47 protein-coding genes and 1 pseudogene (1 of these 48 only partly in view) are annotated in these 56,609 nt (G+C 70.2%); 19 read left to right on the top strand and 29 right to left on the bottom strand.

From position 1 onward, the window contains the following. Positions 1-62 carry the 5' portion of a zinc ABC transporter permease AztB gene (gene aztB / locus ACGGCP_RS13910; RefSeq protein WP_392965695.1) on the bottom strand. It extends 934 nt beyond the left edge of the window, so the window shows 62 of its 996 coding nt (coding positions 1-62); the start codon lies at positions 60-62; the stop codon falls past the left edge of the window. Positions 63-122: 60 nt separating this feature from the next. Here aztB and aztA point away from each other — a divergent pair. After that, a pseudogene (gene aztA / locus ACGGCP_RS13905) lies at positions 123-749 on the top strand (zinc ABC transporter ATP-binding protein AztA); the annotation flags it as partial. 3 nt (positions 750-752) lie between these two features. On the opposite strand, the gene ACGGCP_RS13900 reads toward aztA, so the two are convergent. The 5 genes from ACGGCP_RS13900 to ACGGCP_RS13880 form a co-directional block, all read right to left on the bottom strand. Next, positions 753-1,166 carry a nuclear transport factor 2 family protein gene (locus ACGGCP_RS13900; RefSeq protein ID WP_392965693.1) on the bottom strand — a complete coding sequence of 138 codons (414 nt, stop codon included), beginning with the start codon at positions 1,164-1,166 and terminating at the stop codon, positions 753-755. Positions 1,167-1,323: 157 nt separating this feature from the next. Further along, positions 1,324-2,154 carry a phosphotransferase enzyme family protein gene (locus ACGGCP_RS13895; protein ID WP_392965690.1) on the bottom strand — a complete coding sequence of 277 codons (831 nt, stop codon included), beginning with the start codon at positions 2,152-2,154 and terminating at the stop codon, positions 1,324-1,326. Between the two features lie 69 nt (positions 2,155-2,223). Further along, a complete protein-coding gene (locus ACGGCP_RS13890) occupies positions 2,224-2,679 on the bottom strand; it encodes a VOC family protein (RefSeq protein WP_392965688.1) in 456 nt (151 codons plus the stop codon). 45 nt (positions 2,680-2,724) lie between these two features. Then, a complete protein-coding gene (locus ACGGCP_RS13885) occupies positions 2,725-4,728 on the bottom strand; it encodes an OmpL47-type beta-barrel domain-containing protein (protein WP_392965686.1) in 2,004 nt (667 codons plus the stop codon). A 168-nt stretch (positions 4,729-4,896) separates the two neighbouring features. Further along, entirely contained in the window at positions 4,897-5,493 is a 597-nt protein-coding gene (locus tag ACGGCP_RS13880) for a D-alanyl-D-alanine carboxypeptidase family protein (protein WP_392965683.1), read from the bottom strand. Between the two features lie 90 nt (positions 5,494-5,583). Between ACGGCP_RS13880 and ACGGCP_RS13875 the strand changes: the two genes are divergently transcribed. The 4 genes from ACGGCP_RS13875 to ACGGCP_RS13860 all read left to right on the top strand — a co-directional run bounded on the left by ACGGCP_RS13875 (position 5,584) and on the right by ACGGCP_RS13860 (position 8,564). Continuing rightward, the gene (locus tag ACGGCP_RS13875; protein WP_392965682.1) at positions 5,584-6,252 is read left to right on the top strand and encodes a response regulator transcription factor; all 669 of its coding nucleotides are present in this window, start codon (positions 5,584-5,586) and stop codon (positions 6,250-6,252) included. Next, on the top strand, positions 6,245-7,369 hold the full coding sequence (locus ACGGCP_RS13870) for a sensor histidine kinase (RefSeq protein WP_392965679.1): 1,125 nt from the start codon (positions 6,245-6,247) through the stop codon (positions 7,367-7,369). The genes ACGGCP_RS13875 and ACGGCP_RS13870 overlap by 8 nt, the downstream gene beginning before the upstream one ends. A gap of 123 nt (positions 7,370-7,492) precedes the next feature. Further along, a complete protein-coding gene (locus ACGGCP_RS13865) occupies positions 7,493-8,029 on the top strand; it encodes an EF-hand domain-containing protein (RefSeq protein ID WP_392965677.1) in 537 nt (178 codons plus the stop codon). 133 nt (positions 8,030-8,162) lie between these two features. Beyond that, positions 8,163-8,564 (top strand): cupin domain-containing protein, encoded by a 402-nt coding sequence (locus ACGGCP_RS13860; RefSeq protein WP_392965675.1) that lies wholly within the window; start codon positions 8,163-8,165, stop codon positions 8,562-8,564. On the opposite strand, the gene vanX is transcribed toward ACGGCP_RS13860, so the two are convergent. From vanX to ACGGCP_RS13845, 3 genes are read right to left on the bottom strand one after another with little or no spacing between them, the layout of a single operon-like run. Beyond that, a complete protein-coding gene (gene vanX, locus ACGGCP_RS13855; protein ID WP_392965672.1) occupies positions 8,561-9,169 on the bottom strand; it encodes a D-Ala-D-Ala dipeptidase VanX in 609 nt (202 codons plus the stop codon). The two genes, ACGGCP_RS13860 and vanX, sit on opposite strands and share 4 nt — an antisense overlap. After that, positions 9,159-10,187, bottom strand: a complete 1,029-nt coding sequence (gene vanA / locus ACGGCP_RS13850) for a D-alanine--(R)-lactate ligase (RefSeq protein WP_392965669.1) — start codon at positions 10,185-10,187, stop codon at positions 9,159-9,161. Before vanA ends, vanX begins: the two co-directional genes overlap by 11 nt. Beyond that, positions 10,180-11,157 carry a D-isomer specific 2-hydroxyacid dehydrogenase family protein gene (locus ACGGCP_RS13845; protein WP_392965666.1) on the bottom strand — a complete coding sequence of 326 codons (978 nt, stop codon included), beginning with the start codon at positions 11,155-11,157 and terminating at the stop codon, positions 10,180-10,182. The genes vanA and ACGGCP_RS13845 overlap by 8 nt, the downstream gene beginning before the upstream one ends. A 115-nt stretch (positions 11,158-11,272) precedes the next feature. Here ACGGCP_RS13845 and murF point away from each other — a divergent pair, with 115 nt between their 5' ends. After that, positions 11,273-12,697, top strand: coding sequence for a UDP-N-acetylmuramoyl-tripeptide--D-alanyl-D-alanine ligase (gene murF / locus ACGGCP_RS13840; RefSeq protein ID WP_392965664.1), 1,425 nt, complete (start codon positions 11,273-11,275; stop codon positions 12,695-12,697). 131 nt (positions 12,698-12,828) lie between these two features. Here the strand turns inward: murF and ACGGCP_RS13835 are convergent, their stop codons facing one another. Beyond that, positions 12,829-13,659 (bottom strand): hypothetical protein, encoded by an 831-nt coding sequence (locus tag ACGGCP_RS13835; protein ID WP_392965662.1) that lies wholly within the window; start codon positions 13,657-13,659, stop codon positions 12,829-12,831. A gap of 78 nt (positions 13,660-13,737) precedes the next feature. After that, positions 13,738-14,670, bottom strand: a complete 933-nt coding sequence (locus ACGGCP_RS13830) for an aldo/keto reductase family oxidoreductase (protein WP_392965659.1) — start codon at positions 14,668-14,670, stop codon at positions 13,738-13,740. Between the two features lie 126 nt (positions 14,671-14,796). Between ACGGCP_RS13830 and ACGGCP_RS13825 the strand changes: the two genes are divergently transcribed. Beyond that, positions 14,797-15,681, top strand: a complete 885-nt coding sequence (locus ACGGCP_RS13825) for a LysR family transcriptional regulator (RefSeq protein WP_392965657.1) — start codon at positions 14,797-14,799, stop codon at positions 15,679-15,681. Here the strand turns inward: ACGGCP_RS13825 and ACGGCP_RS13820 are convergent. The 4 genes from ACGGCP_RS13820 to ACGGCP_RS13805 all read right to left on the bottom strand — a co-directional run bounded on the left by ACGGCP_RS13820 (position 15,678) and on the right by ACGGCP_RS13805 (position 20,138). Further along, on the bottom strand, positions 15,678-16,367 hold the full coding sequence (locus ACGGCP_RS13820) for a glycosyl transferase (protein WP_392965655.1): 690 nt from the start codon (positions 16,365-16,367) through the stop codon (positions 15,678-15,680). The two genes, ACGGCP_RS13825 and ACGGCP_RS13820, sit on opposite strands and share 4 nt — an antisense overlap. Before the next feature lie 25 nt (positions 16,368-16,392). Beyond that, entirely contained in the window at positions 16,393-17,307 is a 915-nt protein-coding gene (locus ACGGCP_RS13815) for a carbohydrate ABC transporter permease (protein WP_392966305.1), read from the bottom strand. 5 nt (positions 17,308-17,312) lie between these two features. After that, positions 17,313-18,335: an ABC transporter permease gene (locus ACGGCP_RS13810; RefSeq protein ID WP_392965653.1), complete on the bottom strand. Its 1,023-nt coding sequence runs from the start codon at positions 18,333-18,335 to the stop codon at positions 17,313-17,315. Between the two features lie 123 nt (positions 18,336-18,458). Beyond that, positions 18,459-20,138, bottom strand: a complete 1,680-nt coding sequence (locus ACGGCP_RS13805; protein ID WP_392965651.1) for an extracellular solute-binding protein — start codon at positions 20,136-20,138, stop codon at positions 18,459-18,461. 519 nt (positions 20,139-20,657) lie between these two features. On the opposite strand from ACGGCP_RS13805, the gene ACGGCP_RS13800 reads away from it, so the two are divergent. Next, positions 20,658-21,758 carry a PQQ-dependent sugar dehydrogenase gene (locus tag ACGGCP_RS13800; RefSeq protein ID WP_392965649.1) on the top strand — a complete coding sequence of 367 codons (1,101 nt, stop codon included), beginning with the start codon at positions 20,658-20,660 and terminating at the stop codon, positions 21,756-21,758. A 67-nt stretch (positions 21,759-21,825) separates the two neighbouring features. Here ACGGCP_RS13800 and ACGGCP_RS13795 read toward each other — a convergent pair whose 3' ends face one another. Together ACGGCP_RS13795 and ACGGCP_RS13790 are read right to left on the bottom strand one after the other, a co-directional pair. After that, positions 21,826-22,581, bottom strand: coding sequence for an SDR family oxidoreductase (locus tag ACGGCP_RS13795; RefSeq protein WP_392965647.1), 756 nt, complete (start codon positions 22,579-22,581; stop codon positions 21,826-21,828). 3 nt (positions 22,582-22,584) lie between these two features. Continuing rightward, complete coding sequence (locus ACGGCP_RS13790) at positions 22,585-23,607, bottom strand: zinc-binding dehydrogenase (RefSeq protein ID WP_392965644.1); 1,023 nt, start codon at positions 23,605-23,607, stop codon at positions 22,585-22,587. A 113-nt stretch (positions 23,608-23,720) separates the two neighbouring features. On the opposite strand from ACGGCP_RS13790, the gene ACGGCP_RS13785 reads away from it, so the two are divergent. After that, complete coding sequence (locus ACGGCP_RS13785) at positions 23,721-24,731, top strand: LacI family DNA-binding transcriptional regulator (RefSeq protein ID WP_392965641.1); 1,011 nt, start codon at positions 23,721-23,723, stop codon at positions 24,729-24,731. Between the two features lie 109 nt (positions 24,732-24,840). After that, positions 24,841-26,154 carry an L-fuconate dehydratase gene (locus tag ACGGCP_RS13780; RefSeq protein WP_392965637.1) on the top strand — a complete coding sequence of 438 codons (1,314 nt, stop codon included), beginning with the start codon at positions 24,841-24,843 and terminating at the stop codon, positions 26,152-26,154. A gap of 51 nt (positions 26,155-26,205) precedes the next feature. Here ACGGCP_RS13780 and ACGGCP_RS13775 read toward each other — a convergent pair whose 3' ends face one another. The 3 genes from ACGGCP_RS13775 to ACGGCP_RS13765 form a co-directional block, all read right to left on the bottom strand. Beyond that, positions 26,206-27,858 (bottom strand): ABC transporter substrate-binding protein, encoded by a 1,653-nt coding sequence (locus ACGGCP_RS13775; RefSeq protein ID WP_392965636.1) that lies wholly within the window; start codon positions 27,856-27,858, stop codon positions 26,206-26,208. A gap of 79 nt (positions 27,859-27,937) precedes the next feature. Further along, positions 27,938-28,894, bottom strand: coding sequence for a carbohydrate ABC transporter permease (locus ACGGCP_RS13770; protein WP_392965633.1), 957 nt, complete (start codon positions 28,892-28,894; stop codon positions 27,938-27,940). Positions 28,895-28,907: 13 nt separating this feature from the next. Further along, positions 28,908-29,861, bottom strand: coding sequence for an ABC transporter permease (locus tag ACGGCP_RS13765; protein WP_392965631.1), 954 nt, complete (start codon positions 29,859-29,861; stop codon positions 28,908-28,910). A 373-nt stretch (positions 29,862-30,234) separates the two neighbouring features. Between ACGGCP_RS13765 and ACGGCP_RS13760 the strand changes: the two genes are divergently transcribed. After that, positions 30,235-31,629 (top strand): glycoside hydrolase family 43 protein, encoded by a 1,395-nt coding sequence (locus tag ACGGCP_RS13760; protein WP_392965629.1) that lies wholly within the window; start codon positions 30,235-30,237, stop codon positions 31,627-31,629. A gap of 56 nt (positions 31,630-31,685) precedes the next feature. Here the strand turns inward: ACGGCP_RS13760 and ACGGCP_RS13755 are convergent, their stop codons facing one another. After that, positions 31,686-32,990: a ricin-type beta-trefoil lectin domain protein gene (locus tag ACGGCP_RS13755; RefSeq protein WP_392965626.1), complete on the bottom strand. Its 1,305-nt coding sequence runs from the start codon at positions 32,988-32,990 to the stop codon at positions 31,686-31,688. Positions 32,991-33,237: 247 nt separating this feature from the next. Next, positions 33,238-34,008 carry a FadR/GntR family transcriptional regulator gene (locus ACGGCP_RS13750; protein WP_392965624.1) on the bottom strand — a complete coding sequence of 257 codons (771 nt, stop codon included), beginning with the start codon at positions 34,006-34,008 and terminating at the stop codon, positions 33,238-33,240. 133 nt (positions 34,009-34,141) lie between these two features. Between ACGGCP_RS13750 and ACGGCP_RS13745 the strand changes: the two genes are divergently transcribed. Genes ACGGCP_RS13745 through ACGGCP_RS13725 form a run of 5 tightly spaced genes read left to right on the top strand, consistent with a single transcriptional unit; the run spans position 34,142 to position 40,891 of the window. After that, positions 34,142-35,410, top strand: a complete 1,269-nt coding sequence (locus tag ACGGCP_RS13745; RefSeq protein WP_392965621.1) for an ABC transporter substrate-binding protein — start codon at positions 34,142-34,144, stop codon at positions 35,408-35,410. 2 nt (positions 35,411-35,412) lie between these two features. Then, entirely contained in the window at positions 35,413-36,375 is a 963-nt protein-coding gene (locus ACGGCP_RS13740; RefSeq protein WP_392965619.1) for a carbohydrate ABC transporter permease, read from the top strand. Next, the gene (locus ACGGCP_RS13735) at positions 36,375-37,202 is read left to right on the top strand and encodes a carbohydrate ABC transporter permease (RefSeq protein WP_392965616.1); all 828 of its coding nucleotides are present in this window, start codon (positions 36,375-36,377) and stop codon (positions 37,200-37,202) included. The genes ACGGCP_RS13740 and ACGGCP_RS13735 overlap by 1 nt, the downstream gene beginning before the upstream one ends. A gap of 1 nt (position 37,203) precedes the next feature. Continuing rightward, a complete protein-coding gene (locus tag ACGGCP_RS13730; RefSeq protein ID WP_392965613.1) occupies positions 37,204-38,433 on the top strand; it encodes a mandelate racemase/muconate lactonizing enzyme family protein in 1,230 nt (409 codons plus the stop codon). Between the two features lie 37 nt (positions 38,434-38,470). Continuing rightward, positions 38,471-40,891: an RICIN domain-containing protein gene (locus ACGGCP_RS13725; protein ID WP_392965611.1), complete on the top strand. Its 2,421-nt coding sequence runs from the start codon at positions 38,471-38,473 to the stop codon at positions 40,889-40,891. Between the two features lie 57 nt (positions 40,892-40,948). On the opposite strand, the gene ACGGCP_RS13720 is transcribed toward ACGGCP_RS13725, so the two are convergent. Further along, a complete protein-coding gene (locus ACGGCP_RS13720) occupies positions 40,949-41,788 on the bottom strand; it encodes a CPBP family intramembrane glutamic endopeptidase (protein WP_392965609.1) in 840 nt (279 codons plus the stop codon). 75 nt (positions 41,789-41,863) lie between these two features. Beyond that, complete coding sequence (locus ACGGCP_RS13715) at positions 41,864-43,384, bottom strand: alpha-L-fucosidase (RefSeq protein ID WP_392965608.1); 1,521 nt, start codon at positions 43,382-43,384, stop codon at positions 41,864-41,866. A 162-nt stretch (positions 43,385-43,546) separates the two neighbouring features. Here ACGGCP_RS13715 and ACGGCP_RS13710 point away from each other — a divergent pair, with 162 nt between their 5' ends. Both ACGGCP_RS13710 and ACGGCP_RS13705 read left to right on the top strand, forming a co-directional pair. Further along, entirely contained in the window at positions 43,547-44,572 is a 1,026-nt protein-coding gene (locus ACGGCP_RS13710; protein WP_392965606.1) for a LacI family DNA-binding transcriptional regulator, read from the top strand. Beyond that, complete coding sequence (locus ACGGCP_RS13705; protein ID WP_392965603.1) at positions 44,566-44,982, top strand: RbsD/FucU domain-containing protein; 417 nt, start codon at positions 44,566-44,568, stop codon at positions 44,980-44,982. The genes ACGGCP_RS13710 and ACGGCP_RS13705 overlap by 7 nt, the downstream gene beginning before the upstream one ends. A gap of 151 nt (positions 44,983-45,133) precedes the next feature. On the opposite strand, the gene ACGGCP_RS13700 is transcribed toward ACGGCP_RS13705, so the two are convergent. The 4 genes from ACGGCP_RS13700 to ACGGCP_RS13685 all read right to left on the bottom strand — a co-directional run bounded on the left by ACGGCP_RS13700 (position 45,134) and on the right by ACGGCP_RS13685 (position 52,985). Continuing rightward, positions 45,134-49,726: an ATP-dependent helicase gene (locus tag ACGGCP_RS13700; protein WP_392965600.1), complete on the bottom strand. Its 4,593-nt coding sequence runs from the start codon at positions 49,724-49,726 to the stop codon at positions 45,134-45,136. A 106-nt stretch (positions 49,727-49,832) separates the two neighbouring features. Further along, a complete protein-coding gene (locus ACGGCP_RS13695) occupies positions 49,833-51,158 on the bottom strand; it encodes an extracellular solute-binding protein (RefSeq protein WP_392965597.1) in 1,326 nt (441 codons plus the stop codon). A 36-nt stretch (positions 51,159-51,194) separates the two neighbouring features. Beyond that, entirely contained in the window at positions 51,195-52,097 is a 903-nt protein-coding gene (locus tag ACGGCP_RS13690) for a carbohydrate ABC transporter permease (protein ID WP_392965594.1), read from the bottom strand. Then, positions 52,098-52,985 carry a carbohydrate ABC transporter permease gene (locus ACGGCP_RS13685; protein ID WP_392965591.1) on the bottom strand — a complete coding sequence of 296 codons (888 nt, stop codon included), beginning with the start codon at positions 52,983-52,985 and terminating at the stop codon, positions 52,098-52,100. A gap of 204 nt (positions 52,986-53,189) precedes the next feature. On the opposite strand from ACGGCP_RS13685, the gene ACGGCP_RS13680 reads away from it, so the two are divergent. Then, on the top strand, positions 53,190-54,254 hold the full coding sequence (locus ACGGCP_RS13680) for a LacI family DNA-binding transcriptional regulator (RefSeq protein ID WP_392965589.1): 1,065 nt from the start codon (positions 53,190-53,192) through the stop codon (positions 54,252-54,254). 40 nt (positions 54,255-54,294) lie between these two features. Here the strand turns inward: ACGGCP_RS13680 and ACGGCP_RS13675 are convergent, their stop codons facing one another. After that, entirely contained in the window at positions 54,295-56,526 is a 2,232-nt protein-coding gene (locus ACGGCP_RS13675) for an RICIN domain-containing protein (protein ID WP_392966303.1), read from the bottom strand. Between the last annotated feature and the right edge of the window lie 83 nt (positions 56,527-56,609).

The following is a 56,609-nucleotide window of genomic DNA, read 5'->3' as shown; positions in this document are numbered from 1 at the left end:
AGGCCGCCCCAGAGGGCGCGGGCCACGAATCCGACTTCGAAGGGGTTGGTCAACCATTCCACGGCGTGAACTATAGTGATAATCATTTGCAATAACAAATGAGATTCGGAGTGATCCACGACATGTCGAACGTGATCGAACTTGATGGCGCGACCGCACGCCATGGAGCGACAGTCGTGTTGCACAACGTGACCGTCGCGATCCCGAGGCGTCGCACGACCGCCCTCACCGGGCACAACGGCTCAGGCAAGTCGACGCTGCTGGGCGTGCTGTCCGGGACGCACCCGCTGGCGTCGGGGACGCTGCGGCGCACGTACGCGGGCCGCGCGGCGCTCGTGGTGCAGCGCAGCGAGGTCTCCGACGCGCTGCCGGTGACCGTGCGGCAGACCGTGTCCATGGGCCGGTGGGCGCACCGCGGGGCATGGCGAAGGCTCACCCGGGAGGACCGGGCGATCGTTGACCAGTGCATGGACCGGCTCGGCGTGGCCGACCTCGCCGACCGGCGGCTGGGCACCCTCTCGGGCGGGCAGCGCCAGCGGGTCCTCCTGGCGCAGGGGATCGCGCAGCAGGCGGAGCTGCTCCTCCTCGACGAGCCGACGACCGGGCTCGACGCCGAGGCCAAGACGGTCATCGCCGCCATCCTTGCCGAGGAGCGCGAGCGGGGCGTCACCGTGGTGCACGCGACCCACGACCCCGAGGACGCGGCTGAAGCGGACCACCGCATCGCGCTGGCGAACGGGCGGCTCGCGGAGTTAGCGGGAGGCGCCGCCCGTGGCTGCCGGGTCGGTCACCGCGCGCGTGAGCATGTGCGCTTCGCTCATGCGCCCGTCGGGTGCGAATCGGCCGAAGAAGTGCACGACGGTGGCGAAGTCCTTGCCGCGCTGAGAGGTGTGCATGGTGTAGCGGGCGGCGATGCGGTCGCCGTCCGCGACGGCTTCGTGGACTTCCATGCGGATCGTGGGCCGGTTCTTGCGGACGGGCCGGGTGTGGTCGATGAGCTTCTGCCGGTCGATGCGGTGCCCGTCGGCGACCTGGACGATGTCGGGGGTGTGGAAGCGGTCGACGACCAGGGCCGCGTCCTCGTCGCTGCCGAGCAGTTCGCGGGTGAGCGAGGTGTAGAAGTCGGCGATGAACTGTCCGGGGTCGGTGCTGTCGAGCGGCCTCATGGTTCTCCGTTCCGATGGTGCTGCCGCCCAGGCGGTCTCGGGGCGGTGCCACCAGCATGCCGTGCGAAGGGGGCGTCGGCGTCGATCAACAGTCGACGGTTTCGGATACCCCGAGGGGGTTATCCGGGTTCCGGTGTACGACTTCCGGCGTAGTGGGTCAGTTCGCGTCGAGTGCGGCTCGGAGCTGGTCGAGCCATTCGGCTCCGAGGTCGCGGCCGCCCGGGAGCTGGTCGTCCTTGTCCCAGCGCCACGTGATGATCATGGCGAGCATGAGCATGCGGCACTGGTGCAGGAGTTCGAGGTCGGCGCCCGGGTAGTGCTCGGCGAGGGCGTCGGGGGCGTGGGCGAGGTCGAATTCGACGGGGCCGTAGCAACAGGTCTCGAAGTCGATGAAGAGCGGGCCGTGCTCGGTGGCGAGGAGGTTGCCGGGGTGCGGTTCGCCGTGGAGCAGTTGGTCTTTGCCGCTCTCGGCGGTTGCACGCCGGAGGCGTTCGAGGGTGTCGGCGAGGAGGGCGCGTTCCGGTTCGGGGAGGTCGGGGCTGATGCGGCGGTCGGCGAGGATCTGCTGCGCTTCGTCGACCCTGTCGGTGAAGTGGGGCGCGGCGATGTCGATGGTTCGCATGCCCGTGTGGAGTTTTCCGAGCGCGCGGGCGTACTCGGCGGGCGGGATGGACTCGGCGGAGACGGGCTCGTAGTGGGTCCAGAAGGTGATGTTGCAGCCGTCGCGGGTGTGGACGCGCGGCTCGATCCGAGGGTCGAGCGCGGCGACCGGGCAGTCGGCCTCGGCGAGCCGCTGCGCGATGTCGATCTCGAACTGCACGGCACGGTGTTCGAGGGGTGCGACGCGGGCGACCGTGTCGCAGGGCATGAGCCGCAGCGTGAGCTTGTTGGAGTCGTTCAGGACGACCGCGTCGTCGGCGCGGAGGCCGAAGGACTCGGCGACCGCCTTAGCGGCGGCCACCGCCCGTTCGCGCGCCGCGGTCTCCATCGTCGCCCCTTTCGTCTGCGGCCCAGTCTCCTTCGGTCGCGCCGCGACGGCAATCGGTTTTCCCGGGCGTCAGACGATGTCGAACTCGTTCCCTTCGGGGTCCTTCATGGCGGCGGCGTAATGGCCGGAGTCCGGGTCGTCGTTGATGCGCTGCAGGGTGGCTCCGGCCTTGACGAGGCGTTCCACGGTCGCGGTGACCCGCTCCTTGCGGACGTCGCGGGGGACGCCGCGTCCGCCGCCGACCTTCAGGTCGAAGTGCCAGCGGTTCTTGCTCGTCTTCGGCTCCGGGACCTGCTGGAACCACACTCTGGGGCCGCGACCGGCGGGGTCGACGAGCGAATCGCAGACGTCGCCCCCGTCGGGCGGCAGCTCGTCGTCCGGTACGCCCACGGACACCCAGTAGGCGCGCCAGGTGGCGTGGCCCTCGGGCGGAGGCTCGGGCTCATAGCCCAGCGCCTCCGCCCAGAAGGCCACCATTCGCTGCGGGTCGGCGCAGTCGATCGTCACTTGCAGGTCCATCTCCATGGCCCGAGCATCCCAGACGGGTACGACATCGACCCGCGCTCGCGGCTAATGCCCCCGCGTCACGGTGACGATGCCGGAGGTGTTCCCGGCGTTGTCGGTGGCGCGGGCCTCGACGGTGTCGAACGGGCGGACCCGGATCGCCTTGTCGTAGGTGGTCCAGGCGCCGCCGTTGACGCGGTATTCGATGGAGGCGACGCCCGAGCCGTCGTCGGTCGCCTCGAACGTCACGCGGTTCCGGTTCCACGCGTAGGCGAGTTCGGGCGCGGTCGTGTCGGCCTCGGGGACGAGGTAGGCGGCCGTGCCCTGAGCGGTCGTGCGGGTGGTGTCCTCCAGGAGCCAGCGTGTGCCCTGGCCGGGTTCGACGAGGTGGAGGGAGGTACCGGATTCGGCGCGGCCGTCCAGGGCCAGCGCGCGGCCGTTGGCGGCGTTCACGAGGGTGCCGTCGTAGAGGTTGGCCGCGGTGGCGGTGTCCGGGACGAAGGCCCATCGCTGGGCGGGGTCGTCGGGGTCGGGTGCGAGCCCGGCGTAAGCGGTCTCGGTGTCGGAGAGGGCGGTGAGGACGCCGCTGCCGTCGGCGGCGTTGACCGTGTACGTCCCGTCGGCGTAGTCGAGGTCCCAGACGCCGCCGCCCCATTTGGCCCAGACGACCATGTCGCGTTCGGGGTGATCGGGGTCGCCGGCGTACTGGTCGATCTGGAACTCGGTGCCGAGGCTGTCGGTGGCGATGCGGAAGGCGTCGGTGTCGAAGTCGACGTCCTCGGCGGTCTCGCGTTCGGGCAGCTGGGGCGGTTCGGTGTAGTCGCCGTGGTGGACGTCGGGTCCGGGGATGTCCCATGGTGACGGCAGGGTGAGGTCGGCGGGGTAGACCTTGGCGAAGAACGCGTAGGCCTCGGGGTCGTACTCCTTGAGTTCGGCCCTGGTGTTGATGGGGCTGCGGACGCCGTCGGTCCAGTCGGGCTTCTCGGCCATGTTGTCGAACCAGACGGTCGAGAGGGTCGCGAAGTACTCGTCGATGTTGCCGATGGCGTAGGTGTTGGGCCAGCGGCCGGTGTTGTAGGCGTTCTCGTAGACGGCGTAGAGCTCGTCCGAGAGGGCCTTGTCGTCCTGGGTCTCGATGCCGACGAGGCGGACGGCGTGGCCGAACTCGTGGATCAGGATGTTCTCGTTGGTGTAGCGGGTGTTGAGGAAGTCGTTCTCGTTTCCTCTGGTGCGCAGGACGTTGCGTTCGGAGATGGAGGAGACGCAGTTGTTCCACTCGCTGCCGCCGTAGCCTTCGACGTCGTACATCTCGGGGTCGTAGCCGCCGCGGTGCTCGGGGACGAGGTAGGCGTTCTCGCGGGCGGCGTACACGGCGAGGGAGCAGCCGTAGTCGGCCATCGTGTCGGCGATGCCGTTGTCGTCGCGGCCGAGCTGGACGTCGACCTGTGTGGCGGCGAGGTCGAGGGTGGCGGGGTCGACGCGGGGTCCGGCCTTGATGTCGATGCCTGTGGCGGTGGTGACGTGCTGCGTGTAGTAGTCGAGGACCGGGACGCCGGTGTAGGCGGCGTCTTTGGCGGTCTTGCCTTGGGCGTCTTGGATGTTCGAGCCGGTGACGGTGAGGGTGAGCGGCTGGTCCGGGTCGATCGTGCCGGTGTAGGCGACGCTGGAGAGGTGGAGGTCGTCGGGGAGGCGCGCCATGCTGTTGGCGGCGGTGGCCGCGATCTGCTTGTTGTCCTTGTCGAAGAAGATGGTGTCGGTGGGGCCGGTGGCGGGTTTGGCCTGGAGTTCGATCGACTTGTCGCCATTGTGGAGGGTGAGGTTGGCGGGGCTGACGGCGGCCTCTTCGTCGACGTAGCGGTCCCAGTAGATCTCGAGGAAGCGGCCTTCGTTGATGACGCGGACTTCGGTGATCTGGGGGCCGTCGTAGGCGGGGTCGGCGGTGACGGTGCCGTCCGGGCTGACGGGAATCGCGGTCTCGGCCGCGAGGGCCGGACTGGATCCGATGAGGACGGCGGTGAGGGACAGGGCGGCGATGGCCGCCCTTCCGTGGTTTGCCTTGAGCGCCTTCATTTTCCACGCTCCTTGCCGGGGGTTGCGGGATGTCGCTGCACGGGGGCGGCCTTTCGGATGGGTGGTCGTCACGAGCCCAGTGGTATGTGACACGTGATATATCACTCAGTAGTATGTAACATATTACTGAGGCTGTGTAAACCCGGCGCGGTCACCGGACCGGCCGGGTCAGGCCGCCCGCCGCCGCATCCGCGGATCCTCGGAAGGGTTGGCGTACATGGGAGGCGGGCCGTGCTCGACCGCCTCCGGCCGCAGCTCGTAGTGCCACGGCTCGTTGCGGTAGATCCGGCAGAGCCCGTAGGCGGCCCCGCGCTCCGACAGCCACGCCGCGGCCGTGGGCGGACCGATGTCGACCGCGTGCCCGGCGACGTGCGCCGAAGTCTCCGGAGTGGACACCCAGCGGGAGGCGGCCTCCTCCGAGCCGTACTCGGCGACCGCCTCGCGGCGCAGCTGCCGCTGGTACTCCGGGGAACGCCAGCCGCTGTTGACGTAGAGGACGACGCCCTCGCGCGCGGCGTCGGCGGCGGCCAGCCGCAGCGCGGCGAGGAGAGCCGGATCGAGGTTGGCGACGCCCGCGACCGCGTCGTCGAAGACCGTCGTCCGGTACGGGACCGCCCCGTCCGCGACGCCGAGAGCGCCCCGGTCGCGGACGCGCAGGAGCCGGTAGCCGAGAGCCCGGGCGAGCGCCGCGAGCAGGGCCAGCGCGCTGGCGGCGAGGCTCCGGCGCAGGCGGGTCATGGTGCGAGGTGCGAGGCTGTGGGTCATGCGCCCAGTACAGGCCCGGCGGTGTTGTGAGCGCGTTAGCGGTTTTCGATATGCCCGCGATAGGCGCGGGTCCGTAGCATCGTGGGCATTATGCGTGTGCTGATCGTCGAGGACGAACCCTATCTGGCAGAGGCCATCCGCGACGGGCTCCGGTTGGAGGCCATCGCCGCCGACATCGCCGGGGACGGCGACGCCGCCCTGGAGCTGCTGAGCGTGAACGCCTACGACATCGCGGTGCTCGACCGCGACATCCCCGGGCCTTCGGGCGACGAGGTCGCCGAGCACATCGTGGCGTCGGGCACCGGCATGCCGATCCTGATGCTCACTGCGGCGGACCGGCTCGACGACAAGGCTTCCGGGTTCGAGCTGGGCGCGGACGACTACCTCACGAAGCCGTTCGCGCTCAAGGAACTCGTGCTCCGGCTCAGGGCGCTCGACCGCAGGCGGGCGCACCACCGGCCGCCGGTGCGGGAACTCGCGGGGCTGCGCCTCGACCCGTTCCGGCGGGAGGTCTTCCGGGACGGGAAGTACGTGGCGCTCACGAGGAAGCAGTTCGCGGTGCTGGAGGTCCTGGTCGCGGCCGAGGGCGGGGTGGTGAGCGCCGAGGACCTGCTGGAGCGGGCGTGGGACGAGCACGCCGACCCGTTCACGAACGCCGTGCGCATCACGGTCTCGGCGCTGCGCAAGCGGCTCGGCGAGCCGTGGGTGATCGCCACGGTGCCGGGGGTCGGGTACCGGATCGAAGTCGCGCGTGGATAGGCGGCCCGGGCCGAGCGTCCGGCTCAAGCTCACCGTCAGCTATGCCGCGCTCCTGCTCATCGTGGGAGTGCTGGTGCTCGCGGTCATCTGGCTGTTCCTGCTGCGCTATGTGCCGCGCGAAGCGATCACCCTCGGCGAGCCGTGCGAGCCGGGCACGGGTGGCCGGTGTCCGCCCACGTTCTTCGTCCCCGGCCGCATGGACCTGTGGCGCGCCTTCGCTCCGAAGGCGGCGATCCTGATGGCCTTCCTGCTGGTCATCGGGCTCGTCGGCGGCTGGCTGCTCGCGGGCCGGATGCTGAAGCCGCTCAACCAGATCGCCGCGGCGACCCGTGTCGCCGCGCGCGGGGAGCTCGCGCACCGGATCCGGATGCCGGGCCGCCGCGACGAGTTCCGCGAGCTGGCCGACGCGTTCGACTCGATGCTGGAGCAGCTCGAGGCGCATGTGGGCGAGCACCAGCGGTTCGCCGCCAACGCCTCACACGAGCTGCGGACTCCGCTGGCGACGATGCAGACGCTGCTCGACGTGGCCGGGCGCGACCCCGCGCCGGGTTCGGAGGAGCTGATCGAGCGACTGCATTTCGTGAACGCCAGGGCGATCGACCTCACCGAGGCGCTGCTGCTGCTCAGCCGCAGCGGCCAGCGCGCGTTCACCCGCGAGCCGGTGGACCTGTCGCTCGTCGCCGAGGAGGCCGCCGAGACGCTGCTCCCCCTCGCGGAGCGGCGCGGCGTCGACGTCCGCGTGTCGGGCAAGGTCGCCACGGCGGCCGGCTCTCCGGCGCTGCTGCTGCAGGTGGCGGTGAACTTGCTGCACAACGCGATCGTGCACAACGTCACCGAGGACGGCGTGGTGTGGATCGAGTCCGCATCCGACCCTGACGGCGTGACCCTGACGGTCGAGAACACCGGGGCGAGGCTCACGCCGCATCTGGTGGCGACGCTGACCGAGCCGTTCCAGCGCGGAGCGCGGCGGGTCCGCAGCGACCACGCGGGGGTCGGGCTCGGCCTGGCGATCGTCGACAACGTGGTCCGCGCCCACGACGGCAGGCTCACTCTCACGGCCCGCGCAGAGGGCGGCCTACGCGTGGAGGTCCGCCTGCCGGCGGCCGAATCCGCGTAGCGACTGTGCACGTGTCCGATTCCGCGACACGCGGGGACGGTCGGCCCGTGCTCCCGCGCGGAGGCCGTGGAGGACCGCAAACTGTTCTGTGGCAAGGAACAGCACTGCACAGAAGGAGACTCCATGAGCCAGAACGACTACCGTGCGAAGATGCGCAGCCGGTTCGCGACCTTCGACGTCGACGGCGACGGCGAGGTCACCGCCGCCGACTTCGAGGCGATGGCCCGCCGCGTCATCGAGGAGTTCGCGATCCCCGAGGGCTCGCCGAAGGCGTCGGCCATCCTCGAAGGGGCACAGCGGTTCTTCGTCGGGCTGGCCGAGGCCACCGACGCCGACGGGTCGGGTTCGATCAGCGAGGGCGAGTTCATCGAGGGCGCCGAGGTGCGGCTGCTCGACAACCCCGAAGGGTTCGACGCGATCGCGCGCCCCTGGGTCCAGAGCGTCATCGCGATCGCCGACGTCGACGGCGACGGCAGCGTCTCGGTCGAGGAGTGGGCCAGGGCGCTCCAGGCCATGGGCTCGAACACGCGGGTCGTCGAGAAGGAACTCCAGTCGGTCGACCGCGACGGCGACGGCAGCATCACCCTCGAGGAGGCCATGGCGGCCGTGACCGAGTACTACACCCGTGAGCAGTCCATCGACCTGATCGCGAACGCGTAAGCGCCGATCGCCGCGACGGGCGGTCCCCCGTGTCATCCGCGAGGGACCGCCCGCACCGAAAACGGACACACGGGACACACCGGGCGACCTCGAGAAGGCCGCCGCGCCGCGCGGATGCCGATATGGTGTGGCCGTGAACGTGGTCATCATGAAGAGCGAGAACGGCACTTACACAGGTGCCCAGGGCGGTCGGTTCTCCGCGGGGGTCTCCCGGGAGTCGGTGGGGTCGCAGCGGTTGTGCCTCCACCGGGTGTTCATCGAGGCGCACACCGAGACGGTCCCCCACATGCACGACGGCCACGAGTCGGCGATCTACGTCCTCGCGGGCCGCCACCAGATCCGCTACGGCGACGAGCTCGAGCACCTCGCCGACCTCGAGCCCGGCGACATGGTCTACATCCCGCCGGGCGTCCTCCACCAGCCCGTCGTCGGCGACGAGGACGTCACCGCCCTCGTCGCCCGGACCGACCCGGCCGAACAGGAGTCCCTGCGCCTCCACGCCCCCGACCGGGAGCCGGCGCTCAGGGGCGCCTAGGCGACGGGGAAGTCGAAGTACGTGTCCGGATAGGGCTCGTCCTTCAGGGTGTAGTGCCACCACTCGTACTGGTACGGGCGGAATCCGCAGGACTCCATGATGGACTTGAGGCGGCGGCGGTTGCGGGCCTCGGTCGCGGTGAGTCCGTCGAAGGCGTGGTGTGAGACCTCGTCCATGAGGTCGTAGCCGCCGCCCATCGGGGCCGGTTCGCCGGTGGCAGGGTCGCAGAGGGTCAGGTCGACGGTGCCGCCCCGGGAGTGGCCCGACCGGGCGATGACGTAGCCCTTCGCGAACATCTCGGACTTGTCGATGTTCGGGTAGTGGCGGGCCTTGGTCCGGCCGTCCTCGGGCTGCTCGGTCCATTCCCGGAAGCGGTCGACGGCGCGCTGCGGGCGGTAGGCGTCCCACACGAGCAGGCCGAAGCCGACCGCCGCCGCCTTCCCTTGGGCGGCGAGGAGGGCCGCGCACAGCGCGCGGGTGCCGACGACGCGGCCGTTCAGGTAGCCGTCGACCGGGGCGCCGGTGAAGTTGTCGGCGGTGGCGTACTTCGCGTCCCAGCGGATGCCGGGCACCAGTTCGTCCACGTAGGCGAAGTCATCCCGCAACGGCCGTTCCCTCCAGCGCCAGCGCGACCATCCGGTCGACCACCTCGGCGAGAGGCAGTCCCGAGGCCGCCATCATTCTCGGATAGCGGCTGTAGGAGGTCAAGCCGGGCATGGTGTTCACCTCGTTGAGGACGACCGTGCCGTCCGGTTTGAGGAACAGGTCCACGCGGGCCAGGCCCCGGCAGCCGAGGGCGCGGTAGACGGCCTTCGCGGTCTCGCGCACGAGCGCGCGCGAGTCGGAGGGGATGTCGGCGGGGACGATGAACGCGGCGTTCTCGGAGCCGGTCTCGGGCGCGTCCTCCTGGTGGATGCGGAAGAAGCCGTGGGAGAGCGCGACGCGGTCGACCTCCGAAGCGAAGAGCTCGCCGTTGCCGAGGACGGCGCAGCCGATCTCGCTGCCGTCGACGGCCGCTTCGATGAGGACCTTCGCGTCGTACCGCCTGGCGGTGGCGATCGCCTCGGCCAGGTCGGCTTCACGGGTCACCTTGGTGACGCCGAAGGAGGAGCCGGAGCGGGCGGGTTTGACGAAGACCGGGTACGGCAGCGGCTTCTCGGGTTTCTCGTCGGCGTCGAGGGTCCAGAAGTCGGGCACGGCGATCCCGGCCTCGCGCACGACGAGGTAGGTGAGGGTCTTGTCCATGCACAGCGCGGAGCTCTGGACGTCGCAGCCGACGTACGGGATGCCGGAGAGTTCGAGGAGGCCCTGGATCGCGCCGTCCTCGCCGAGTTTGCCGTGGAGCACGGGCAGGACGACGTCGAGGCGGATCGTCTCGCGCTCGTCGAGGACGAGCAGGCCGGGGCGGGTGCGGTCGGGCGAGATGACGGCCGGGCGGCCGTCCTCCCAACCGGGGCCGGGGCCGTCGCAGAGCCGCCACGCGCCGTCCTCGGTGATGCCGATCCAGTACGGCTCGTACTTGGCGGGGTCGAGGCTCTCGGCGACCTCCCGCGCCGATTTGACCGAGACGGGGTGCTCCTCGGAGCGGCCGCCGAAGACGATGCCGATCTGCAACTTAGCCATGCTGGTTCCTCTCTTCGAATCGCACGCAGTTCGCGATGGAGTTCGCGACGGTGTCGCTGAGCGCGTGGTCGGTGTAGTAGGCGGTGTGCGGGCTGATGATCACGTTGGGCAGCTGCTGGAGGCGCGGCAGCGGTTTGCCGTCGACGGGCGTGCCGCGCCGGTCGGTGTAGAACACGCCCTCCTCGCCTTCGAGCACGTCGAGGGCCGCGCCGCCGAGCCTGCCGTTCTCCAGGGCCGAGAGCAGGGCCTCGGTGTCGACGAGCGCGCCGCGCCCGGTGTTGACGACGTACGCGCCGCGACGCATCCGCGAGAGGCGCTCCCGGTCGAGGAGGTGGTGCGTACCGGCGTTGAGCGGGGTGTGGAGGGTGACGATGTCGCTGCGGCGCAGCAGGTCGTCGAGGGGCACGTACTCGGCGTCGGTCTTGGGGGTGTTGTCGTGGGCGAGGACGCGGGAGCCGAAGCCGCGCAGGCGGTCGATGACGGCCGCGCCGATGCGGCCGGTGCCGACGACGCCCACGGTCAGGTCCCGCAGTTCCCTGCCGCGCGTCTCGTGGAGCCGGTAGTCGTGGACTTCGGCGCGCAGGACCGTGGACTTCGCGTGGCGGACGGCCATCAGCATGAGCATCAGCGTGTAGTCGGCGACGCTGTCCGGGGAGTACGCGGTGTTGCCGACCTCGATGCCGAGGCTCCGCGCGTACTGGACGCTGATGTGGTTGTAGCCGATGCTCCTGGTCGAGACGTACGCGACGCCGGCGCGGGCGAGCGCGCGCAGCGCGGCCCCGGTGACGCGGGTCTTGTGGCCGATACTGACGCACCGGTTCCCCGCCGCGAGGTCCGCGTTGGCCTCGCTCAACGGTGCGGCGGTGAGGGAGAGGGCGACGCCGAAGGACGCCGCCCGCTCGCGGAACAGCGCCGCCTCGTCCTCGCCGCACCCGTAGGCCGTGATGCCGACCGGTTCACTCTTGAGCATGCGAGGAGTCAACGGGACGCGGCGTTACAGGAGCGTATGGCGTTTTCGATACGCCCGCGATAGGCCGGGCCGCCTTGACTGTGCGCATGAACCGAGACACTGACAGGGGGCGCGCATGATCCCGCTCAGCCTCCGCGAGATCGCCGCGATCACGGGCGGCACGACCTCCGGCGAGGACGTCGAGGTGACCGCCCCGGCGGTACTCGACGGACGCTTGGCCGAGCCGGGCGGGCTCTTCGTCGCGTTCGACGGCGAGCACGCCGACGGCCACGACTACGCCGGACAGGCCGGGAACGCCGGGGCCGTGGCCGTCCTCGGGTCGCGGCCGACGAAGCTGCCCACGGTCGTCGTCGCCGATGCGCAGGCGGCGCTGCAGACCCTTGCGGCGCATGTGATCGCGCGGCTCCGCGACGGCCTCACGGTCGTCGGCGTCACCGGCTCACAGGGCAAGACCAGCACCAAGGACCTGGTCGGGGCCGTGCTCGCGAGCAGCGCGCCGACGATCGCCACGGCCGGGTCGATGAACAACGAGCTCGGGGTGCCGGTGACGATGCTCCGCGCCGACGCCGGGACCCGTTGCCTCGCTTTGGAGATGGGGGCGCGCCGGGTCGGCGACATCGCGTTGCTCGCGGCGCTGGTGCCGCCCGATGTCGCGGTGGTGCTCAACGTCGGCCAGGCGCACTTGAGCTACTTCGGCACGCGCGAGGCGATCGCCGAGGCGAAGGGAGAACTGGTGCGGGGCTTGGCGCCCGACGGGACAGCGGTGCTCAACGCCGACGACCCCGCCGTGACGGCGATGCGCTCGCTCACCGACGGCCCGGTCCTGACGTTCGGCCGCGCTCGGGAAGCGGACGTGCGGGTGGTCGACCTGGAGCTGGACCGGCTCGGCCGACCGGCGTTCACGCTGCGGACCGCCGGGGGCTCGGCGCGGGTCGCGCTGCCGTTCATCGGGGCGCACCAGGCGCTCAACGCGGCCGCCGCGGTGGCGGCGGGGCTGGCCGCGGGCGTCCCGCTCGATGCGGCCGCCGCCGCGCTGGCCGACGCTTCCCTCTCGAAGGGGCGCATGGAGTTGCGTGATCTCCCGAGCGGGATCACACTGCTCGACGACTCCTACAACGCCAACCCGGACTCGGGCCGCGCCGCCTTGGACGCGCTCGCCTCGTTCGAGGGCGGACGGCGCATCGCCGTCCTCGGCGACATGGCGGAGCTGGGGGACGCGAGCGAGGCCGAGCACGTCGCGCTCGGCCGGTACGCCGGCGCGAAGGCGGACATGGTGCTGGCGGTCGGCGGCTTGTCGCAACTGATCGCCGCCGGGGCGAGGCAGCATGCCGAGGCGCGGGCCGACGTGGCGGACGCGGTCGACGGGACGACCCGGCCGGTCGCCGCCGGGGTTGGCGCTCAAACGATCGCGTTGGCGGACAACGCGGCGGCGATCGACTGGCTGCGCGCCCATCTCGCCCCCGGCGACGTCGTCCTGGTCAAGGCCTCCCGAGAGGCCCGCCTCGACGAGGTCGCCGACGCGATCGCCGCAAGCGTCTAGCGGGGATGTCACACCCGTCCGCCATCATGGATGCCGGGGGCGCTCAGATCCGGACACACCCGACCCCGGGGGCCGGTCAAGCCACCTGGCGGACTCGCACTCGTCGCTCTGCGCCGCAAGGAAAGCGACGCTCAGCGTGAGGCTTCGAGCTCCGCCTTCGCCTCGGCGGCGGCCCCCGCCTGCGCCTTCGTGACGGCTTCGCGGATCTTGGCGGCGAGGGCGAGGCGGCCGTCGTCGAAGAGGGCGGTGCGCATGAAGGTGAACGCGCGCAGCCGACCGTAGCGGTCCACTGTGGCGCGGCAGAGGCCGCCGGTGGAGTACGCCTCATGGCGGTGGGCGTCGCCGCCGCCCTTGCCGGAGCCGATCTCGGGGAAGTCGTCGTGGCGGCCGAGTTCCTTGGCGCGGATCCAGCGCTGCTTCTCGGCCTCGACCCAGGCGCGGACGAGGCACGTGGCGAGGGTCTTGACACCCATCCGCTCGGCCCCGCGGTGGAGTTCGAGCGCATGGAGGCCGCCGTCGAGGCGGAGCGTCACGGAGACGGCGTGCTGGCGGTCGGTGCCGGTGAACTCGAGGCCGGGTTCGACGATGGTCTCGGCCGCTTCGAGGAAGTCCGGGTGGAGTTTGGCGACTTCGCGGATGACGAGGTGCTGGGCGGTGAGGACCTGCCTGACGCTCATGCCCCCGCTCGACGCACCGTCCACAAGAGCGAGGATCACGCGCCTGGTGCCGCCCGCGTACTGCGGATGGCGCTCGCCCGTCCGCTTGATCAGGTCGTACACCTCCTCCCGGGAAGGGTACAGGCCGCAGTGGTGCGCGATCGCGGTCTCGAAGACGCGTTCGACCGTCGCGTGGTACGCGAGCCGCTCCTTCTCCGGAAGCTCCCGGTAGGCGATGCGGGCCTCGCGGCTGCCGGTGCGGATGTACGAGACGAGCGCCCCCGGGCCGGGCACTGGTGCGGTCATGGGGGTCCTTGTCCTGGGCGGGTCACCGAAACCCGCCCAGTGTACAAATCCGCTGCTAATCCACTGTGTCCGAACGTGCTAGGGCACGGTGTAGCCCGCCGCGCGCACCAGCTCGTACCACTCCGGGCGCGTCAGCGGGACGTCCGAGCCCAGCGCCGAGGCGGCGACGCGCTCGGGGTTGGTCGTGCCGATGACGACCTGCATCTGCGCCGGGTGGCGGGTGATCCAGGCGACCGCGATCGCGATCGGCGGCACGTCGTACTTCGCGGCGAGCCGGTCGATCACGGCGTTCAGCTCCGGGTAGCGCTCGGAGCCGAGGAACGGGCCGTCGAAGAAGCCCGCCTGGAACGGCGACCACGCCTGGACCGTGATGCCGTGGAGGCGGCAGTAGTCGACGATGCCGTCGTCGCGGACCACCGACTGGTCGAGGCCCTGCATGTTCGCGGCGATGCCCTGGGCGATCAGGGGCGCGTGGGTGATCGACAGCTGCACCTGGTTCGCCACGATCGGCTGGTTCACGTACTTGCGCAGCAGGTCCATTTGGCGGCCGGTGTGGTTCGAGACGCCGAACGCGCGCACCTTGCCCGCGGCGTGCAGGTCGTCGAACGCACGGGCGACCTCCTCGGGCTCGACCAGCGCGTCGGGGCGGTGCAGCAGCAGGATGTCGAGGTAGTCGGTGTCGAGCGCGGCCAGCGACTCGTCGACGGACTCGGTGATGTGCTCGTACGAGAAGTCGAAGTACGGGCCGGGGTGCATGATGCCGGTCTTGGTCTGGATGACCAGCCGCTCGCGCTCGGAGGGCGTGAGCTTCATGGCCTCGGCGAAGCGGCGCTCGCAGCCGTGGCGGGAGGAGCCGTACAGGTCGGCGTGGTCCAGGAACGTGATGCCGGAGTCGAGCGCGGTCTTGACGAGCGTGCGGACCTCCTCGTCCGTCTTCTCCTGGATGCGCATCAGGCCGAGCACCACGTTCGGTGCGGTGATGTCGGTGCCTGGCATGGTGAAGGTCTTCATCGGTCTCTCCTCGCCGCAGCGGTGAACGCGGAGCCCCTGGTGGGCCGCCCTGTAGATGCTATGTACCGGTAATCTAGAAGTCCAACAACTGGTAATCATGGGATTGAGAAGCACGGGGCGTCGTTCATGGATCTGCGGCAGATGGAGTACCTGGTCGCGCTCGCCGATGAGAGGCACTTCACTCGCGCCGCCGAGCTCACGGGGATCTCGCAGTCGGGCCTGTCGGCGGCGATCCGCGGGCTCGAGGAGGAACTGGGCACGAGCCTGTTCATCCGCACGACCAGGCGGGTCGAGCCGACCGAGGCCGGGTTCGCGCTGCTGCCGTACGCGCGGGCGATGCTGGAGCAGGCCGCCGGAGCGCGCGACGCGGTCGTCAAGGCCAGCAAGGACCTCGCCGGGACGCTGCGGATCGGCTCGGAGCAGTGCCTCGGCGGGGTCGACATCGGCTCGCTGCTCGACCGGTTCCACCGCAGGCACCCGCGGGTCGAGACGCACTTCGTGCAGTCGGGCTCCCACGACCTCATCGGGCTGCTGCGGGCCGGGGAGCTGGACGTCGCGTTCGTCGGCACCGACCGGCACCTGAGCGGCCTGCCGCGCCTGGAGCTCGGCCGCGAGCCGCTGCTCGCGCTGCTGCCGCCCGACCACCCGCTCGCCGCGAAAGCGTCGGTGCGGTGGGAGGCGCTGGCGGACGAGGCGTTCGTGGACTTCGGGCCGTCGTGGGGCATGCGGACGTTGAACGACGCCGCGTTCGCCGCGCGCGGGGTGCACCGCCGCGTCCGGAGCTCGGTCAACGACGTCCACACGCTGCTCGACCTGGTCTGCCGGGGTCTCGGGATCGCGGTGGTGCCGCGCCATGTGGCGGCCAAGCCGCAGGCGGAAGGGCTGCGGGCGTTGCCGATCGCGGCCGAGGACGCACCAGAGTGGACGGTCTCGGCGGTGTCGGCCGGGCGGAACCGGCCCGACTCCCCCGCCGCGCACCTCCTCGAACTGGTCAAGGAGCCGCGCGGCTAGGACTCGGCGGTGAAGCGCTTCGTGATGTCGGCGACGACCGGCCGCACCACGAGCCACAGCATCGCCGCGAACGCCCACGCGAGCAGGAGCAGCACCGCCTCGGAGCTCATGAGCACGGTCCCCACGGCGACGGCGAGGAGCAGGAGGACGCCGAGCGAGGACTTCCAGGAGAGGAAGAACTCCGCGGCCGCCACCCGCAGCACGTCCCGGAACCGGAACGAGAAGAACGAGGACACCGTCAGCAGGTGGCCCGAGTACACGGCGAGCACGACGAGGAGCACCAGGCACACCGGGCGCAGGACCGCGCCGCCGGCGACCTGGCCCGCGAAGAGCACGTTCACGGCGAGGACCGTGGCCAGCGCCAGCACCGGGACCCACCACGCGAGCGTGTCGCGCAGGTTCATGCGCAGGCCCCGGAAGAGCGGGCGGGCCGGGCTCAGGTCCGGTTCCTTGGCCCAGGCCCGGTGCGCGTACAGCGCCGCCGAGAGCGCGGGCGCCGCCGGGAGGAGCGCCGCGACGAACCAGACGGCGTTGCCCGGGTCAGGGGCGAGCAGCATCCACGCCAGCAGCGTCGGCGCTCCCGCGACCGCGAGGAACACCCCGAGGACGAGGTGCCGGTAGACCGCGGCGGTGAACCGGGAGAGGACCCCCGGCCCGATCTCCCCCGCGTGCTGCTGCGTGCTCATGCTGTCGCCCCTTCCCTTGCGTTCGTCAGCCCTTGACCGATCCAAGCATGACGCCCGAAACGAAGTACCGCTGCACGAAGGGGTACACCGTGAGGATCGGGATGATCGTGAGGATCATCGTCACCGCCTGGATGTTCGCCGCCACGTTCGCGGTCGTGGAACCCGCGGCCGCGGCCCCTTCGGACGCCGTCGAGGACGCGCCCGCGATGAGGTTGCGCAGGAACAGCGTGATGGGGAACAGCTCGCTCTTGTCGAGGTACAGGAACGCGGCGAACCAGTCGTTCCAGAACGCGACCGAGTAGAACAGCACCATCGTCGCGATCACGGCCTTCGACAGCGGCAGCACGATCTTCCCGAAGATGCCGTACCAGCCGAGGCCGTCGATCTGCGCGGCCTCTTCGAGCTCCTTCGGCAGGTTCTCGAAGAACGCCTTCATCACCAGCAGGTTGAACACCGAGATCGCGCCCGGGAGCACGATCGCCCACATGGTGTTCTTCATCTCCAGCGCGGAGATGAGCACGTAGTTCGGCACGAGGCCGCCGTTGAAGAACATCGTGAACACGGCGATGCCGATGAGGACCTTGCGGCCCTTCAGGTGCGGCTTCGACAGCACGAACGCGTAGGTCGTGGTGAGGACCATGGCGATGGTCGTGCCGACCACGGTGTAGAGCACCGTGTTGCCGTAGTTGCGCCAGAACGTGCCGTCCGACATGACGATGGCGTACGTGTCGACGTTGAACCCGACCGGCAGGAAGTTCACCTGCCCGGCCTTGATCGCGCCGGAGGAGCTGAACGACTGGGCGAGCACCGTGATGAACGGGTACAGCATCACCAGGCACATGATGACGAGCAGCGCCGCGTTGACGACGCCGAACGCCCGCTCGCCCCTCGTCCGGGCGGTCACCCGCGGTTTCACCGAACCGATGTCGGCCGTGCGCATGTCGGTCACCACAGGCTCGTCCCCGTCGTCCGCCGCGAGATGAGGTTCGCGGAAAGCACCATCACGAGGCCGATCAGCGCCTGGAAGAGGCCGATCGCCGTCGCATAACTGAGATTGTTCGACACGAGGCCGACCCGGTAGAGGTACGTCGAGATGACGTCGGCCGTCTCGTACGTGAGCGGGTTGTACAGCAGGAACACCTTCTCGAATCCCACGTTCAGGAACGAGCCGATGTTGAGGATCAGCAGCGTGACCATCGTCGGCCGGATGCCCGGCAGCGTGACGTGCCAGGTCTGCCGCCAGCGGTTCGCGCCGTCGATCTTCGCCGCCTCGTACAGGGAGTCGTCGATGGAGGTCAGGGCCGCCAGGTAGAGGATCGTGCCCCAGCCGACGGTCTGCCACACTTCGGAGCTCACGTAGATGAAGCGGAACCACTCGGCGCGCTGGAGGAACGGGACGGCCTCGCCGCCGAAGGAGGTGACGATCTGGTTGACCGTGCCCTCCATCGACGTCAGCTGCATGACCATGCCGACGATGATGACGATCGACAGGAAGTGCGGCAGGTACGAGATCGACTGCACCCACTTCTTGAAGTACGTCTGCCGGACCTCGTTCAGCATGAGCGCCAGCACGATCGGCAGCGGGAAGCACACCACCATCGTGAGGCTGCCCAGGATCACCGTGTTCGTGAAGACGTGCCAGAACGACGGGTCGTTGATGAACATCTCGATGTAGCGGACGCCGACCCACTCGTCGCCGAAGATGCTCCCGCCGGGGCGGAAGCGCCGGAACGCGATGACGTTGCCGACCATCGGGCCGTACTTGAACACCAGGAAGAAGATCAGCGGCACGATGGCGAGCGTGTACAGCTGCCAGTCGCGTTTGAACGCCTGCCGCCAGGTCACCTTCCGCTTGCGGGGCCGCGCTTTGGGCTTGGCGGCCGCGCCGGGCTGCTTCGGAACCGCGCCGTCGGCGGTGGCCCCGCGGGCCTCGGCCCGCGGGGTCTGCTCGTCTTGAGTGAGGGGCATAGGTGCTCCCTCCCGTCCGGGCCGGGGTCAGAGCGGCTGATTCGTGAGTGCGGCGAAGCCGTATTCACCAGCCGCGGCGGCTGATGCGGCGAAGCCGTGCTCACCAGCCACCCCGGCCCCGGATCAGGAGTTCTCCTCCTCGAAGCGCTCGCGGGCGGTGTTGATGAGGTCGACGTACTGCTGCAGGCCCGCGGCCTCCAGTTCGCCGACGAACGCGTCCCATTCGGCGATGTCGCGGTCGCCGAGGATGAACTTCAGCGTGTTCGTGTCGACGGCGTCCTTGAGCGGGGTCGCCAGCAGCGAGGACTGCTCCAGCTCCATCTCGTCGAGCGGCGCGGGCGGGTTCGGGTCGCGGGGGGTACGGCTCGAAAGCACGGCGTCGATGTACTCGACGAAGGCGGGCGAGTTGTAGGACTCCTTGAGGGCCCGGGACTCGGACGAGTCGGCGAACACGGCGTTCGACCAGCCGAGGTCCTTCTGGATGTCCGTAGCCGCACCGGCGTTGATGTTGTACGCGTCGAGGCGGAACTCCGGCTTCAGGGTGATCTTGCCGGAGGCGTCCTTGGTGTAGGTCTCGTCGAGCACGCCCCAGCGGAGCAGCTCGCGGGCCTCCTGGTTGTAGTAGAGCCAGTCGAGGAACTGGAGGATCGCGAGGAAGTTCTCCGACTCCGCGATCTCGGCGTTCAGCATGAAGCCGTTCCAGAAGTTGCGCGGCTCGCAGACCTGCCCGAACGGGCCGCCCGGGGGCGGGATCACGACGACCTCGTGGTTGCCTTCGCCGACGGTCTCGTTGAGCGCCTGCTGGAACTCGATCGCGGTGCCCGGCGAGCCGGACGCGGCGAACACGAGGTTGGCGGCGACCTTCTCGGTGACGCTGCCGCCGCCGGTGCCGTCGTTCGACGCGGTCATCGAGTCGGTGTCGAGCAGGCCGTCCTCGACGAGGCCGCGGAAGAACTCGACCATCTGCTTGTAGCCCTCGGTCACCGGGGTGTACACCAGCTTGCCGGAGCCGTCGTCGACCATGCCGTTGCCGAAGCCCCAGCCGGCCCGCGCTCCCCACGCGTGCGACGCGTAGTTGAGCATCGACATGCCCTCGAAGCCGTCCGCGAGGGGCTTGGAGTCGGGGTACTCGGCCTTGATCTTGACCAGGGCCTCGCGCATCTCGTCCCAGGTCTCGGGCACGCCGCCCGCGACGGACTCGAAGACGTCCTTGCGGATGACCACGGTGAACACGGGGACCGAGACCTCCTGGAGGCCCGGCAGCATGTAGTACTTGCCGTCGGCCTGCTTCAGGTTGTCGATCATCTCGCCGAGGTCCCACTCCTCCACGTACTTCTGGAAGTTCGGCATGTGCTCGACGTAGTCGCTCATCGGCAGGATCGCGCCGGAGGACACGAACGAGTTCTCCTCGCCGGTGTAGACCAGCGGGATGACAGTGGGGGCGTCGCCCGCGCTGATCAGGAGACTGCGCTTCTCGGTGGCGTCACTGAACGGGATGTTCGTGAGCTCCATCTTGACGTTGGTGCGCTTCTCGATCTCCTTGAAGAACTGCCACTTGTCGGTGATGGGCAGGTCCGGCCAGTCGGTCCACAGGACCGAAAGGGTGAAGGCCTCGGTGGCCGTGAACTGCATGTCGGCGGCGAAGTCCTCCATCGCGCCCTTCGACTGGGCGTCGACGTCGACCTCAGCGCCGCCGCCGTCGTCGCTGCAGGCCGCCAGCGCGGCCACGCCGGACGCGGCGAGCGAGAATCCGATGACTCCGCGACGGGTGGCTCCGCCGGGGGTCCGCTCGAACACTGACATGTCTCTCCTCCTTGAGATGGCCCAAAAACTCCGCCCTCCACACATTCTCGGTGGGCGAGATCTCACTGCCGTAACGATCGAAACTTTCGGGGCTATTTCCGATAACTTCCAGAGCTTAGTTACTGGAACCAGTGATGTCAATGAATCTCTTTTCGTGACCCGTGAAACACGGAGAGTGAGATTCCGAGGACATTCGGCGATCCTGCGAAATCATGGCAAACCGACCATTCGGTCAGCGATTTTCCCAGGCAGCGCCACCGATGGCGGCGATGATCGACCCGGAATCCGGTACACCCTCCTAAGCGCCGATTCGTCGATTCCACGTCGAATAGCCGGGCCTAGGCAAGCCTTATCCACACCAGCAACTCCCGGAACTTCCAAAGATCCGATGACTGACCGGAGCGATAAGCGGGATATAAGGCGCACCGCGTCCCGAATGTCCAGGGAAGCCCTGGCAGGGCCTCCCATAACGATTCGGGCACACCTACAGTGGAGGGCGCCGAGAGGGAAGGACGGTCCATGTCCACCAGACGTCAGACACTGCGGCTCGCGGGGGCCGCGCTCGCGGCCGTGCCGCTCGCCTCGTGCAGCGACGAGCCGGAGGACCCGGCGCCGACCACCGACCCGGCCACGAGCGACGCGCCCGCGCCGACCGAGGCCGCGCCCCGGCTCGGCGAACCCGAGGTCGTCACGAGCGGACTCGAAGCCCCCTGGTCGATCGCGTTCCACGAGGGCACGGCGCTCATCAGCGAGCGTGACAGCGCCAGGATCCTGGAACTCGACGTTGCAGGCGAGGCCCGCGAGGTCGGCGTCGTCGACGGCGTCGCCGGGACCGGCGAGGGCGGGCTGCTCGGGATCGCGGTCCTCGACGGGTTCCTGTACGTGTACTTCACCGGGTCCGACGAGAACCGCATCGAGCGGTTCCCGCTCGAAGGCACCGCCGGCTCGCTCAGTCTCGGTGCGCCGCAGGAGATCCTGGCCGGGATCCCGGCCGCTAGCTACCACAACGGCGGGCGCATCGCGTTCGGTCCGGACGGGATGCTGTACGCCACGGCGGGCGACGCCGGGAACCCTCCGAACGCGCAGGACAGGGAGTCGCTGGCGGGCAAGATCCTGCGGATGACGCCGGACGGCGGCGCACCCGAGGACAACCCGTTCCCCGGGTCGCTCGTCTACTCGTGGGGGCACCGCAACCCGCAGGGCATCGCGTGGGACGAGTCGGGTGCCATGTGGGCCAGCGAGTTCGGGCAGAACACGTGGGACGAGCTGAACGTAGTCGAGCCTGGCGCGAACTACGGCTGGCCCGAGGTCGAGGGCATCGCCGGGAACGGCGACTACACCGATCCGGTGCAGCAGTGGAGCCCCGAGGAGGCCAGCCCGTCAGGCATGGCGATCGCGGGCGGCACCGCGTTCATCGCGAACCTGCGCGGGCGGCGGCTGTTCGAAGTGCACCTGAGCGATCCGGGCACCTCCACCGAGCACTATGTAGAGGAGTACGGCCGCCTGCGGGACGTGGTGGTCGCCCCCGACGGGTCGCTGTGGGTGCTCACCAACAACACCGACGGGCGCGGCGACCCCGGCCCGGACGACGACCGGATTCTGCGGATCGCCCTCGGCTGACCGCGCTGGAAGGCCCTCCCGGGGTCGTGCCGGGAGGGCCGGACGACGGCCGTGCGCGGTCCCTCCCCTAGCGGCCGAGCCAGCCGCCGTCGACGGGGATGACCGCGCCCGAGACGTAGTCGGAGGCGGCGCTGGCGAGGAAGACGGTCGCGCCCGCGAGGTCGCCCGCGCGGCCCCAGCGTCCGGCGGGGATGCGTTCGAGGATCGCCTTGGAGCGGTCGGGGTCGTCTTGCAGCGCTTGGGTGTTGTCGGTGGCGATGTAGCCGGGCGCGATCGCGTTCACGGTGACGCCGCGGGCGGTCCACTCGTTCGCGAGCGCGCGCGTGAGCCCGGCGATGCCGGACTTCGCTGCCGCGTAGCCGGGGACGTTGATGCCGCCCTGGAAGCTCAGGAGCGAGGCGGTGAAGACGATCTTGCCGCCGCCGCGTTCGAGCATCGACGCGCCGACGGCGCGGCTGAGCGCGAACTGGCTGGTGAGGTTGACCTGCAGGACCTCGTCCCAGTACGCGTCGGGGTGCTCGGCGGCGGGGGCGCGGCGGATCGTGCCGGCGTTGTTGACGAGGATGTCGACCGGTTCGGCCGCGAGGGCGTCGGCGAGTTCGGCGACCTGGGCCGGGTCGTTGAAGTCGGCTCGGATCGCGCGGAACCTCCGGCCCAGTGCGTTCACGCGCTTCTCGATCGCGGAGCCTTCGGGTTCGATCGTGGCGGAGACGCCGATGACGTCGGCTCCTGCCTCGGCGAGGGCTTCGGCCATGGCGAAGCCGATGCCGCGCTTGGCGCCGGTGACGACCGCGAGGCGGCCGTGGAGGTCGAACAGCTGCACTGGTTACTCCTGTCCTGCTTGGACGTCGATGAGGATCTTCATCGCGTCGCCGCTCTGGAGGGCGTCGAACGCGGCCTGGATGTCTTGCAGAGGAACGGTCTTGGTGATGAGCGCGTCGGCGGGGATCGCGCCTGTGGCGAGCAGCGCGACGGCGGTCTCGAAGTCGTCGCGCTGGTAGACGCGGGCGCCGAGGAGGCGCAGTTCGCGCCAGAAGACGCGCTGGAGGTTGACCGGGCGGGGCTCGGGGTGGATCGCGACGACGACGAGGGTGCCGCGGACCTTGGCGTAGTCGACCGCGCCGAGGACGGCCGCGGCCGCGCCGGAGACCTCGAAGACGACGTCGGCGCCCGCGCCGCCGGTCCACTCCTCGACCCAGGCGGCGGTGTCGTCGCGGGGGTCGAGGGCGGTGAAGCCGAGGTCGGCGACGGCCTTGCGGCGCTTGTCGTCCAACTCGATCACCGCGACTTCGCCGCCGAAGCAGCGGGCGACTGCGGCGATGAGGACGCCGATCGGGCCGCCGCCGATGACGACCGCCTTCTGGCCCTTTTCGAGTTCGGCCCGGCGGACGTCGTGGACGGCGACGGCGGTGGGCTCGACGAGGGCCGCGTGCTCGAGCGACAGGGTCGCGGGGAGGCGCACGAGCAGGTCGGCGGGGACGTTCCAACGGCCTTGGAGCGCGCCGGGCGAGTCGATGCCGACGAAGTCGAGGTTCTGGCAGATGTGGGAGTTCCCGGCCTCGCAGGCCGGGCAGGTGCCGTCCCAGGCGAGGGGCATGACGGTGACCGGGTCGCCGACGTTCCAGCCTGCGACGCCGTCGCCGAGGGCCGCGACGGTGCCGCTCATCTCGTGGCCGATGACGGCCGGGGTCTGGACGCGGGCGTCCATGTGGCCGCTGAGGATGTGGAGGTCGGTGCCGCAGATCCCGTTGTAGGCCACGGCGATCTGGACTTCGCCCGGCGCGGGCGGGGACGGTTCGGCCTCGCCCACGGTCATGGTCCGGTTTCCTGCGTACTGTGCGGCGAGCACGGTGCCTCCTCGGGGGACGACGGGGTGTGGTCGGTCGCCGATGAGGATCGCACACATACGACGATTGCGCAATCGTTTGCTCAAGGGTTTCCGGGATAGGCGATACTGGAGCCGTGGCGAAACTCAGCGATGTGGCGGCCCGGGCGGGCGTCTCGGTGTCGGCGGTGTCCAGGGTGCTCTCGGGCGACCCGTCGGCGCGGCTCAGCGAGGCGACCAGGGAGCGGGTGCGCAAGGCGGCCGGGGAGGTCGGCTACCACCCGAACTTCGCCGGGCGCGCGTTGAAGCTCGCGCGCACCGACGTCATCGCGCTCATCGTGCCGGACGTGACGAACTCGCTGTTCGCCGAGCTGACGCGCGGCGTCGAGGACGAGGCCGTGGCGCGCGGCTGCGTCATGCTGCTGGCGCGCAGCGAGGACATGCAGCCGGGCGGGGCCATGTTCGACCGGCTCGTGGGCGAGGGCCGGGTCGACGGCATCGTGCTCCAGCCTCGCGACGGCACCGACCCCGATGAGCTGGCGCAGTCCGTGGGCGAGCGCGCCCCGATCGTCACGATCCACCAGCGGATTCCGGGCGCCAGCTCGGTGGTCGTGCCGGACGCGCTCGCGGCGCGGAAGGCGACGGAGCACTTGATCGCACTGGGGCACAAGCGGATCGGCTTCGCCGGGGGCCTCGCCGCGTCGCCGACTGCGCAGCGGCGGGCCGACGGGTTCCTGAAGGCGCTCTTGGCGGCGGGCCTGCCGGGCAAGCCTGCGCTCGTCACCTGGCGCGGGTACCGGGAGGCGGACGGGCGGGCCTCGGCCGCGGAGCTGCTGGCACTGCCTGAGCGGCCCACGGCGATCGTGGCGGCCAACGTCAACGCCGCTGTGGGCGTGCTCGCTCAGGCGCGGGCGCAGGGCGTCGCGGTCCCCGGAGACCTGTCGGTCGTCGCGATCCACGACGCGTGGACGGCCGCGCACACCTGGCCGCCGCTCACCTGCGTCCGCTTGCCGCTCTACGAACTCGGGCGCACGGCAGCCGCCGCGCTCGCCCGCGTCGTCGACGGCGGGCCGGTCGAGCACCTGAGCGTGGAGGACCCGGAACCGGTCCTCATCGAGCGGGAGTCGACCGCCCCTCCGCGCGGCTGAGGCCGTCCCCTCTTGCGTTCGAAAGCGACCACGGCTAAGGTCAACGCCTGATCAATCGTTTGCGCAAACCGACTGAGGCCCGCCCCGACCACCACCTGAGGACCACCGTATGACCACCATCGAGGCCGTCGAGGCACACGATGTCCGCTTCCCCACCTCGCTGAGCATGGACGGCTCGGACGCGATGAACAAGGACGGCGACTACTCCGCCGCCTACGTCGTCGTCCGCACCGACGACCCCGGCCTCTCCGGGTACGGGTTCACCTTCACCATCGGGCGCGGCAACGACATCGTCACCGCCGCAGCCCTCCAGTGGGCCGTGAAACTCATCGGGCGCGACCTCGACGCCGTCGTGAACGATCCCGGCGCGCTCTACCGCGAGCTCCAGTCCGACTCGCAGTACCGCTGGCTCGGACCGGAGAAGGGCGTCGTCCACATCGCGCTCGCGGCCGTCATGAACGCCGTGTGGGACCTCGCCGCACGCGCGGCGGGCAAGCCCCTGTGGCGGCTCCTCGCCGACATGACCCCCGAGCAGCTGGTCGACGCCGCCGACCTGCGGTACCTCTCGGACGTGCTCACTCGCGAAGAGGCCCTTGGGATCCTGCGGGAGAAGCAGGGCACGCGCGCCGAGCGCGTCGCGGACCTCGAAGCCCGCGGCGGCTACCCGTGCTACACCACCAGCGCGGGCTGGCTCGGCTACAGCGACGACAAGCTGCGGCGGCTCCTCCAGGAGGCCGTGGACGAGGGCTACCGGCACGTCAAGCTAAAGGTCGGGGCCGACCTCGAGGAGGACCGGCGCCGCCTGGCGATCGCCCGCGAGGTCATCGGCCCGGACGCGAAGCTCATGATCGACGCGAACCAGGTGTGGGACGTGCCCGAGGCCATCGAGTGGGTCAAGGCCCTCGCCGAGTTCGAGCCGCACTGGATCGAGGAGCCCACGAGCCCGGACGACGTGCTCGGCCACGCGGCCGTGCGCCGCGCGGTCGCCCCGATCGGGGTCGCCACCGGCGAGCACGGCATGAACCGGGTCCTGTTCAAGCAGATGCTGCAGGCCGAGGCGCTCGACTACCTCCAGCTCGACTCGGCGCGGCTCGCGAGCGTCAACGAGATCATCGCCGTGTACCTGATGGCCGCGAAGTTCGGCGTCCCGGTGTGCCCGCACGCGGGCGGGGTCGGCCTGTGCGAGCTCGTGCAGCACCTGTCGATCTTCGACTACGTGTGCGTCTCGGGCACGTTGGAGGACAGGGTGACCGAGTACGTCGACCACCTCCACGAGCACTTCACCGACCCGTGCCTGGTCGAGAACGGGAACTACCTGCTCCCGGCCAGGCCCGGGTACTCGGCCGAGATACACGAGTCGTCGGTCGCGGAGTACGCGTTCCCAGACGGGGCCTACTGGAAGTCCCGCGCGGAGGCCAAGTAGCGCAAGCCGACACGAAGCGGGAGCGGCCTCGGCCGCTCCCGCTTGCTGCTGCTACTTGGTGTCGTCCCAGGCGGTCTGGTAGATCTCGACGTACCGTTCGGCACCGAGGTCGGTGAGGTTCTGCTGGAACTCGGCCCAGTCGTCGTCGCTGCCGATGTCGCGGACGCCCGTGACGAACTCCGCGCTCGCCTGGGTCACGAAGTTCTCCACGTTGGTCTGGATCGTGGCGAGCTCGGTGGCGGTCTCACCGGTCACGGCCACGTCCCAGTACGGGAAGAGCTCCGGGGACTCGTGTCCCTCGTAGAGCTTCGTGGCCTCGAACAGACGGCGCTCGTAGCCTTCCGGAGTGTAGACGTCGGTCGCGGTGACCTGGCCGTTGCGGAACTCGGCGTCGCTGAAGAACTGCGCGATCGGGCCCCACGAGTTGTTCAGGCCCTCGCCCTCGGGCGGGGTGAGGACCTTGAAGTTCGGTTCCATGGCCTCGTCGAGGGCCACGTCGCCCGCCTCGGGCCGCGACCAGTTGACGCCCTCCACGCCGAACTCGCCGAGCAGGTGGCCTTCGTAGGAGACCATGAAGTCCAGGATCTGCATGAGCTTCTTCTGTTTCGCCTCGCTGGAGCGGTTCGTGATGACGAACGTCGCGCCCGCGGCGGCCCCGGCGCCGCCGCCGCTGTAGGTCGCGTCGCTGCCGTTCGGCCCGGTCAGCGGCGCGACCGCGTCGTACTGGGCGTAGCGCCCGTCCTCGTGGTCGTTCGTGACGAACCACGGGTGCATGACGGCGACCGATCCGACGATGACGCCTTCGGCGCTGTTGCCCTTGGCGTTGAGCGCTTCGCCGTTCTGGGTGAAGGCGCCCTCGTCGATCAGGCCGTCCTCGTAGAGGGAGGCGACGTACGCGATCGCCTCGCGCCATTCGTCCCGGGTCGGCTGCAGGACGACCTCGCCGCCGACCGCGCCGAGCGTGGCCGGGGTGACGCCTTCCGCGTTCGCGTACATCTCGGCGGTGTAGACGTACGGGTTCATCAGGTACGAGAGCAGCGAGCTGCCGCCCGCCGAGGAGAGCGGGATCTCGTCGGCCTTCCCGTTCCCGTTGGGGTCCTGGGTCTTGAAGGCCTCCAGGACGGTGCGCAGCTCTTCGGGCGTGGTCGGCTGCTCGAGCCCGAGAGTGTCGAGCCAGGCGGAGTTCATCCACAGCTTCGACGGATACGAGCAGTGGTAGCAGTCGTTCCAGGCGGGGATGCCCCAGATCTTCCCGTCCGGGGAGGTCGCCAGCTCCTTGAAGCCGGGCTCCTTCTCGAACGCGGCGGTGAGGTTCGGCGTGTCCTCGCCGATGAGGCCGTCGAGCGGCAGGACCACGCCCTGGCCGCCGAGCTTCACGAGCTCGTCGGCGGAGAACTGGTCGACCCACGGGATGAGCATGTACGCGTCGGGGTAGTCGCCGCTGGCGAGGGAGATCTGCCGCTTCTCCGCCGCCGCCGCGCCGTCCCAGGTGGTGGTCTCGAACTGGAGGTCGACGTCGAACTTCTCTTCGAGGAGCTTCGTGAACGCGTTCGAGTCCAGGTCGGCGTCCTCGCCTTGCGGCGCGAAGATGGTGATCACGTCGTCCGGAGTGGTCTCCGGCTCGTTGGAGCACGCGGCGAACGCGCCTGCCGACACGGCCAATGCCGCCCCGGCCGCCGCCGCTCGGGCGAATCTGGTGGTCATCGTTGACTGCCTTTCGATGAGGAGGTGATCGGGCGTGAGGAATCGCCGTCGAGCCGGTCCGGCGAGGTCTGGGGGCGGGTCAGCCCTTGACGGAGCCGAGCATCACGCCCTTGGTGAAGTGCCTGGCCACGAACGGGTAGACGAGCAGGACGGGCACAGTGGAGACGACGATGAGCGAGAACTTCATCAGGTCGGCCATCTGCTCGGCGGCCATCTGGTCGGCGAGGTTGGTGCCGCCGGTGTTGTTGACGATCAGGATGTTCCGCAGCACCAGCTGCAGCGGGTACAGCTCCTCGCTGCGAAGGTAGATCAGGGCGCTGAAGTACGAGTTCCACTGGCCGATGCCGTACATGAGCGCGATGACCGCCAGCAGCGGCTTCGACAGCGGCAGCACGACCGACCACAGGAACCGCAGGTCCGACGCGCCGTCGAGCCGGGCGGCCTCGTACAGCTCCCCCGGGATCGAGGAGCGGAAGAAGGTCATCGCGATGAGCACCTGCCACGCGCCGATCGCGGCGGGGAGGATGAGCGCCCACCTCGTGTCGAGCAGCCCGAGCGCGCGCACCACCATGTAGGTCGGGATCAGGCCGCCCGAGAACAGCATCGTGAACAGCACGCCGCCGATGAGGACCTTGCGGCCGCGCAGCTCCGCGCGCGAGAGCGGGTAGGCGATCATCACCGTCAGCGTGACGCTGACGAGCGTGCCGACGACGGCGTAGAACAGCGAGTTCCCGAAGCCGGTGAGGATGGCGTCGCTGGTGAGCACCGCCTGGTAGCCGATGAGCGTGAAGTCGACCGGCCACAGGAACACCCGCCCGCCCGACACCGCCGCCGGGCTGGAGAAGGAGCTGGCGACGATGTTGACCAGCGGGACGAGCACGATGAGCAGGAACGTCGTCAGCAGGGCGTACACGCCGACCATGAACATCCGGTCGACGCGGGTGTCCTGGATGTGGACGGAGCGGCGTCTGGGCTTGCGGCGCTTGGCCTCCGGTTCGGTGCCGAGGCCCGCCGGGGCGGCGGAGTCGAGGATCATCGCATTGCTCCCTTCACCACAGCCCGTTGCCGGTGACGCGCTTGGAGACGGTGTTGACGGCCAGGAGGAGGATCAGGTTGATGAGCGAGTTGAACAGCCCGACCGCCGTGGCCATGCTGAAGTCGGCGTTGAGCAGGCCGGTCTTGTACGTGTAGGTCGCGATGATCTCCGAAGTGGAGAGGTTGAGCGGGTTCTGCAGCAGGAACGCCTTCTCGAACCCGACCGCCATGATCGAGCCGACGCTCAGGACCATCACGACCACCACTGTGGGCGCGATGCCGGGCAGGTCGACGTGCCAGATTTTGCGCAGGCGGCTCGCGCCGTCGAGGCGGGCGGCCTCGTACAGGCTCGGGTCGATCCCGGCGAGCGCGGCCATGTAGATGATCGCGGAGTACCCGGCGGTCTGCCAGACGTCGCTCCACACGTAGACCGAGCGGAACGCGTCGGGCTGGGCCAGCAGGTTCTCGTTCATCCCGAAGAAGCCGAGCGCGTCGGCCATGAACCCGATGCGCGGCGAGAAGATCAGGATGAGCATCGAGACGACGATGACCGTCGAGATGAAATGCGGCGCATACGTGACCATCTGGACGGTGCGCTTGAAGAACCGCGCCCGGACCTCGTTGAGCGCCAAGGCGAGGATGATCGGGATGGGGAACCCGGCCAGGAAGCCGTAGAGGCTCAGCATCAGGGTGTTGCGGATGAGGTCCCACGCGACCGGGTTGGCGAAGAACCGCTCGAAGTGGTCGAACCCGGCCCACGGGCTCCCCCAGATCCCCTGGACCACGTTGTAGTCCTTGAAGGCGATCACGTTGTTCGCCATGGGGATGTACTGGAAGACGATGAAGTAGGCGACCGGGAGGACGAGCAGCAGATAGAGCTGCCAGTGCTCGCGGAGGCTGCTCTTGCGGGTCCTCCGCCGACGATCACGTATCGCGGCCGCCTCCCGCGGCCCTGCCGCCGCGGTCATCGTTCCGGACCCTTGTTTCCTTGTGCCGCAATGCGACACGCCCCGTCACTGAAACTCACGCCCGCTCCTTCGCGATCCGGCTCCGTGATTGTTCACGGTAAATTGGCGCACTCAAGGGCGTCAATACCTGAAGCGAGAAAAGATCAGATCATTGCGACGGCTGGGATGCCGTGAGGTGTCGAATGACCCGGATTCATGGCATTTGCTCCCATGAATCTCTCGACCTATCGGGAATTGATCCCATCTCTGCGGTGTGAAACCGGGACAACACATCGACAGCAATCTATTTACAGATGAAAACCCCATGGCTACCCTGAGTTTCACACTCCTGAACTTTCGAGGATGACCGCGAACGTTTCGAGACGAGGTATCCATGAAGACCCTCCTGACCGGCCGGCGCAGGGCCGCGGCGGCGGCGCTGGCCGCCGTGCTCGCCGCGGCGCTGCTCGGCACCGCCGCCGATCCGTCGCCCGACCCGGCACAGGCCGACAACCCGATCGTGCAGACCGTCTACACCGCCGACCCCGCGCCGCTGGTCCACAACGGCCGCCTCTACCTCTACACCGGGCACGACGAGGACGGCTCGACCTGGTTCACCATGAAGGACTGGCGGGTCTGGTCCACCGACGACATGGTCAACTGGACCGACCACGGCTCGCCGCTGAGCATCGACACGTTCGCCTGGGCCCGCCAGGACGCGTGGGCGGGCCAGGCGGTCGAGCGGAACGGCAAGTTCTACTGGTACGTGCCGGTGGTCAACGACGCCACTGGCCGGATGGCCATCGGCGTGGCCGTCGCCGACAGCCCGACCGGCCCGTTCCGGGACGCCATCGGGCGCCCGCTCGTCGAGAACGGCGAGATCGACCCCTCGGTCTTCATCGACACCGACGGCCAGGCGTACCTGTACTGGGGCAACCCGAACCTCTGGTACGTGAAGCTCAACGCGGACATGACCTCGTTCTCGGGCTCGCCCGTCAAGGTCCAGTTGACGGCGCAGGGCTTCGGCTCGCGGCCGAACAACGCCCAGCGGCCCACCCTCTACGAGGAGGGGCCGTGGTTCTACAAGCGGAACAGCCTGTACTACATGGTGTTCGCGGCGCAGTGCTGCTCGGAGTTCATCGCGTACTCGACCTCCCCCGGGCCGACCGGGCCGTGGACGTACCGGGGCACGATCATGCCGACGCAGGGCTCCAGCTTCACCAACCACGCCGGGGTCATCGACTACAAGGGAGGGTCGTACTTCTTCTACCACAACGGCGCGCTGCCGGGCGGCGGCGGTTTCACCAGGTCGGTGGCCGTCGAGAAGTTCAGCTACAACGCCGACGGGACGTTCCCGACCATCAACATGACCTCGACGGGGGCACCGCAGATCGGGACGCTCAACCCTTATGCGCGCCAGGAGGCCGAGACGATCGCCTGGGCCAACGGGATCGAGACCGAGCGGGCGAGCTCCGGCGGGATGAACATCGGCTGGATCGAGAACGGGGACTGGGTCAAGGTCAAGGGCGCGGCGTTCGGCACCGGTGCGAGAACGTTCACGGCCCGCGTCGCCTCGGCGACCGGCGGCGGCACGCTCGAAGTCCGGCTCGACAGCCCGACCGGGACCCGCGTCGCCGCGTGCACGGTCGCCGGGACCGGCGGCTGGCAGACCTGGACGAACGTGTCCTGCCCGGTCAGCGGCGCGACCGGCACGCACGACCTGTACCTGCGGTTCACCGGCGGCAGCGGCTACCTGTTCAACGTGGACTCGTGGCAGTTCGCGGCGTAGGAACGCGGAACGGGCCTCCCGTGAGGGAGGCCCGTTCCTTCATGCGCGGTAACAGGTCAGACCAGGGCCCAGCTCTGGCTCGACGAGCCGTTGCAGGTCGCCAGGACCACTCCGGTGCCGTTGGCGGTGCCGTTGTTCACGGTGCCGAGGCAGAGGCCGGACTGGACGCCGGTGATGGTGCCGTTCGCGTTGACGTTCCACTGCTGGTTCGCCCCGCTGTGGCAGTCCCAGATGATGATCCGGGTGCCCGGCGCGGTCCCCGCGCCCTCGGCGTCGAGGCACTTGTTGCCGTAGACCTGGAGCTGCTTCGACGCGGTGGCCGTCCACTGCTGGTTCGCGCCGGTGTGGCAGTCCCACAGCTGGAGCAGCGCGCCGTTCGAGGTGGACTGGGCCGCGACGTCGAGGCAGCGGTTCGCCGCGGCGTTCCGGACCTGGTCGGTCTGGGCGGGCGGGGTGGAGGAGAACTGGCTGATGAAGTTCCAGACCTCGCCCTTCACCCAGCTGCGGGCGCCGCTCTCGCAGCCCGTGCAGCCGTCGACCGGGCCCTGCTGGTGGCCGCCGTCGAAGGCCGCCCAGCGGACCGGCTTGCCGTCGCGGCACGAGTAGTTGCTGGTGATGTGCGTGCCGCTGCCGGCGGCGGGCTCACGCGGGCTCATCGCCGCGCAGCCGTTGTTGGCCACGAAGCGGTCGCGCATCGCCCGCGCGTTCGGCATGCTGTCGTTCACGCCCTGGATGCCGAAGTACGCCACCGCGCCCGAGCCGCCGCTGCAGCCGCTGACGGGACCGGGGACGGCGATGGCGATGACCGCGCGGAACACGTCCGGGCGGGCGCAGGCGAGGGCGTAGCTCATCGCGCCGCCGTAGCTGAAGCCCAGCGAGAACCGCTGCGACTGGTCGACGCAGAGGTCGGCCTCGACGCGGCGGATCATGTCGTCGAAGAACGTGACGTCGATGCCGTTGCCGTTGGCCCAGGCGTTGTTCTGGCCCTGCGGGGCGATGAAGATCGCCGAGCCGTTGGAGAGTGCGTCGAGCCCGTAGTGGGCGTAGACGGCGCCGTCGGAGCCGCCGGAGGCGACGTCGTTGGCGGTGCCGCCCCACCAGTGGTTGCCGAAGATGAGCTTGTGCGGCTTGTTTCGGTCGTAGTTCGCAGGGACCTTCAGGATGAAGCTGCGGTTCTGGCCGCTGCTCTGGATCGTGTGGGTGCCGCTGTTGAGCGTCGGGGCCTTGCCGCAGCCGGTGCTGGCCGCCGCGGTCACGTCGGCGGCCCGGGGCGTGTCGGCGGCCTGCGCCGTCGCCGCCCCGGCCGTCGCCATGACGATCGCGGCGGCGAGGCACGCGAGTACGGATCTGAATCGCGACATCGGACGAAACTCCTCGTGGATAGGGCTCATGGGAGACCTGCGGGTCGGCAGCGCATGAGAGGTCCGGTGCGGAGGGTGCGGCCGGGCCCCGGCTGGAATCGCTCCCAACCGGCGCGGGGATCAGGCCGTGCGGTGCCTTGAATATCGACGTTAGTCTATATAGATTGGATCTATGAGGTCAAGACCCGGGAATAATCGGAAGTTTGCAGATGTATGTCCCTGTGCGACAGGGACATACATCGGATGTCTAGCGCGCCAAGCGATCCGGGTCGCCCTGTTCGGCGCGGCGGACCAGCCAGGCGTCGGTGATGTGCGCGAACATCGCCTCGGCGGCGCCCTCGGGGTCGCGGGCGGCGATGCGCTCGCTGATGCGGCGGTGGCCCCGATTCGACGCCTCGCAAAGGGCGCGTTCGGTCTTGCCCATGTAGCTGGACGTGTTGATGACCTGGCTCTCGAGCGAGCGCACGACGGCGCGCGCGATGCGGTTGCCCGAGGCGCGCATGACGGTGTCGTGGAAGGCCCTGTCGTGCTCGTGATAGGACTCCGGGTCGTCCACCAGCTCGTCCATGCGGTCGACGAGCTGCCGCATCTGGTCGACGGCGTCCTCGTCGGCGACGCGGGCGGCGACGTTCGCCATGTCGGATTCGAGGAGGCGGCGGGTGACCACGACGTCGTCGAGGATGCCGAGGGTCGCGTCGTCGTCGATGACCGCGGCGAGCACCAGCTCGTCGAGCAGGTTCCACGAGGTCGGCGGCAGGACGGCGGTGCCCGAGCCCTGCCGGATCTGGACCAGGCCCTTCTCCTGCAGGACCTTCACGGCCTCGCGGACCACGGTGCGGCTCACCGAGAACGTCGCGCAGAGCGCGTGCTCGGCGGGCAGCGTCGACCCGGCCGGGTAGTCGCCGCGCACGACGCGCCGCACCAGCTCCTCGGTCACGGCCTTCGCCAGGTTGACGGGCCGCCGCGACCAGGTCGGGGGTTCGGGCTCTTGCACCGTGCGGCGCTGCACTGCCGTCATCGTTCCTCCGGGGCTCGGGGTCGCCGCCCAGTGTACGTCATCAGTCCATTGACGTAAGACGTCATACAAGTTACGTTTACTGGCGACCCTGTGAGCCGGACCCCTCCGGTACCCCTACAGAGAGTGATCTGCGATGAAGCGACGAGCACTATGGTCGACCGCTCTGGTTGCGCCCCTTGCGCTCTACGGATGCGGCAGCGCGGCCGGACCGGACTCCTCCGGCGGCGGCGACGGCGGCACCCTCGTGGTCTGGGACTGGAAGTCCGGCGACGCGACCGCCGAGTCCTACATCGAGGCGGCGAAGGCCGACTTCGCCGCGAAGCACCCCGACGTCGAGGTCGAGTTCGTGGCCCAGCCGTTCGACCAGTACTACAACCTGCTGGGCACCGCGATCCAGTCCGGCGAGGGCCCCGACGTGATGCTCTTCAACGGCGGCGGCCAGCTGCGCGACCGCACCGACGCGCTCCTGCCGCTCGAGGACTACCTCGCCGAGGACATGGACCGCCTGGCCGGGTGGGAGGCGTTCACCGCCGACGGGCACGTCTACGCCGCGCCCGTCACCTTGCAGGGCCACCCGATCTACTACAACAAGGCGCTCTACGAGCAGGCCGGGCTCGACCCCGAGGCCCCCGCGGCGACCTGGGAGCAGTTCACCGCGGACTGCGCCGTCATCAAGGAGGCCACCGGGGCCGACTGCTTCGCGCTGGGCAACAAGGAGGGCATCGGCATCCAGTTCTTCCTCTCGGGGATGGGCTCGGGCGTGCTGACCCCGGAGGAGTACGACGCGTGGATCGCGGGCGACCGCGACTGGACCGCCCCGGGCGTGAAGCGGGTCTTCGAGATGTGGGTCGAGGCCGAGCAGGCCGGGCTCAACAACGAGGGTGTGAACTCCACCGCGATGTTCAACGACCAGTTCGCGGTCTTCGACGCCGGGGACGCCGCGCACACCATCGGGCTCATGTCCGATGTGGGCCACTGGAAGGACTTCGGCGAGTTCCTCGGCGCCGAGAACGTGGGCGTCATGCCCGCGCCCGTGGCCATCGCCGGGGCCGAGCCGAGCCTGCCGTACGACGGCGGCATCGGGTACGGCGTCGCAGAGTGGACCGCCGACCCCGAACTCGCCGCCGACCTGGTTCGCTCGCTGTCCTCGACGGCCGCGCTGGAGGCGTTCTACGCAGACGCGGGCGCGATCGCCGCCGACACCACGATCGACGCCTCCAGTTCGGGACCGGCCACCGCCGAGATCGTCGACGCGATCCAGACCGGGAAGCCGGCCCTGCACGTGGCGCTGTCGGCCGAGACGATCGAGCTCATGGGACGCCTGTCGCAGCAGCTCCTCAGCGGATCGGTCACTGTAGACGACGCCCTCGCCCAGCTCGCCGAGAGCGACCAGGCGGGTTAGGGATGCCGGGCACGCAGACCCCGGTCCGGACGAGTGAGGGCGTCCGGACCGGCCCTCAAACTCCGCGGCGCCGCGCGAGATCCGGGCGCGGCGCCGCGGGCCGGTCCCGGGCCGAACGGCTCGCGCCGTACGTTCTCATCGCCCCGGCCGTCCTCGTCATCGGCGCGTTCCGCCTGTACCCCTTGGGACTCGGCGTGAACTTCTCGTTCACCGGCGACGGCGAGCGGAACGGCCAGGCCGTCGGGTTCGACAACTACGCCGCACTGTTCGAGGACCCGCTGTTCACGGCTTCGATGAAGAACGTGGGCCTGCTCGTGCTGCTCCTGCCGGTTGCCGTGGCGATCCCGGGGCTGCTCGCGACGTTCGTCTACCTGCGGGTGCCCGGGCACCGCGTCTACCGGAGCGTCTACTTCTTCCCCGCCGTGCTCTCCCCGGTGATCATCGGGGCGATCTTCAACCTGCTGCTGGCCTTCGACGGGCCGGTCAACGCGCTGCTCGGCACCGTGGGACTCGGGCCGGTCGACTGGCTCGGCGACCCCGGCATCGCGATGTACGCGGTCGTGGGCGTGCACATCTGGGCCACGTTCGGGATGGCGCTCGTGGTGTTCCTCGCCGGGTTCGCCACTTTGGACGCGTCGCTCATCGAAGCGGCGCGCATCGACGGCGCGTCGATGCCGCGCGTGGTCTGGCACGTGATCGTGCCCGGGCTCTCACGGACCATCCAGTTCGTCGTCGTCACCACCATGATCGGCATGCTCACCTCGATGTTCGGCCTCGTCTACGTCATGACCGGCGGCGGCCCCGAAGGCTCGACCTACCTGCCCGAGTACTACGTGTGGTTCCAGCAGGGGCAGATGGGCCGCCCGGCCCTCGCGTCGGCCGCGTCCACAGCGCTCTTCGGCGTCATGCTCGTGGTCGGGCTCGCACAGATCGCGGTCCTGCGCCGGGCCGGGAGGGAGGACTGATGGCCCCGCTCCGCGCCGGACGCTGGCTCGCCGCGATCCCCATGGCCGCCTTGGCGATCGCCACCGTGTACCCACTGGTGTTCACCGCCAACGTCGCCATGAAGACCCGGCAGGAATACGTGCTCGACCGGTTCGCCCCGGCCGAGGGCCTGCGCTGGGACGCGTTCGCCACCGCGTGGGAGAACGCCGACATGGGCCGGTACCTCGCGAACTCGGTCCTGGTCGTCACCGGCGCGGTCGCGCTCCTGCTGCTGTTCGGGTCGATGGCCGGATTCGCCTTGAGCCAGTTGCGGTTCCGAGGGTCGAGGCTGCTGTACCTGGCCGTGCTCTCGGCGCTGTTCATCCCGTTCCAGGTCATCATGGTGCCGCTCGCGCGGACCATGGGGCAGGCCGGGCTCATCGACACCTACCCGGGGCTGATCCTCGCGTACGTCGCACAGTTCCTGCCGTTCACGGTGTTCCTGATGACGAGCTACTACAGCACGATCCCGGCCGAGATCCTCGACGCCGCCCGGATCGACGGCAACTCGGCGTACGGGGTCTACGGCCGGATCATGCTGCCGCTCGGGCGGCCCGCGCTCCTGTCAGTGGGCATCCTCAACGCCCTGTTCTGCTGGAACGACGTGCTCATCGCGCTGCTCATGATGCCCTCGCCCGAGCACCGCACCCTCATGGTCGGGGTGACCTCGCTGCGCGGCCAGTACTCGGCCGACATACCCACGTTCGCCGGGGGCGTGCTCATCGCGGCCCTGCCGGTGCTCGCGCTCTACCTCTGCTTCCAGCGCCAGATCGCCACCGGCGTCACCGCCGGGGCCACGAAGGGATGACATGCGGATCACCGGTTACCGCACGCTGACGACCGTGCAGGAGTGGGCGCGGCCCGTCGGGGACGCGAACGGCGTCCTCGCCGACGGCGTGACCACCGTGCCGGTCGTGCTGGTGGACACCGACGAAGGGCTCACCGGAGTCGGGATCGGCTCGCACTTCGGGATCGACGCGGTCTTCGGTGCGATCGACGGCGAAGACCCGCGGAGCGTCACCGCGCTCTACGACCGGATGCAGCGGTGGGCCTTCAAGGCCGGACACGGCGGGGCCCTGTTCGGGACGATCGGCGCGCTCGACACGGCCCTGTGGGACCTCAAGGCGCAGTACGCGGACGAGCCGCTGTGGCGGTTCCTCGGCGGCCGCGACCGGGTCGTGCCCGCCTACGCGTCCGGGCTCGACATCGGCCTCGACGACGAGGGCCTGGCGGCGGCCTACCGCGTGTACGCCGAACGGGGCCTGCGCGCGGCCAAACTCAAAGGGGGCCTTGACGTCGCGGCCGACCGGCGCAGGCTCGGCATCGTGCGCGACGTGCTCGCCGAAGCGGGCGCGGCGCGACCGGGCCTCATGCTCGACGCGAACGAGACGTGGTCGCGCAAGGAGGCCGTGCGCCACGTCCGCGAGATCGAGACCACTGTGGACCTCGCGTGGATCGAGGAGCCCGTGCGGCGCTGGGACGCCGAGGGGCTCGCGGTCGTGCAGCGCGGCGTGCGGGCGGCCGTGGCGACCGGCGAGAACCTGACCGGGCTGGAGCAGTTCCGCCCGCTCCTCGCGGCGGGCGGCGTGGACGTCGTGCAGACCTCGGCCGTCGGCGGCGTCACGCACTTCCTGCGCGTCGCCGCGCTCGCGCACGCCTTCGACCTGCCGGTGAGCCCCATCGGGAACGCGCCGGTAGGGCTGCTCCACGCCGCGACCTCCGTCCCCAACCACCTCGTGAGCGAGCTGCAGGATCTGCGCCCGCCCGTCGGCGTCACCGCCGACCTCGACATCGAGGACGGCGCGTTCGTCCTCGGCGACTCCCCCGGCCTGGGCCTCCGCGTCCACGAGGGAGTCATCGCCGGGCTCGGGCACGAGCCGCGCCCGGCCGACCCCGCAGGGCCGGGCGTCAGGCCCGCGCGCGCGGGGCTGCGCCTGCTGGCCAACGCCTTGCAGGGCAATGCGTCCGATCGATCCCCTGCTCGCCGCGAAATGGAGGATCCCGAGGCGCCGCCCGCCCGGCGAGTACCCGTCACCTAGCAACCCCGCCTCGCCAATGAAGGAAAGGCACAACGCCATGCGGCACTCACCCCCGCTCCGTTCACCGCAGAAGCGGATCCCCGCCCTCGCGGCGGCCCTGCTCCTCGCCGTCGCCGGAGCCCTCGCGGCCCTCGGCGCCTCCCCGGCCCAAGCGCAGACCGCGTACACCTACTACGTCTCCCCCAACGGCGACGACAGCAATCCCGGCACCGCCGCCCAACCGCTCAAGACGCTCACCGAGGCCCAGAAGCGGGCCCGCACGGCGGCCGGAGCGGGCGACGGCGACGTCGCCGTCAACCTCCTCGACGGCACCTACCGGCTCTCGAGCGCGTTGCGGTTCAACGCGAGCGACTCCGGGAAGAACGGCCACACCGTCACCTGGAAAGCCGCCGACGGGGCGAAGCCGGTGGTCACGGGCGCGCAGCCCGTCACCGGATGGACCCTCGACGACGCGAACGCCGGGATCTGGCGGGCCGACGTGGGCACCGGCTTCGACACCCGGCAGCTCTATGTCGACGGCGTGCTCGCGCAGCGGGCCCGCACCGGCATCGCGGCGGGCGACATGACGTTCAACGCCTCCGGGTTCACGCTCAACAACGGCAACTTCGACTACCTCGCGTCGCTGCCGGACAAGCAGCGCATCGAGTTCCAGGCCCTCCTGTCGTTCACCAACCGGTTCGCGCCCGTGCAGGGCATCAGCGGCCGGACCGTGACCATGCAGCAGCCCGCGTGGAACAACAACACGTACGGGTACGACACGATCCAGAGCCCCTTCCGGGGCCCGACCTACTACCTGCTCAACTCCAAGCGCTTCCTCGACCAGGGCGGCGAGTGGTACCTCGACACGACCGCCGGGCGGCTCTACTACAAGCCGCTCTCGGGCCAGAACATGGCGAACGCGAAGGTCGAGCTGCCGCGTTTGCAGACGCTCATCGAGGTCGGCGGTACTTACGACGCGCCCGTGCGCGGCCTCGTGTTCTCAGGGCTGACGTTCACCGGCACCACCTGGCTCGAGCCGGGCTCGAACAACGGGTACGCGAACCAGCAGACCGGCACGTTCATCACCGGCGTCCAGTCCCAGCGGCCCGCCGACGCGTTCACCTCGTGCAAGTCCGGCTGCAAGGGCTTCGAGGCCGCGCGCAACTCCTGGGCGCAGGTCCCGGGCGCGGTGCAGGTCTCGGCCGCCGACGGGATCACGTTCGCGGACAACCGCTTCGTGAACCTCGGCTCCGTGGGCCTGGGCATCGGCAACGACGCCAACGCGCACAGCACCGGGGTCGGCCTGGGCGCCAAGAACATCAAGGTCCTGCGCAACGAGTTCACCTCCAGCGCGGGCGGCGGGATCGTGGTCGGCGGGGTCCGGCCCGACGCCCACCACCCTTCCGACACGCGGATGGTCAACAGCGACATCCTCATCAGCGACAACAGCGTGCACGACACCGCCGTCGAGTACCTCGACCACGCGGCGATCCTCGGCACCTACGCCACCCGGCTCACGATCGACCACAACTACGTGTCGGACATGCCATACAGCGGCATCAACGTCGGCTTCGGCTGGGGCGCGAACGACCCCGGCGGCAGCCCCGAGTACCTCAACCGGGGGCTCTACGACTTCCAGCCGATCTACCAGACGCCGACGACCTCAAGGGAAGTGCACGTCACCGGCAACCACGTCCGCAACGTCGTGGAGACGCTGTGGGACGCCGGGTGCATCTACTCGCTCTCGGCGCACCCGAGCAGCACGGTCAACGGGAACTTCTGCGAGAACAGCGGGCAGCTCGGCCTGTACTTCGACGAGGGCTCGCGGTACTTCACCGCGAACGGGAACGTCTTCCGCAACACCGCAGGCCAGTGGGCGCACGCCAACAACCAGAACAGCAACCTCACCGGGAACATGACGCTGACCGGGAACTTCACCACGAACTCGGCCATCACCGGGCTCGTGGACGGCCAGCGCGGCAACACCGTCAGGAACAATACGACGTTCAACGCGGGCTCGCCTCCGGCTGCGGCGTCGCAGATCATGGCGGACGCGGGGCCGCGCGAGGGCGGGGGCGGCGCGACTACGGGCGTGCTGCGCTCGCAGAGCGCGAACCGGTGCCTGGACGTGCCGAACTCGGCGACGGCGAACGGCACGCAGGTGCAGATCTGGGACTGCCACACCAACGCGAACCAGCGGTGGACGTATACGGCCGCGAAGGAACTGACGGTGTACGCCGACGGGAACCGGCGGTGCCTGGACGCGTCGGGCGGCGGGACCGCGAACGGGACCCTGGCCATCATCTGGACGTGCCACGGCGGCGCGAACCAGCAGTGGAACCGGAACGCGGACGGCACCATCACGAACGCCGCGTCAGGGCTGTGCCTCGACGTGTCGGGGCTGGGGACGGCCAACGGCACGAAGGTGCACCTGTGGTCCTGCACGGGAGCGTCGAACCAGAAGTGGACGCTGGGCTAGGCCCGGCCTGAACCGGTGACGGCGCGGCCCTCGCGGGCCGCGCCGTCGCCGTTCTCGTCAGGGTCGTCCTTGCAGGGCATCGGGGTCGGTGCGGTCGCGGATGAGGAAGAGCGCGGCGACCGCCAGCAGTGCGTACAGGAGCACTGAGGCCCCGGCGAGGGCGACGAGCGGGTCGGTGCCGCCGGTGGCGGCTTCGTCGATGCCGCCGGTCGCCAGGAACGTCGACGGGTCGGTGGCGGCGTGGAGCAGCACGGGCCAGATGAGGAACCGCGTGGCGCGGAGGGTCAGGTACATGGCGACGCCGAACGCGAAGGTGAACCCCATCGTGGCGGCCACTGTGGCCGGCGGCTGCCCGGAGAGGAGGTTCGTGGCGTGCATCAGGGCGAACAGCAGCGAGGACAGCAGCATCACGGCGAGCTCGCCGAATCCGCGGCGGCGGAGCATGTGGATCACGATGCCTCGGGCCAGCACCTCCTCGGCGAAGCCGATGAGGAGCCCGGCGGCGTAGGTCATGGCCACGACGCCCGCGGTGTACCGGCCGTAGTCGGTGCCCAGGATCCGCAGGAGCGCGGCGAGCACCACGATCAGCGGTGCGATCCACATCCATGCCCGGCCGGGGACCGGCTGCCGTCCGAACAGGGGGCGGGACCAGCCGAGGAGGGCGACCGTTCCGGCCAGCAGCGCCGATCCGGCGGCGAGCGGGAGGAACAGGGCGAGGAACACGGTGGCGGTGTCGGCGAACATGTCGTCGGCGATGCGGTCGCCGAACAGGGCGCTCATGAGCAGTCCGGCGCCGCTGTAGAGCACGAGGTAGGCGGCGGTGAACGCGACGGCCCGCCACCAGCCGCCGCGCTCCATGAACGTCCGGAACCATCCTCGGTCGGTTTCGACGGCCATGCGCACCTCCGGTTCGGCGGGGACGGGCGGGCCGTCTTCACTCCACAGTGTATCCGTGGAGCGGCGTGCGCGCGGCTAGAAGAAGTCCCAGCGGGGGTGGGCGGTCTCGGGTTCGAGGGTCGCCTTGAGGACGGCGCGCTTGCCGGTGCGGACGACGAGGCCTTCGGCGGTCTGCTCCCATTGGGGGCGTTCGGATTCGCCGAAGAGGGCGACGTCCTTGATCTTGGCGGCGAGGAGTCCGGCGCCGGTGCCGAAGGAGCGGATCGTGTAGGCGCCGTCGACCGGGTCGCCGAGCGGCACGGCGTAGACGTATTCGGCGCCGAGGTGGGAGCGGGAGGTGAAGCGGAAGTCGGCGCCGGTGAAGACGCGGTCGGCGGCGTCCACGAAGGAGCCCGCCTGGATCGTGGTGGGGCCTTCGCCGGAGACGGCCCAGGGGCGGGTGCCGTAGATCGCCTCGCCGTTGACCTGGAGCCATTTGCCGAGGCCGACAAGGAGTTCCTGCTCTTCGTCGGCGATGGTGCCGTCGGCTTTGGGGCCGACGTTGAGGAGGAGGACGCCGTTCTTGGCGACGACGTCGACGAGTTCGACGATGAGGTCGTCGGGGCTCTTGTAGTCGTGGTTCGGGACCCACGACCAGGAGTTCTTGGACACGGAGGTGTCGTTCTGCCACACGAAGGGGCGGATCTCCCCCATCGCGCCGCGTTCGATGTCGTAGACCGCCGAGCCTTCGGCGAAGGCGTCCCACTTGTAGTTGATGACGACTTCGCGGCCCCATTCGGCGGCACGGTTGTAGTAGTAGGCGCCGAGCTGGGCGAGGTAGGGCTTGAACGCGGGGTGCTCGATCCACCAGTCGAACCAGAGGACCTGGGGGCGGTACTTGTCGATGATCTCGACGGTGCGCAGGAGCCAGTCCTCGAGGAAGCGCGCGTTGGGGGCGGTCTCCTTGCGCTGGGCGGGGCCGTAGAAGTCCTGTGTGCGGGGGTCGAGGACGTCGGAGTCGAACTTGGTGCCGCCGTTCATGAAGAACCAGTGCTCGGCGCGGTGGGAGGAGGCTCCCTTGACCATCCAGGCGTCGTCGACGGCGGCGACGAGGTCGCCGAACACGTCGCGCTGCGGGCCCATCTTGGCGGCGCTCCAGCGGGACCGGTCGGTGTCGTACTGGGTGAAGCCGTCGTGGTGCTCGGCGACGGGGACGACGAACTGGGCGCCGGCCTTGCGGAACAGCTCGGCCCAGGCGGCCGGGTCGAACCGCTCCATCTTGTACGAGGGGATGAAGTCCTTGTAGCCGAAGTCCTTCTGGTCGCCGTAGGTCGCGACGTGGTGGGCGAACGCTTCGGAGCCCTGCTCGTACATGTGGCGGGAGTACCACTCGCTGCCGAAGGCGGGGACGTTGTAGACGCCCCAGTGGATGAAGATGCCGAGCTTGGCGTCCTGGTACCACTCGGGGACGGTGTACCGCTGGAGGGATTCCCAGGTGTCGGTGTAGGGGCCGGCGTCGATGACGGCGCGCACGGCCGCCAGCGCCTCGGTGTTGTCGGAGACGTCGACGGGGTCGGGCAGGGTGTCGAGGTCCAGCGGCGGCAGGCGGTCGGTCATGACGGCTCCTCTTGAGCTGCGGCAGTCAAAAACGAAACGTTACGTGTTGAACGCTGACAAGCTAACCGCCGACTGCCGCCGCTGTCAAGGCGAGGGCGGTTGACGTGGCGAACGGCCGGGCCGTAGATTGGTGCGAAACCTTTCGTGTCGAGTGGAGTGAGCGTGGCGACGTACAAGGACATCCAGCGTCTGACCGGGCTGTCGCTCTCGACTATCTCGAAGCACTACAACGGGCTGCCCGTGCGCGCCAAGAACCGGGAGGCCATCGAGGCCGCCGCCGCCGAGCTCGGGTTCCGGGTGAACGCGTTCGCGCGGGGGCTGCGCTCGCGCCGGTCGCGGACCGTGGGCGTGCTGCTCCCGGCATTGGACAACGAGTTCCACCTGGCGATCATCTCCGGGCTCGAAGCGGCGCTGCGGCCCGACGGCATCAGCGTCCTGGTGTGCGCCACGCGCCCCGAACCCGGTGAGGCCGTGGAGTTCCTGCGCAGCAGGATGGTCGACGGGATCGTGGCGGTGCCGTCGCCGGGCGACGTGGAGGCGCTGCGCCGGGCCGTGGAGCAGGGCATCCCGGTCGTGTCCGTGGACTGGACGGACACGGAGTTGGAGTCCGACCGGGTCGTGCTCGACAATGCGGGCGCGGGCGCGGCCGCCGCGCGCCACCTCGCCGACCACGGGCACCGGAGCTTCGCCGTCGTCGGCGGCGACCCGGCCATCTCGACGACCCGGGAGCGGACGGCGGGGTTCCTTGCGGCGCTTGCCGATCGCGGCATCGAGGTGCCCGACTCGCATGTCCTGCGCGGGCCGCTGACCGTGGACAGCGGTATCGAGGCGGTCGAGCGCGTCCTGTCGATGTCGCAGCGCCCGACCGCGCTCTTCGCGGGGAACTACGAGCTCACGGTGGGCTCGCTCATCGCGCTCGGCGACTCCGGCCTGCGGGTCGGGGTCGACCTCTCGGTCATCGGGTTCGACAACTTCGACCTCGCGCGGGTGGTGCGCCCGCGACTGACGATCGTTGAGCAGCCGACGGACGCGATCGCGGCCGAGGCCGCCGCGCTCATCCGCTCCCGGCTCGACGGCACGGCCGACGCGGCGCCGCGGATCAGGACCCTCAGCAGCCGGCTCGTCGTCGGCGCCTCGGTCGCGCAGATGCACGACCGACCCTCCGAGAGACTGGAAGACCTGTGCTGAAGACCGAGCTCATCCACCCGCCGATCCTCGCCGCGCTGGCCGCCGCCGGGCACGGCTCGCAGGTGCTCATCGCGGACGGGAACTACCCGGCCGCGACGGCGAAGCACCCGAACGCCGCGCTCGTGCACCTGAACCTGCGTCCTGGGCAGCTCACTGTGGACGAGATCCTGGAGCCGCTGCTGACGGCGGTCGTGGTCGAGTCGGCGACGGTGATGGTGCCGCCGGAGGGGACGGTCAGCGCGCACGCGGGCTACCGGGCCGCGATGCCCGGTGTGCCGTTCGCGGAGCTGGGCCGCCACGAGTTCTACGCGGCGTCGAGAGGTGCGGACGTGGCGCTCGTGATCGTCTCGGGCGACCGGCGAGCCTATGGGAACCTGCTGCTCACGATCGGCGTGACCCCGCAGCTGTAGCGAATCGACGGGATCGGCGTCGGCCGGGAGGGCGGACGGCCCGCGCCTTCCGGCGCGGGCCTTTCGCAGACGCGGCAGTTCAGCCGCGCGCACGGCCCCGCCGGAGCGTTGCCGCCCACGGCCGGCCGTTTCGGCCACGCGAGTGAACCGTTCAGGGGCGGAGGCGGAAGTCCTTGTGGGTCGGGCGGAATCCGGCCGCTTCGAGGTGCGGGGCGAGCGGGGTCGCGAGGGCCGAGTCGTCGTTGACGCGTTCGATCGCGAGGCTGCCGGTGCGGTCGGCGAGGGTCGCTTCGGCGAGGGCGGCGGTGGCGGCCTTGAGGCTCACGTCAGCCGACCAGTCCTCGTCTTCCGTTGCGGGCCATGCCAGGAGGGTCTTGCCGCCGCGTTCGAGGTAGAGCACCAGGCGGCCGTCGACGAGGACCACGACCGCTCCGGCCTTGCGGCCGGGCTTGTGGCTCGACAGCGGTTCGGGCCAGGGCAGCGCCGCGCCGTAGGCGTTGGCGGGGTCGGCGGCGGCGAGCACGGCCGCGCCGCCCGCCGGGTCGCGTTCGAGGCGGGACGCGGTGGCGCGCAATCGGTCCACCGCGCCGTCCATGGCGAACTGGGCCGCGCCGAGCCCTTCGACGACGTACCCGCGGCGGGCCTTCCCGGTCTCCTCGAACGCCGACAGCACACGGTAGGCCTTCGCGAAACCGCCCTCGACGGCTTCGGCCCCGACCGCTCCGCGCGTCACGACGCCGTGCCGGTCCAGCACCGTGCGGGCCAGCGCGTGGGCGCGGACTGTGGGTTCCGGTTCCGGTTCGGGCAGCAGGGACCAGCGTCCGGCCACTGTGGCGGTGCTCGCGAGGGGCGCGCTGTCGGTCCTGATGTCGCGCCAGCCGACGGGCGCGCCGTAGCGGCCGCGCGGCGCGGAACGCTTGGCGCGGTGGGCGGTCGCGCCGGGCGTGCGCCCGGAGCCGAGGAGGGCGCGGAGCGGGGCGAGCGTGTCGTTGGTGACGCGCCCGGACCAGGCGAGGTCCCAGAGGGCGTCGGCGAGGCGGGTGTCGGAGGCTTCGGTCTCGGTGCGGACGCGTTCGGCGAGCTGCCTGAAGAACAGTCCGTAGCCGCCCGCGAGGGCGTCGAGCAGGGCCCGGTGGACCGCGTCGAGTTCGAGGGGCTGCGGTTCGGGCAGGAGCAGGCGGGCGGCGTCGGCCGGGTAGAGCGCGATCCAGCCGTCCTTGCCGGGGAGCGCGCCCGCTCCGGCCCAGACGACTTCGCCGGAGGCGGTGAGCTCGTCGAGGAGCGCCGGGGCGTAGTCGCCGACCCGTGCAGCCAGGACGAGCTTCTCGAGCGCGGACGCGGGTACGGCTACGCCTTCGAGCTGTTCGACGGCGCGGGCGACGCCGTCGATGCCCTGGAGTTCGCCCGTCCCGACGTGCTGCCACTGCGGCAGGAACTCGGCGAATGCGACGGCCGGGACCGGTTCGAGTTCGCGGCGGAGCGCGGCGAGCGAGCGGCGGCGAAGTCGGCGCAAAACCGTTGCGTCGCACCACTCCTGGCCTTGGCCGTCCGGGTGGAACTCGCCTTCGACGAGGCGGCCGGAGGCGGCGAGGCGTCCGAGCGCCCCTTCGGCGACGGCCGTGCCGAGGCCGAAGCGCGCGGCGGCCTCGCCCGAGGTGAACGGGCCGTGTGTGCGGGCGTAGCGGGCGAGGAGGTCGCCGAGCGGGTCGGCGACGGGTTCGGTGAACGCGGCGGGGAGGTCGGGCAGGGCGGTGCCGAGTGCGTCGCGCAGGCGGCCCGCGTCCTCGACGGCGGCCCAATGTGCTTGTCCCGCAATGTCGACGCTGATCGCGCGGCGGGCGGTTCCGAGCTCCCGGGCCCAGGCCGGGTCGGCGCCGCGTTCGGCGAGTTCGGCTTCGGTGAGCGGGCCGAGCAGGCGCAGGAGGTCGGCGACGCTCTCGGCGTCGCGGGCGCGGCGGTCCTCGGTGAGCCACTGGAGTTCGCGTTCGAGCTGCGCCAGCGCGTCAGGGTCGAGCAGTTCGCGCAGCTCGGCCTGGCCGAGGAGTTCGGCGAGGAGCTTGGAGTCGAGGGAGAGCGCGGCGGCGCGGCGCTCGGCGAGCGGGGTGTCGCCCGCGTACATGAACTGGGCGACGTAGCCGAACAGGAGCGAGCGGGCGAACGGGGACGCCTCGGCGGTGGTCGTCTCGATGAGGCGCACTTTGCGGGACGCGATGTCCCCCATGAGTTCGGCGAGCCCGGGCACGTCGTACACGTCCTGGAGGACTTCGCGGACGGCTTCGAGGATGATCGGGAACGACGGGAACTCCCCCGCGACTTCGAGGAGCTGCGCGGAGCGGAGGCGCTGCTGCCACAGGGGCTGGCGTTTGCCGGGCTGGCGGCGCGGCAGGAGCAGGGCGCGGGCGGCGGCTTCCCTGAAGCGGGACGCGAACAGCGCGGAGCCGCCGACGGCCTCGGTGACGAGGGCGGTGACCTCGTCCTTGTCGAAGACGAGGTCGGCGGCGTCGAGCGGGTGACCGCCCTGCTCGTCTTCGCTGAAAGTCTCGGGCAGGCGCAGGACGATCCCGTCGTCGTGGTGCATGAGCTGCGGGTCGACGCCGTAGCGTTCGCGCAGGCGCGCGCCGAGGGCGAGGGCCCAGGGGGCGTTGACCTTCGCGCCGAAGGGCGAGTGGACGACGACGCGCCAGTCGCCGAGCTCGTCGTGGAAGCGCTCGACGACGATCGTCTGGTCGTCGGGGACGCGGCCGGTGGCCTCGCGCTGCTCGGCGAGGTAGGCGAGGGCGTTGCGGGCGGCGAACTCGTCGAGGCCCGCCGCGAGGAGGCGCCGGTGCGCGGCGTCGCCTTGCAGGGAGCCGAGTTCGCGCACGAACGCGCCGATGGCGCGGCCGAGTTCGAGGGGCCTGCCGAGGTTGTCGCCGATCCAGAACGGGAGGCGGCCGGGCACGCCGGGCGCGGGCGAGACGACGACGCGGTCGCGAGTGAGCTCCTCGATCCGCCACGAGGAGGTGCCGAGGGAGAACACGTCGCCCACGCGGGACTCGTAGACCATCTCCTCGTCGAGTTCGCCGACGCGGCCGCCGCCGCGCTTCGGGTCCGTTCCGGCGAGGAAGACCCCGAAGAGGCCCCGGTCCGGGATGGTGCCGCCGGAGGTGACGGCGAGGCGCTGCGCGCCGGGGCGGCCGGAGATCGTGCCGGTCTCGCGGTCCCAGACGACGCGGGGACGCAGCTCGGCGAACGCGTCCGAGGGGTAGCGCCCGGCGAGCATGTCCAGTGTGGCGTTGAACGCGGAGGTCGGCAAGGACGCGAAGGGTGCGGCGCGGCGGACGAGGTCGAGCAGGTCGCCCGCGTCCCAGTCGTCCATCGCGGTGATGGCGACGAGCTGCTGGGCGAGGACGTCGAGCGGGCTCTGCGGGATCGTGAGGGCCTCGATCTGCCCGGCGCGCATGCGTTCGGCGACGACGGCCGACTGGACGAGGTCGCCCCTGGTCTTGGGGAAGAACACGCCTCGGGAGGCCGCGCCGACCTGGTGCCCGGCGCGGCCGACGCGCTGGAGGCCGGAGGCGACGGACGGCGGTGCCTCGACCTGGACGACGAGGTCGACCGCGCCCATGTCGATGCCGAGTTCGAGGCTGGAGGTGGCGACGACGGCGCGGAGCCGCCCGGACTTGAGGTCGTCCTCGACCTGGGCGCGCTGCTCTTTGGAGACCGAGCCGTGGTGGGTGCGGGCGAGGATCGGCGGCGCTCCCGGTGTGACCGAGGCGTTCCCCATCGTCTCGGCGGGGCCGTGGTGCTCGTCGAGCCTGCGGCCGGTCTGGCGTTCGTACTCGATCTCGTTGAGCCGGTTGGAGAGGCGCTCGGCGACGCGGCGGGCGTTGGTGAACACGATCGTGGAGCGGTGCTGCTCGACGAGGTCGGTGACGCGCTCCTCGACGTGCGGCCAGATGGAGCTGGTCGCGCGGGCCTCGGCGGCGGAGGCGGACGCGGTGTTCGGGGTCGCGCCGAGCTCGCCCATGTCCTCGACGGGGACGACCACGGAGAGGTCGAAGACCTTCTCGGACGGAGGCTGCACGATCTCCACCGTCCTCTGAGGAGAGAGGAACCGCGCGACCTCCTCGACCGGGCGGACGGTGGCGGACAGGCCGATGCGGCGGGCGGGCTTCGGCAGGAGCGCGTCGAGGCGTTCGAGCGAGAGCGCCAGGTGCGCGCCGCGTTTGGTTCCGGCGACGGCGTGGACCTCGTCGAGGATGACCGTCTCGACTCCGGTGAGCGCTTCGCGGGCGGCCGAGGTGAGCATGAGGAACAGGGACTCGGGGGTGGTGATGAGGATGTCCGGCGGGCGGACGGCGATGGAGCGGCGCTCGGACTGCGGGGTGTCGCCCGAGCGGACGGCGACGCGGATGTCCGGTTCGGGCAGGCCGAGGCGGGCGGATTCGGCGCGGATGCCGTCGAGGGGCGCGTTGAGGTTGCGTTCGACGTCGACGCCGAGGGCCTTGAGCGGGGAGAGGTAGAGGACGCGGCAGCGGTGCTTGGGGTCTTCGGGCGGCGGGGTGCGGGCGAGGCCGTCGAGGGCGGAGAGGAACGCCGCGAGCGTCTTGCCCGAGCCGGTGGGGGCCACGACCAGGACGTCCTTCTCTTCGGCGAGGGCCTGCCAGGCGCCGGTCTGGGCGCTGGTGGGCGTGCCGAAGGCCCCGGTGAACCACGCGGCGGTCGCGGGCGAGAACCGGGCCAGGTGCGGGTGGGGTTCCATGGGGTCCATGGTGCCCGCCGGGTGTGACAGGCGTGCGCGGATCGGGAGTTCCGGCGCGGCCGCCCCGAGACGAGGCAGGGCGGCCGCGCGGCCTTGAAACCAGGCGTTATTGCACCTGGAAGCCCTGCGTGGAGCCGTAGTCCTCGAGGTTGGACTGCCAGGCCTCGAGTCCGGCGTTGAGGTCGGACTGCTCGGTGTAGGCGGTGCCGACGGTGTCGGGGAACACCGAGTTGGCGTAGACCTGGAACGGCAGGTACTGGAAGCCGGTGGCGACGTTCGCGGAGGCGGCGACGCAGACCTCGTTGATGAGCTGGCCGCCGAAGTACTCGGGGGCCTTGCCGGTGAACTCGGCGGATTCGAGTTCGGCGGTGGTGGAGGGGAAGCCGCCGCTCTCGAGGAACACGGCGATGCTCTCGGGCGAGCTGTTGAGCCAGCGCAGGAACGCGGCGGCCAGGGCCGGGTTCGCGGACTGCTTGAGCACCGATTGGGCGCTGCCGCCGTTCTCGGCCGTGACGGGGGTGCCGTCGTAGCTGGGGACGGGGGCGACGCGCCAGTTCCCGGCGCCTTCGGGCACGGAGCCTTCGAGGATGCCGGGCATCCACGCGCCGATGATGAGGCTGGCGACGGTGCCGTTGGAGAGGGCCTTCCACCAGTCGTCGCTCCAGGTGGGGATGGGGGCGAGGAGGCCGGGGCCGAGCATCCGGTTCCACAGGTCGGCCCAGCGCTTGGAGCCCTCGTCCTGGAGGTCGATGCCGACGGTGGTGCCGTCGACGGTGTAGGGGCGGCCGCCGGCCTGCCAGATGAGGGGCTGGGCGTAGCCGGGGTCGCCGGCGTCGTTGGTGAGGAAGCGGTTCGGGTCGGCGGCGTGGAGGGCCTCGGCGGCGGCGACGTACTCGTCCCACGTGGCGGGGACGGCCAGCCCGAACTGGTCGAACACGGCCTGGTTGTAGAGCATGACCATGGGCCCGGAGTCCTGCGGGAGGCCGTAGATCCCGCCGAGGTTGACGGCGGCCCAGGTGGAGGCCGTGTACTGGGCTTCGAGGTCGCCGAAGCCGTACTGGGCGAGGTCCACGAGGGAGTCGGAGAGCGCGAACTGCTGGAGGGCGTAGTACTCGATCTGGGCGACGTCGGGCGCACCGGAACCGGCGGCGACGGCGTTCTGCAGGGCGGTGTACTCGTCGGTCGCGGTGCCCGCGTTGACGACTTCGACCTCGACGTTCGGGTAGGCGGCCGTGAAGGCGTCGGCCTGGGCCTGGCCGGAAGGGGTCCAGGTCCAGTAGGTGAGCTTGCCGCCTTTCTCGAGGGCGGCGTCGAGGTCTTCGGGCTTGCCGGTCGCGGCCTCTTCGGCGTCGTCGCCGCAGGCGGCGAGCGCGGAGACCGCGAGCGCGGAGGGGACGGTGCCGATCAGGGTGCGGCGCTTCAGGTTTGACATGAGGGTTCCTTCACTTCGTTGCGGGGTTCGGGCGGTTCAGCCCTTGACGCTTCCGGCGCTGAGGCCGGACTGCCAGAAGCGCTGCAGGAGGACGAAGATCGCGACGATCGGGATGATCGTGACGAGCGATCCGGTCAGGACGAGGTTGAAGATCGGTTCGGCGGCGACGCCGGAGGCCTGCTCGCTCCACTGGTTGAGGCCGACGGTGAGCGGGTACCAGTCGGGGTCGGAGAGCATGATGAGCGGCAGGAAGTAGTTGTTCCAGGTGGCGACGATCGCGAAGAGCGCGACGGTGACGATGCCGGGCGCGAGGAGCTTCACGGAGATGGTGAAGAAGGTGCGCATCTCGCTCGCGCCATCGATGCGGGCGGCCTCCAGGATCTCCTTGGGCACCGATTCGAGGGTGTAGACCCAGACCAGGTAGAGCCCGAAGGGGCTGATGAGCGACGGCACGATGATCGCCCAGGGCGTGTTGGTGAGTTCGAGCTCGCTGAACAGCAGGAACGTCGGGACGGCGAGGGCGGTGCCGGGCACGGCGATCGCGCCGAGGATGACGGCGAAGTAGGCCTTGCGGCCGGGGAAGTCGTACTTGGCGAGCCCGTACCCGGCGAGGGTGGCGAGGAGGGTCGCGCCGCCCGCACCGAGGACGACGTACAGGAGGGTGTTGCCGAGCCAGCGCAGGAAGATGCCGTCGTTGTACGTGAACGTGCCGACGATGTTGTCCCACAGGGCGAACGAGTCGCCGAAGGCGAGGCCGAAGCCGTCGAAGAGGTCAGCCTGGGTCTTGGAGGCGTTGATGAACAGCCACGCGAGGGGCACGAGCGCGTAGAGGAGGAACAGTCCCATGAGGATGGTCATGGTGAGCGACTTGCGCGGGCGGGTGACCGAGTGGCGCGGGCGGCGGGCCCGGGGGTGGATCGTGCGGTGGGCGGTGCTCATCTAGCGGTCCTCTCTGCGGGTGCCGCGCAGCTGGACCACGTAGGCGATCACGGCGGTGATCAGGCCCATGACGATGGCGATCGTGGCGGAGTAGTTGTACTGCTGGCCCGCGAAGCTGAGGTTGTAGGCGTACATGTTGGGCGTGAAGTAGCTGTTGATGACGTTGTTGGCCAGCGGCTTGAGGACGTTGGGCTCGTTGAACAGCTGGAAGCTGCCGATGATGGAGAAGATCGTGGCGATGACGACCGCGCCGCGCACGGCGGGCAGTTTGATGGCCTTGACGACCTGGAGGCCGCGCGCGCCGTCGATCTCGGCGGCCTCGTACAGCTCGTGCGGGACCGTCTTGAGCGCCGAGTAGAAGATGAGCATGTTGTAGCCGACGTACTCCCAGGTGACGATGTTGCCGAGGGAGGCGAGGACCCAGTCGGGCGCGAAGGGCCGCAGGTGGGTGCCGAAGGCGGCGTTGAGGTCGGCGGTGAGGCCGAACTGGTCGCCGTAGATGAAGCCCCACATGAGGACGGCGACGACGGCGGGCACCGCGTAGGGCAGGAAGATCACGAGCCGGAACAGGCCGGTGGCGTAGAGCCGGGCGCTGTCGATCGCCAGGGCCGCGATGAGCGCGAGGGCGAGCATGAGCGGCACCTGGACGAGGAGGAACAGCCCGACGCGGAGGACGCCGTCCCAGAACTGGGGGTCGGTGAGCGCGGTCCGGTAGTTCTCCAGCCCCACGAACCGGTTGCCGCCGACGAGCCGGTTCTGGAAGAGGCTCAGCCAGAGCGCGTAGGCCAGCGGGGCGATGAACACGAACGCGAACACGGCGGCGAAGGGGCCGGCGAACTGCCAGCCGCGCCAGTCGGGCCGGGCTCGGCGAGGGGCTTGACGGGGCATCACGTGATCGCTCCATTGCAGTGATGGACGGGGAGGCGGGTGTGGCAGGTGTGTACGCTAACGCAGAATGTTTTCGAAAACAAGACGAGTTTACCAAGATGTTTTCGATAAACTCGCTCGCGCGAGCCAGACTGAACGACACAGCGGGCAGCACGGGACAATCAGGTGGAGCGCCGCACCCGGCGCCGGACTTCGGAGGTACGGATGACAGCGGACGCGGTCGGCGAGACGGCGGTTCCCACTGGGGAGCAGGAACCGGGGACCCCGGCGAAGCCGCCCACGATCTACGACGTCGCCCGCGCCGCCGGGGTCTCCCACCAGACCGTCAGCCGCTACCTCAAGGGCTACCAGGGCATCCGGCCCCAGACCCAGGAGAAGGTCGCCAAGGCCCTCGAAGCGCTGAAGTACCGCCCCAACCTCACCGCCCGCTCGCTCAAGAGCGGCCGCCCCCACCGCCTCGCCGCCCTCACCCACGAGATCGACCAGGTCGGCCCCAGCCGCATCGTCCAGGGCGCCAGCACCGCCGCCCGCCAGGCGGGCTACCTCCTCGACATCATCACCTTCGACATGAGCGACGCCGACGCCGTCGACGAGGCCGTCCGCCTCGCCGCCTCCCAGGACGTGGCCGGGATCCTGGCCCTGGCCTCGACCGACGCGATGACCGAGGTGTTCGAGCGCACCGACTTCCGCGTCCCCGCCCACATCGCGGCCGAAGAGGACGACGCCCTCACCGGGCACACCACGCAGCTCACCGACCTCGGGTTCCCGTCGCTCATCGCCTACCTGGCCGGGCTCGGGCACGAGCGGTTCCTCCACATCGCCGGGCCGAGCGACTACTCGGCCGCGCGCAACCGCGCCCGCGCGTACGAGCGGGCGCTGGCCGACCGGGGGCTGGCCTCGACCGGGACGCTCCACGGCGACTGGTCCGCGCAGTCGGGATACGAGGCGGTCATGCGGCTCGGACGCGGGATCGAAGCGACCGCGGTCATCGCCGCGAACGACCAGACCGCGCTGGGCGCGATGCTGGCGCTGAAGGAACTGGGCCTGCGCGTGCCCGAGGACGTCTCCGTCACCGGCGTCGACGACATCCCCGAGGCCGCGTACTTCTCACCGCCGCTCACCACGCTGCGCGTCGACTTCGCCGCCCAGGGCCGCTCGGCCGTGCAGGAACTGCTCAGCCGCATCGACGGCACGCAGCCGCCGCGCGTCCCGGCGCTCCAGACCGAACTGGTCATCCGGGCTTCGACCGCTTGGGCGGCAAAGGCATAGGCCTCCTGCCTCGCACGGCGAGGCAGGAGGCCCGGTTCACTTAGGCCGCGCTCCAGGCGAACTGCTGGTTCTGGCCGCCGTTGCACGCGTACTGCTGCAGGCGGGTGCCGTCAGCGGTCGCGCTCGACGGCACGTCGAGGCACTTGCCGCTGTGGCGGGCCACCAGCCGCACGTAGCCGCTGCCCGAGTCGCGCACCTCCCACTGCTGGTTCAGGCCGTTCCCGCAGGTCCACTGCACGACGCGCGCGGCGTCGGCCGTGGAAGCGCCGGTCACGTCGAGGCACTTGCCCGAGTGGCCGACCGCGATCCGGTAGTAGCCGTTGCCGAGGCTCTGGAACGACCACTCCTGGTTCGCTCCCCCGTTGCACGCGTACTGGACGGTCTCCGCGCCGTTCGCGGTCGACGCGTTGAGCACGTCCACGCACTTCCCGGAATGCCTGGCCGCCAAGGTGACCGCGCCGGTAGGCGCGGCCTCGGACAGCAGCCACTCCTGGGACCCGTCGGCGTTCAACGGCTGCAACGTGGCCGCCGCGCCGTCGGCGCCGCCGGTCAGGTACAGGCTCGTGTTCGCGGTCGACTGGAGGCGGTAGTAGCCGCCGCTGGTCGCCACGAGGTTCCATGTGCCCGTCGCCGTGTTGTCGACCCACTGGCCGATGCGCTGCCCAGCGGTGGCGTTCCCGGTCCAGATGCCCGCCGCGCGGCCGCCGGACTTGTTCAGCAGCGTCACCGACTGGCCGCCCTTGGTCTGCAGGTGCCAGAACTGGGTGTCCGGGACCGGCGTCGCGCCCGCGTCCTCCAACACCACGTCGGGCACGTCGCCGTTGCCGAAGTTCGCGTCGTTGGTGTTGCCGCCGGTCCCGAGGACCTGGCCGTTCCGGCGGTTCACCAGCCGGTAGTAGTCGCCGTCGGAGTCGCCGAGGTCGACTTCGCCGAAGCGGATGACGGCCGCGCTCGTCGGCCCGCCCCACGTGCCCTGCAGGATCACGACGCGGCCGGTGCCTTCGACGTACTGGAGCGTGCGGCTGTAGCCCGCGCCGATGTTCGTCTGGTGCTCGGTCCACGCGCCCGTGCTCGAACCGGTCTCGTTCACCCAGACGCTGCCGCTGCCGGAGGCGTTGTAGACGATCCGGCCGTCCGGGAGTCCGATGAGGACCGGGCTGCCGCCGGTCGACAGCGCGCGGGACCCGGCCTCGACCGGGAGGCCGCCGACCGCCGTACCGGCCTGGCCGCCGGTGTTCCTGAAGTCGAGCGGGCTGTTCGCGATCTTGTAGCGGACGTTCGAGCCGCCGCCCCAGTACTCGTAGGTCAAGAGCCACTTGCCGTCCGACGTGGGCGCGACCGTGGTCATGCCCGGCCGCCCGCCGCCGATGAAGGTCTTGCCTCCCGAGGTCTCGTTCAGACCCGCCACGTCGACGACCGGCGCGGACCAGGCGGCGCTCGTGCCGTTCCAGGTCTTGTGGACGAGGATCTGGTTGTGCGAGTCGGCTCCAGTGGCGTTGGCGGGGTCGAGGATCGGTACGCCGTTCGCGTCGACGCCGATGTAGTCGTTCTCGTCGGAGTAGTACGCCACCAGCTGGTTGTTGTAGACCATCAGGAACGGCTCCCAGATGGGGTCGACCTGCCGGTAGGTGTTCGCGGCGGCGACGTTCACGCCGATCGCCCCGGCGCTGCCGCCCTGCCAGCCGCCCGTGGCGATGATGTTCACGACCCGCCAGGACGCGCCTTGGTCGTTGCTGGCGTAGAGGGCGAGCGCCATGTCGGACCGGTCGCCGTCGTTGTTGGGCACCCAGTTCGGGTCGGCCGCTTTGCGTTCGAGGTAGTAGTGGTCGTCGCCGGTAACGATGCTGGCGAGCAGCAGTGTCCCCGAGGAGAGGTTCCCGACCTGCTGCGGGAGCGCGTACAGGTACGGGCTGCCCCAGTGGCTGATGTACCGGTCGTACGCGGGGTCGCTCGAGAGGTACGCGGGGGCGGGCACTTCGGCGAGGTGCTGCCAGCTCGTGCCGAGGTCGTCGCTCTTGTAGACCGGGAGGGTCTCCCCGTCGGCGCTGCCCGAGGGCGCGACGACCGCGTTCTCGAAGGCCGCCACCAGTCTTCCGCTCGGCAGCTGCGCGGCCTTCGGGTAGACCGCGCAGTTCCCGAGGCCCTTCAGGCAGTCCCGGTCGCCGAGGTCGTAGAGGACCCCGCCCATCGGGTTGTACGCCTGGGCGGGCGCCGACGGCGCGAGCACCAGTGCCGCCGCCGCGAGGAGGGCCGCGAAGGCCCTCCACCACATCTGTCTCCTGGGCTTCATCGCCACTCCTCACAGGGGTCTTCGGGCGCGGCGCGGGCAACCCCCGGCCGTCCCTCGGTCTAGTT

Source organism: Glycomyces sp. NPDC048151 (assembly GCF_043202775.1).
GTDB lineage: Bacteria > Actinomycetota > Actinomycetes > Mycobacteriales > Micromonosporaceae > Glycomyces.
Note: the sequence above shows the minus strand (reverse complement) of the source record. Positions and strands in the feature narration are given on the sequence as shown.

Excerpts from the sequence above, each read along its gene's own strand:
- ACGGCP_RS13900 (WP_392965693.1), bottom strand. The coding sequence starts at position 1,166 with ATGAGGCCGCTCGACAGCACCGACCCCGGACAGTTCATCGCCGACTTC.
- ACGGCP_RS13895 (WP_392965690.1), bottom strand. The coding sequence starts at position 2,154 with ATGGAGACCGCGGCGCGCGAACGGGCGGTGGCCGCCGCTAAGGCGGTC.
- ACGGCP_RS13890 (WP_392965688.1), bottom strand. The coding sequence starts at position 2,679 with ATGGAGATGGACCTGCAAGTGACGATCGACTGCGCCGACCCGCAGCGA.
- ACGGCP_RS13885 (WP_392965686.1), bottom strand. The coding sequence starts at position 4,728 with ATGAAGGCGCTCAAGGCAAACCACGGAAGGGCGGCCATCGCCGCCCTG.
- ACGGCP_RS13880 (WP_392965683.1), bottom strand. The coding sequence starts at position 5,493 with ATGACCCACAGCCTCGCACCTCGCACCATGACCCGCCTGCGCCGGAGC.
- ACGGCP_RS13875 (WP_392965682.1), top strand. The coding sequence starts at position 5,584 with ATGCGTGTGCTGATCGTCGAGGACGAACCCTATCTGGCAGAGGCCATC.
- ACGGCP_RS13865 (WP_392965677.1), top strand. The coding sequence starts at position 7,493 with ATGAGCCAGAACGACTACCGTGCGAAGATGCGCAGCCGGTTCGCGACC.
- vanA (WP_392965669.1), bottom strand. The coding sequence starts at position 10,187 with ATGGCTAAGTTGCAGATCGGCATCGTCTTCGGCGGCCGCTCCGAGGAG.
- ACGGCP_RS13845 (WP_392965666.1), bottom strand. The coding sequence starts at position 11,157 with ATGCTCAAGAGTGAACCGGTCGGCATCACGGCCTACGGGTGCGGCGAG.
- murF (WP_392965664.1), top strand. The coding sequence starts at position 11,273 with ATGATCCCGCTCAGCCTCCGCGAGATCGCCGCGATCACGGGCGGCACG.
- ACGGCP_RS13835 (WP_392965662.1), bottom strand. The coding sequence starts at position 13,659 with ATGACCGCACCAGTGCCCGGCCCGGGGGCGCTCGTCTCGTACATCCGC.
- ACGGCP_RS13830 (WP_392965659.1), bottom strand. The coding sequence starts at position 14,670 with ATGAAGACCTTCACCATGCCAGGCACCGACATCACCGCACCGAACGTG.
- ACGGCP_RS13825 (WP_392965657.1), top strand. The coding sequence starts at position 14,797 with ATGGATCTGCGGCAGATGGAGTACCTGGTCGCGCTCGCCGATGAGAGG.
- ACGGCP_RS13820 (WP_392965655.1), bottom strand. The coding sequence starts at position 16,367 with ATGAGCACGCAGCAGCACGCGGGGGAGATCGGGCCGGGGGTCCTCTCC.
- ACGGCP_RS13815 (WP_392966305.1), bottom strand. The coding sequence starts at position 17,307 with ATGCGCACGGCCGACATCGGTTCGGTGAAACCGCGGGTGACCGCCCGG.
- ACGGCP_RS13810 (WP_392965653.1), bottom strand. The coding sequence starts at position 18,335 with ATGCCCCTCACTCAAGACGAGCAGACCCCGCGGGCCGAGGCCCGCGGG.
- ACGGCP_RS13805 (WP_392965651.1), bottom strand. The coding sequence starts at position 20,138 with ATGTCAGTGTTCGAGCGGACCCCCGGCGGAGCCACCCGTCGCGGAGTC.
- ACGGCP_RS13800 (WP_392965649.1), top strand. The coding sequence starts at position 20,658 with ATGTCCACCAGACGTCAGACACTGCGGCTCGCGGGGGCCGCGCTCGCG.
- ACGGCP_RS13780 (WP_392965637.1), top strand. The coding sequence starts at position 24,841 with ATGACCACCATCGAGGCCGTCGAGGCACACGATGTCCGCTTCCCCACC.
- ACGGCP_RS13775 (WP_392965636.1), bottom strand. The coding sequence starts at position 27,858 with ATGACCACCAGATTCGCCCGAGCGGCGGCGGCCGGGGCGGCATTGGCC.
- ACGGCP_RS13770 (WP_392965633.1), bottom strand. The coding sequence starts at position 28,894 with ATGATCCTCGACTCCGCCGCCCCGGCGGGCCTCGGCACCGAACCGGAG.
- ACGGCP_RS13765 (WP_392965631.1), bottom strand. The coding sequence starts at position 29,861 with ATGACCGCGGCGGCAGGGCCGCGGGAGGCGGCCGCGATACGTGATCGT.
- ACGGCP_RS13760 (WP_392965629.1), top strand. The coding sequence starts at position 30,235 with ATGAAGACCCTCCTGACCGGCCGGCGCAGGGCCGCGGCGGCGGCGCTG.
- ACGGCP_RS13755 (WP_392965626.1), bottom strand. The coding sequence starts at position 32,990 with ATGTCGCGATTCAGATCCGTACTCGCGTGCCTCGCCGCCGCGATCGTC.
- ACGGCP_RS13750 (WP_392965624.1), bottom strand. The coding sequence starts at position 34,008 with ATGACGGCAGTGCAGCGCCGCACGGTGCAAGAGCCCGAACCCCCGACC.
- ACGGCP_RS13745 (WP_392965621.1), top strand. The coding sequence starts at position 34,142 with ATGAAGCGACGAGCACTATGGTCGACCGCTCTGGTTGCGCCCCTTGCG.
- ACGGCP_RS13740 (WP_392965619.1), top strand. The coding sequence starts at position 35,413 with ATGCCGGGCACGCAGACCCCGGTCCGGACGAGTGAGGGCGTCCGGACC.
- ACGGCP_RS13735 (WP_392965616.1), top strand. The coding sequence starts at position 36,375 with ATGGCCCCGCTCCGCGCCGGACGCTGGCTCGCCGCGATCCCCATGGCC.
- ACGGCP_RS13730 (WP_392965613.1), top strand. The coding sequence starts at position 37,204 with ATGCGGATCACCGGTTACCGCACGCTGACGACCGTGCAGGAGTGGGCG.
- ACGGCP_RS13725 (WP_392965611.1), top strand. The coding sequence starts at position 38,471 with ATGCGGCACTCACCCCCGCTCCGTTCACCGCAGAAGCGGATCCCCGCC.
- ACGGCP_RS13720 (WP_392965609.1), bottom strand. The coding sequence starts at position 41,788 with ATGGCCGTCGAAACCGACCGAGGATGGTTCCGGACGTTCATGGAGCGC.
- ACGGCP_RS13715 (WP_392965608.1), bottom strand. The coding sequence starts at position 43,384 with ATGACCGACCGCCTGCCGCCGCTGGACCTCGACACCCTGCCCGACCCC.
- ACGGCP_RS13700 (WP_392965600.1), bottom strand. The coding sequence starts at position 49,726 with ATGGAACCCCACCCGCACCTGGCCCGGTTCTCGCCCGCGACCGCCGCG.
- ACGGCP_RS13695 (WP_392965597.1), bottom strand. The coding sequence starts at position 51,158 with ATGTCAAACCTGAAGCGCCGCACCCTGATCGGCACCGTCCCCTCCGCG.
- ACGGCP_RS13690 (WP_392965594.1), bottom strand. The coding sequence starts at position 52,097 with ATGAGCACCGCCCACCGCACGATCCACCCCCGGGCCCGCCGCCCGCGC.
- ACGGCP_RS13685 (WP_392965591.1), bottom strand. The coding sequence starts at position 52,985 with ATGCCCCGTCAAGCCCCTCGCCGAGCCCGGCCCGACTGGCGCGGCTGG.
- ACGGCP_RS13680 (WP_392965589.1), top strand. The coding sequence starts at position 53,190 with ATGACAGCGGACGCGGTCGGCGAGACGGCGGTTCCCACTGGGGAGCAG.
- ACGGCP_RS13675 (WP_392966303.1), bottom strand. The coding sequence starts at position 56,526 with ATGTGGTGGAGGGCCTTCGCGGCCCTCCTCGCGGCGGCGGCACTGGTG.